The 56692-nt window shown below is 62.2% G+C and carries 56 protein-coding genes (2 of these 56 only partly in view); 39 read left to right on the top strand and 17 right to left on the bottom strand.

All coding sequences use genetic code 11. The features are described 5' to 3' along the window. From C6558_RS30550 to C6558_RS30525, 6 genes are all read right to left on the bottom strand, one after another. Positions 1-674, bottom strand: partial view of an ABC transporter ATP-binding protein gene (locus tag C6558_RS30550; protein ID WP_025428194.1) — the 5' portion only. Its footprint begins 394 nt before the window's first position; only the first 674 of its 1068 coding nucleotides appear in the window; its start codon is at positions 672-674; the stop codon falls past the left edge of the window. 10 nt (positions 675-684) lie between these two features. Then, positions 685-1518 carry a carbohydrate ABC transporter permease gene (locus tag C6558_RS30545; RefSeq protein ID WP_025428193.1) on the bottom strand — a complete coding sequence of 278 codons (834 nt, stop codon included), beginning with the start codon at positions 1516-1518 and terminating at the stop codon, positions 685-687. A gap of 4 nt (positions 1519-1522) precedes the next feature. Continuing rightward, the gene (locus C6558_RS30540) at positions 1523-2455 is read right to left on the bottom strand and encodes a carbohydrate ABC transporter permease (protein ID WP_025428192.1); all 933 of its coding nucleotides are present in this window, start codon (positions 2453-2455) and stop codon (positions 1523-1525) included. A 100-nt stretch (positions 2456-2555) separates the two neighbouring features. Continuing rightward, entirely contained in the window at positions 2556-3815 is a 1260-nt protein-coding gene (locus C6558_RS30535; protein ID WP_025428191.1) for a sugar ABC transporter substrate-binding protein, read from the bottom strand. 67 nt (positions 3816-3882) lie between these two features. Beyond that, positions 3883-5055 (bottom strand): PLP-dependent transferase, encoded by a 1173-nt coding sequence (locus tag C6558_RS30530; RefSeq protein WP_107028054.1) that lies wholly within the window; start codon positions 5053-5055, stop codon positions 3883-3885. Then, positions 5052-5768 (bottom strand): FadR/GntR family transcriptional regulator, encoded by a 717-nt coding sequence (locus tag C6558_RS30525; RefSeq protein ID WP_025428189.1) that lies wholly within the window; start codon positions 5766-5768, stop codon positions 5052-5054. Before C6558_RS30525 ends, C6558_RS30530 begins: the two co-directional genes overlap by 4 nt. Before the next feature lie 145 nt (positions 5769-5913). Here C6558_RS30525 and C6558_RS30520 point away from each other — a divergent pair, with 145 nt between their 5' ends. Next, positions 5914-6168, top strand: a complete 255-nt coding sequence (locus C6558_RS30520; RefSeq protein ID WP_025428188.1) for a hypothetical protein — start codon at positions 5914-5916, stop codon at positions 6166-6168. Between the two features lie 168 nt (positions 6169-6336). On the opposite strand, the gene C6558_RS30515 is transcribed toward C6558_RS30520, so the two are convergent. The 3 genes from C6558_RS30515 to C6558_RS30505 all read right to left on the bottom strand — a co-directional run bounded on the left by C6558_RS30515 (position 6337) and on the right by C6558_RS30505 (position 9240). Continuing rightward, positions 6337-7440, bottom strand: a complete 1104-nt coding sequence (locus tag C6558_RS30515; RefSeq protein WP_038576383.1) for a Xaa-Pro peptidase family protein — start codon at positions 7438-7440, stop codon at positions 6337-6339. 228 nt (positions 7441-7668) lie between these two features. After that, entirely contained in the window at positions 7669-8355 is a 687-nt protein-coding gene (locus C6558_RS30510; protein ID WP_198956869.1) for a helix-turn-helix domain-containing protein, read from the bottom strand. Positions 8356-8547: 192 nt separating this feature from the next. Then, positions 8548-9240: a GntR family transcriptional regulator gene (locus C6558_RS30505; protein ID WP_057216157.1), complete on the bottom strand. Its 693-nt coding sequence runs from the start codon at positions 9238-9240 to the stop codon at positions 8548-8550. A 122-nt stretch (positions 9241-9362) separates the two neighbouring features. Here C6558_RS30505 and C6558_RS30500 point away from each other — a divergent pair, with 122 nt between their 5' ends. The 4 genes from C6558_RS30500 to C6558_RS40405 all read left to right on the top strand — a co-directional run bounded on the left by C6558_RS30500 (position 9363) and on the right by C6558_RS40405 (position 13617). After that, positions 9363-10730: a glutamine synthetase family protein gene (locus tag C6558_RS30500; protein WP_025428184.1), complete on the top strand. Its 1368-nt coding sequence runs from the start codon at positions 9363-9365 to the stop codon at positions 10728-10730. Beyond that, positions 10727-12040, top strand: a complete 1314-nt coding sequence (locus C6558_RS30495) for an FAD-binding oxidoreductase (protein WP_025428183.1) — start codon at positions 10727-10729, stop codon at positions 12038-12040. Before C6558_RS30500 ends, C6558_RS30495 begins: the two co-directional genes overlap by 4 nt. Positions 12041-12419: 379 nt before the next feature. Next, complete coding sequence (locus C6558_RS30490; protein ID WP_057216155.1) at positions 12420-13334, top strand: transglutaminase family protein; 915 nt, start codon at positions 12420-12422, stop codon at positions 13332-13334. Between the two features lie 133 nt (positions 13335-13467). Next, complete coding sequence (locus C6558_RS40405; RefSeq protein ID WP_025428181.1) at positions 13468-13617, top strand: hypothetical protein; 150 nt, start codon at positions 13468-13470, stop codon at positions 13615-13617. Positions 13618-13633: 16 nt separating this feature from the next. On the opposite strand, the gene C6558_RS30485 is transcribed toward C6558_RS40405, so the two are convergent. Next, the gene (locus tag C6558_RS30485) at positions 13634-14026 is read right to left on the bottom strand and encodes a nuclear transport factor 2 family protein (protein WP_025428180.1); all 393 of its coding nucleotides are present in this window, start codon (positions 14024-14026) and stop codon (positions 13634-13636) included. 46 nt (positions 14027-14072) lie between these two features. After that, positions 14073-14690, bottom strand: coding sequence for a TetR/AcrR family transcriptional regulator (locus tag C6558_RS30480; protein ID WP_025428179.1), 618 nt, complete (start codon positions 14688-14690; stop codon positions 14073-14075). A 116-nt stretch (positions 14691-14806) separates the two neighbouring features. On the opposite strand from C6558_RS30480, the gene C6558_RS30475 reads away from it, so the two are divergent. The 7 genes from C6558_RS30475 to C6558_RS30445 all read left to right on the top strand — a co-directional run bounded on the left by C6558_RS30475 (position 14807) and on the right by C6558_RS30445 (position 22026). Beyond that, positions 14807-15901, top strand: a complete 1095-nt coding sequence (locus C6558_RS30475; RefSeq protein WP_025428178.1) for a PotD/PotF family extracellular solute-binding protein — start codon at positions 14807-14809, stop codon at positions 15899-15901. A 112-nt stretch (positions 15902-16013) separates the two neighbouring features. Beyond that, on the top strand, positions 16014-16877 hold the full coding sequence (locus C6558_RS30470) for an ABC transporter permease (protein ID WP_057216150.1): 864 nt from the start codon (positions 16014-16016) through the stop codon (positions 16875-16877). Continuing rightward, positions 16877-17668, top strand: coding sequence for an ABC transporter permease (locus tag C6558_RS30465; RefSeq protein WP_025428176.1), 792 nt, complete (start codon positions 16877-16879; stop codon positions 17666-17668). Before C6558_RS30470 ends, C6558_RS30465 begins: the two co-directional genes overlap by 1 nt. Continuing rightward, positions 17665-18765 (top strand): ABC transporter ATP-binding protein, encoded by a 1101-nt coding sequence (locus tag C6558_RS30460; RefSeq protein WP_025428175.1) that lies wholly within the window; start codon positions 17665-17667, stop codon positions 18763-18765. The genes C6558_RS30465 and C6558_RS30460 overlap by 4 nt, the downstream gene beginning before the upstream one ends. A gap of 4 nt (positions 18766-18769) precedes the next feature. Further along, positions 18770-19504 (top strand): MBL fold metallo-hydrolase, encoded by a 735-nt coding sequence (locus tag C6558_RS30455; protein WP_025428174.1) that lies wholly within the window; start codon positions 18770-18772, stop codon positions 19502-19504. Between the two features lie 16 nt (positions 19505-19520). Then, complete coding sequence (locus tag C6558_RS30450; protein ID WP_025428173.1) at positions 19521-20954, top strand: aldehyde dehydrogenase family protein; 1434 nt, start codon at positions 19521-19523, stop codon at positions 20952-20954. A 226-nt stretch (positions 20955-21180) separates the two neighbouring features. Beyond that, complete coding sequence (locus C6558_RS30445; protein ID WP_025428172.1) at positions 21181-22026, top strand: DMT family transporter; 846 nt, start codon at positions 21181-21183, stop codon at positions 22024-22026. 108 nt (positions 22027-22134) lie between these two features. Here C6558_RS30445 and C6558_RS30440 read toward each other — a convergent pair whose 3' ends face one another. Together C6558_RS30440 and C6558_RS30435 are read right to left on the bottom strand one after the other, a co-directional pair. Then, positions 22135-23313 (bottom strand): aminotransferase, encoded by a 1179-nt coding sequence (locus tag C6558_RS30440; protein ID WP_025428171.1) that lies wholly within the window; start codon positions 23311-23313, stop codon positions 22135-22137. Positions 23314-23331: 18 nt separating this feature from the next. Beyond that, positions 23332-24378, bottom strand: a complete 1047-nt coding sequence (locus C6558_RS30435; RefSeq protein ID WP_025428170.1) for a LysR substrate-binding domain-containing protein — start codon at positions 24376-24378, stop codon at positions 23332-23334. Between the two features lie 222 nt (positions 24379-24600). Between C6558_RS30435 and speB the strand changes: the two genes are divergently transcribed. The 11 genes from speB (at position 24601) to C6558_RS30380 (ending at position 34515) form a co-directional block, all read left to right on the top strand. Then, on the top strand, positions 24601-25662 hold the full coding sequence (speB, locus tag C6558_RS30430; RefSeq protein WP_025428169.1) for an agmatinase: 1062 nt from the start codon (positions 24601-24603) through the stop codon (positions 25660-25662). Positions 25663-25755: 93 nt separating this feature from the next. After that, positions 25756-26550, top strand: coding sequence for a transporter substrate-binding domain-containing protein (locus C6558_RS30425; RefSeq protein WP_057216147.1), 795 nt, complete (start codon positions 25756-25758; stop codon positions 26548-26550). Positions 26551-26614: 64 nt separating this feature from the next. Continuing rightward, complete coding sequence (locus C6558_RS30420) at positions 26615-27283, top strand: amino acid ABC transporter permease (protein ID WP_025428167.1); 669 nt, start codon at positions 26615-26617, stop codon at positions 27281-27283. Beyond that, complete coding sequence (locus tag C6558_RS30415; protein ID WP_025428166.1) at positions 27280-27927, top strand: amino acid ABC transporter permease; 648 nt, start codon at positions 27280-27282, stop codon at positions 27925-27927. The genes C6558_RS30420 and C6558_RS30415 overlap by 4 nt, the downstream gene beginning before the upstream one ends. 73 nt (positions 27928-28000) lie before the next feature. After that, the gene (locus C6558_RS30410) at positions 28001-29080 is read left to right on the top strand and encodes a PotD/PotF family extracellular solute-binding protein (protein ID WP_025428165.1); all 1080 of its coding nucleotides are present in this window, start codon (positions 28001-28003) and stop codon (positions 29078-29080) included. Positions 29081-29199: 119 nt separating this feature from the next. Then, positions 29200-30237: an ABC transporter ATP-binding protein gene (locus C6558_RS30405; RefSeq protein WP_025428164.1), complete on the top strand. Its 1038-nt coding sequence runs from the start codon at positions 29200-29202 to the stop codon at positions 30235-30237. Continuing rightward, entirely contained in the window at positions 30234-31088 is an 855-nt protein-coding gene (locus C6558_RS30400; protein WP_025428163.1) for an ABC transporter permease, read from the top strand. Before C6558_RS30405 ends, C6558_RS30400 begins: the two co-directional genes overlap by 4 nt. Next, positions 31085-31885 carry an ABC transporter permease gene (locus tag C6558_RS30395; RefSeq protein ID WP_025428162.1) on the top strand — a complete coding sequence of 267 codons (801 nt, stop codon included), beginning with the start codon at positions 31085-31087 and terminating at the stop codon, positions 31883-31885. The genes C6558_RS30400 and C6558_RS30395 overlap by 4 nt, the downstream gene beginning before the upstream one ends. Then, the gene (locus C6558_RS30390; RefSeq protein WP_025428161.1) at positions 31882-32661 is read left to right on the top strand and encodes a carbon-nitrogen hydrolase family protein; all 780 of its coding nucleotides are present in this window, start codon (positions 31882-31884) and stop codon (positions 32659-32661) included. Before C6558_RS30395 ends, C6558_RS30390 begins: the two co-directional genes overlap by 4 nt. A gap of 214 nt (positions 32662-32875) precedes the next feature. Further along, a complete protein-coding gene (locus C6558_RS30385; RefSeq protein ID WP_057216142.1) occupies positions 32876-33829 on the top strand; it encodes a ring-cleaving dioxygenase in 954 nt (317 codons plus the stop codon). A 122-nt stretch (positions 33830-33951) separates the two neighbouring features. Next, the gene (locus tag C6558_RS30380; protein WP_025428159.1) at positions 33952-34515 is read left to right on the top strand and encodes an NADPH-dependent FMN reductase; all 564 of its coding nucleotides are present in this window, start codon (positions 33952-33954) and stop codon (positions 34513-34515) included. Positions 34516-34763: 248 nt separating this feature from the next. Here C6558_RS30380 and C6558_RS30375 read toward each other — a convergent pair whose 3' ends face one another. Both C6558_RS30375 and C6558_RS30370 read right to left on the bottom strand, forming a co-directional pair. Then, positions 34764-36320, bottom strand: coding sequence for a VOC family protein (locus C6558_RS30375; RefSeq protein WP_025428158.1), 1557 nt, complete (start codon positions 36318-36320; stop codon positions 34764-34766). Positions 36321-36415: 95 nt separating this feature from the next. Next, on the bottom strand, positions 36416-37273 hold the full coding sequence (locus C6558_RS30370) for an SDR family NAD(P)-dependent oxidoreductase (RefSeq protein ID WP_057216160.1): 858 nt from the start codon (positions 37271-37273) through the stop codon (positions 36416-36418). A gap of 212 nt (positions 37274-37485) precedes the next feature. Here C6558_RS30370 and C6558_RS30365 point away from each other — a divergent pair, with 212 nt between their 5' ends. Then, on the top strand, positions 37486-38241 hold the full coding sequence (locus C6558_RS30365; RefSeq protein ID WP_025428156.1) for a Crp/Fnr family transcriptional regulator: 756 nt from the start codon (positions 37486-37488) through the stop codon (positions 38239-38241). A gap of 71 nt (positions 38242-38312) precedes the next feature. Here the strand turns inward: C6558_RS30365 and C6558_RS30360 are convergent, their stop codons facing one another. Next, positions 38313-38825 (bottom strand): Dps family protein, encoded by a 513-nt coding sequence (locus C6558_RS30360; RefSeq protein ID WP_025428155.1) that lies wholly within the window; start codon positions 38823-38825, stop codon positions 38313-38315. A 271-nt stretch (positions 38826-39096) separates the two neighbouring features. Between C6558_RS30360 and C6558_RS30355 the strand changes: the two genes are divergently transcribed. Continuing rightward, positions 39097-39474, top strand: a complete 378-nt coding sequence (locus C6558_RS30355; RefSeq protein ID WP_025428154.1) for a response regulator — start codon at positions 39097-39099, stop codon at positions 39472-39474. Between the two features lie 163 nt (positions 39475-39637). Here the strand turns inward: C6558_RS30355 and cysQ are convergent, their stop codons facing one another. Beyond that, positions 39638-40414, bottom strand: coding sequence for a 3'(2'),5'-bisphosphate nucleotidase CysQ (gene cysQ / locus C6558_RS30350; RefSeq protein ID WP_025428153.1), 777 nt, complete (start codon positions 40412-40414; stop codon positions 39638-39640). Between the two features lie 228 nt (positions 40415-40642). On the opposite strand from cysQ, the gene C6558_RS30345 reads away from it, so the two are divergent. The 14 genes from C6558_RS30345 to C6558_RS30280 form a co-directional block, all read left to right on the top strand. Next, entirely contained in the window at positions 40643-41893 is a 1251-nt protein-coding gene (locus tag C6558_RS30345) for a sarcosine oxidase subunit beta family protein (protein WP_025428152.1), read from the top strand. 185 nt (positions 41894-42078) lie between these two features. Continuing rightward, a complete protein-coding gene (locus C6558_RS30340; RefSeq protein WP_025428151.1) occupies positions 42079-42357 on the top strand; it encodes a sarcosine oxidase subunit delta in 279 nt (92 codons plus the stop codon). Further along, positions 42354-45311, top strand: a complete 2958-nt coding sequence (locus C6558_RS30335; protein WP_025428150.1) for a sarcosine oxidase subunit alpha family protein — start codon at positions 42354-42356, stop codon at positions 45309-45311. Before C6558_RS30340 ends, C6558_RS30335 begins: the two co-directional genes overlap by 4 nt. Before the next feature lie 10 nt (positions 45312-45321). Further along, positions 45322-45876 carry a sarcosine oxidase subunit gamma gene (locus tag C6558_RS30330; protein WP_025428149.1) on the top strand — a complete coding sequence of 185 codons (555 nt, stop codon included), beginning with the start codon at positions 45322-45324 and terminating at the stop codon, positions 45874-45876. Between the two features lie 243 nt (positions 45877-46119). Then, the gene (locus tag C6558_RS30325) at positions 46120-48546 is read left to right on the top strand and encodes an FAD-dependent oxidoreductase (RefSeq protein WP_057216132.1); all 2427 of its coding nucleotides are present in this window, start codon (positions 46120-46122) and stop codon (positions 48544-48546) included. 291 nt (positions 48547-48837) lie between these two features. After that, on the top strand, positions 48838-49740 hold the full coding sequence (locus C6558_RS30320) for a branched-chain amino acid ABC transporter permease (protein ID WP_057206532.1): 903 nt from the start codon (positions 48838-48840) through the stop codon (positions 49738-49740). Between the two features lie 4 nt (positions 49741-49744). Further along, a complete protein-coding gene (livM, locus tag C6558_RS30315) occupies positions 49745-51130 on the top strand; it encodes a high-affinity branched-chain amino acid ABC transporter permease LivM (protein ID WP_025428146.1) in 1386 nt (461 codons plus the stop codon). After that, entirely contained in the window at positions 51130-52017 is an 888-nt protein-coding gene (locus C6558_RS30310; RefSeq protein ID WP_025428145.1) for an ABC transporter ATP-binding protein, read from the top strand. The genes livM and C6558_RS30310 overlap by 1 nt, the downstream gene beginning before the upstream one ends. Further along, positions 52014-52739, top strand: coding sequence for an ABC transporter ATP-binding protein (locus tag C6558_RS30305; protein ID WP_025428144.1), 726 nt, complete (start codon positions 52014-52016; stop codon positions 52737-52739). The genes C6558_RS30310 and C6558_RS30305 overlap by 4 nt, the downstream gene beginning before the upstream one ends. A 24-nt stretch (positions 52740-52763) precedes the next feature. Continuing rightward, complete coding sequence (locus C6558_RS30300; RefSeq protein WP_025428143.1) at positions 52764-53108, top strand: DUF6867 family protein; 345 nt, start codon at positions 52764-52766, stop codon at positions 53106-53108. 115 nt (positions 53109-53223) lie between these two features. Then, positions 53224-54342 carry a branched-chain amino acid ABC transporter substrate-binding protein gene (locus C6558_RS30295; RefSeq protein ID WP_025428142.1) on the top strand — a complete coding sequence of 373 codons (1119 nt, stop codon included), beginning with the start codon at positions 53224-53226 and terminating at the stop codon, positions 54340-54342. Between the two features lie 226 nt (positions 54343-54568). Beyond that, positions 54569-55543: a D-glycerate dehydrogenase gene (locus C6558_RS30290; RefSeq protein WP_057216127.1), complete on the top strand. Its 975-nt coding sequence runs from the start codon at positions 54569-54571 to the stop codon at positions 55541-55543. Positions 55544-55660: 117 nt separating this feature from the next. Next, entirely contained in the window at positions 55661-56494 is an 834-nt protein-coding gene (locus C6558_RS30285; RefSeq protein WP_025428140.1) for an urease accessory protein UreD, read from the top strand. Between the two features lie 25 nt (positions 56495-56519). Beyond that, positions 56520-56692 carry the 5' portion of an urease subunit gamma gene (locus C6558_RS30280; protein ID WP_057216125.1) on the top strand. 130 nt of this gene lie beyond the right edge of the window, so only the first 173 of its 303 coding nucleotides appear in the window; it begins with the start codon at positions 56520-56522; the stop codon falls past the right edge of the window.

The raw sequence follows: 56692 nt of genomic DNA, 5'->3' as shown, positions 1-56692 counted from the left end.
GGACGGTCGTAGAGATCGAGCGGGCTGCCGACCTGCTGCACGAAACCGCCGTTCATGGCGACGATCCGGTCGGCAAGTGTCATCGCCTCGATCTGGTCGTGGGTGACGTAGATCGAGGTGGCGCCCAGATCCTTGTGCAGCTTCTTGATCTCGGCGCGCATCTGTTCGCGCAGGCGCGCGTCGAGGTTTGACAGCGGCTCGTCGAAGAGAAAGGCCTTGGGTTCGCGCACGATGGCGCGGCCCATGGCGACGCGCTGGCGCTGGCCGCCGGAAAGGGCGCGCGGGCGACGCTCGAGCAGCGGGTCGAGACCGAGCTTCGACGCAGCACCGGAGACGACGCTGGCGATCTTTTCCTTGGCCGTCTTCCGGAGCCTTAGGCTGTAGCTCATGTTGTTGGCGACCGACATATGCGGATAGAGCGCATAGGACTGGAACACCATGGCGATGTCGCGGTCCTTCGGGGCCAGTTCGTTGACGCGTTTTCCGGCGATGCGGATTTCGCCTGACGTCACGCTTTCAAGGCCGGCGATCATGCGCAGCAGGGTGGACTTGCCGCAGCCGGACGGGCCGACCAGCACGACGAATTCGCCGTCGCCGATCTTCAGGTCCACATCGTGCAGGACCGGGTGGATGCCGTAGGATTTACGGATGTTGGCGATATCGATGGAAGCCATGGTGGTATCCTCAGCCTTTGACCGCGCCGGCCGTCAGGCCCTGGACGAGATAGCGTTGAATGAGCAGGAAGAAGAGGCAGGCCGGGATCAGCGCCAGCACGCCGGCGGCCATCATCTGGCCGAAGTCGACCGAGAATTTCGACACGAAGGACAGCAGCCCGACCGGAAAAGTCGCCTGGTCGTTGCCCGAGATCAGCATCAGCGAAAACAGAAGCTCGCTCCAGGCAGCGGTGAAGACGAAGCCGAGGGTTGCGGCAATGCCCGGAAGCGTCAGCGGCAGGATGATCTGGCGGAAGGCCACGAACTGGGTTGCGCCGTCGATCATCGCCGCCTCTTCGAGATCCTTCGGAATACCGTCGAAGAAGGACTGCATCAGGAAGGTGGCAAACGGCACGTTGAAAGCGGTGTAGACGATGACGAGGCCGGTCAGGCTGTTGGTGAGGCCGAGCGGCGACAGGATCTTGAAGATCGGTGCGACGAGCATGACGAGCGGGAACATCTGCGTCAGCAGCATCAGCGCCACCAGCCAGTACTTTCCGCGGAAGTTGAAGCGCGACAGCGCGTATCCCGAGAGCGAGGCAAGGATGGTGACGATGATCGCCGTCGAGCCCGAAACGATCAGGCTGTTTTTGAAGAACACCGGGAAGGCGCTGTGGCGCAGCACGAAATCGAAATGCTCGAGGCTGGCGCGCGAAGGCCACATCCGAATGCCTTCGGAGTAGAGCAGGTCGTTGGGCGTGACTGCGACCTTCAGCAGCCAGTAGAGCGGGAAGAGCGCGAAGGCGATATAGGCGAGGATCGCCAGTCGATGTGCGGCTACGAGAAGGATGGGTTTGGCGCGCATGGTCTCAATCCTTGCTCAGCAGCCATTGGCGCAGGATGACAATCAGCATGGAGTAGGCGAGCAGCAGTGCCAGAAGCACCAGCGCGATCGCCGAAGCGTAGCCGAAGTCGAGCCGCTTGAAGGCCTGGGTGAAGATGTAGCTGGCGACGATCTGGGTGCGATCGGCCGGACCGCCATTGGTCATGACGATGATCAGGTCGGCGAAATTCGAGATCCAAACGGTGCGCAGGAGAATGGTGATGGCGATCGTCGGCGCCAGGAAGGGCAGGGTGATCGACAGGAACCGCTGCACCGGGCCGGCGCCGTCGATGCTGGCGGCTTCATAGAGATCACGCGGGATCGCCTGGAGGGCGGCAAGCAGGGTGATGGCGAAGAACGGGATGCCCCACCAGACATTGGCGATGATCGGCCCCCACATCGCCAGATGCGGATCGGAAAGGATGTTGGACGGCTCGCTCATGATGCCGAGCGCGTAGAACCAGTGTGGCAACGGTCCGACGACCGGATTGAACAGCCAGGACCAGTTGAGACCGGCCAGGAAGCTCGGCACCGCCCAGGGCAGGAAGACGAGCGCCTGCGCCAGGCCTCGGCCGTAAAACGGCTTGTCGAGCAGCAAAGCGAGGATCAGCCCGAGGAAAAACTGCAGGAAGACCGAGGCGCCCGTCCACCACAGCGTGTTGCGCAGCGCCCGGTAGAAAGCCTGGTCCTGCGACAGCGCCCGGAAGTGGTCGAGGCCGATGAAGGCGCCGGAGAATGGATTGAGCAGCTGAATATCGCGGAAGGCGTAGGAGACGCCGAGCGCCAACGGCACCAGCATGACGGTGACGATCAGGATCAGCGCCGGCGCGCTATAGAGATAGGGCGCAGCACCATCGGTGATACGCTTCATCAGCGGCCGGCGTGCGGGCAGGCCGTCATGGCGGGCGGCATAGGCCATCGGTCGAAATTTCCCCTGTGCGGCCGCCGGTTTTTTGGCGTGCCCTGTTCTCAACATATCGAGTGACCGGCGGCGGTGAGGTCCGCCGCCGGTCGAAGGCTCACTTCTTGGCGAGGTGCTTCTGCTGCGCCTTGGTGAGGTACTCGGCCCACTGGTTGGCGAGATCCGTCGGCGTGATGTCGCCGAGTAGGGCTTCCTGCGTCGTCTTGATCGCCAGCGAATCCTTGAAGAAGGCGAATTCTTCGAGGTAGGTCGGCATGACCGTCAAAACGACGTCCTTGTCGGCAAGCTCGTCGAACCAGCCCTTGAACTGCGGGCTCGCATAGAACGGATCCTTTTCCGCCGCCTTGTGGACGGGCAAGGCACCGGTGCGCTTGTTCCACTCGATGTTGCCTTCGGGCCCTTCGAGCGTTTCGATCAGCTTCCAGGAGAGGTCCTTGTTCTGGCTCGCCGCAAGCATCGACCAGCCGGCAAAGCCGATGGTGGTGAAGGCCTTGCCGCTCGGTCCCTTCGGCATGGTGGTGACGCCGAAATCTTCCGACTTCATCCGCTCGGCAATGGCGATCAGCGCGTCCGGGTCCTGGTCGAGGAAGGCGCAGGTGCCGCTATAGAAGCCGGCGACGATTTCGTTGAAGCCCCAGTTGACGCTGTCCTTCGGCGCCAGCCCCTTCTTGTAGAGGTCGATCACCCAGGTGAGACCGTTGACCCAGCCTTCGCTGTTCATGGTCGACGTGCCGTCCTCATTGAAGAATTTGTTGCTGCCGGCCATGGTCGCGCCGAACATCACCCAGCCGTTGAGGCCACCAGGACCGCCGCGCAGGCAGTAGCCGGATTTGCCCGGCAGCTTGGAGACGGCTTCCGATGCCTTGACGAAATCGTCCATGGTCTTCGGCGGTTCGCTGACGCCGGCCTCCGACAAGAGCTTCTTGTTGTAGAACATGGCGCGCAGATAGAAGCCGTAGGGCAGCATGTAGGCGGTGTTCTTGATGTCGCGGCCGAGCTCGAGCGTACGCTCGGTCAGGCCCGGCGTGTGCTCCCACTTTTCGAGATAGGGCTCGAGGCTTTCAAGCATGCCGTTGTTGGCATAGAGCGAAAGCCAGGTGTCGGGCATTTCCATCACGTCGGGCAGCTCGCCGGCCGAAACCATGGTCGCGAACTTCTGGAAGGCTTCGCCCCAGGGCAGTGAGATGATCTCGACCGTGGTGCCCGGATTTGCGGCTTCAAACTTGGCGACGATCGATTTCAGCGTTTCGGTGCGCTCGGGGCTGGTGATGACCTCGACCAGCTTCAGCTTGGTATCGGCCAGTGCACTTCCTGCCATCAGGGTGGCAAGCAGAGTGGCGGTAATCAGTTTCCTCATATTTGTTCCCTTTGTTTTTTGATGGTTGATCCACATGCAATGAGCGGGATGCGGCATCCCGCTCCTGTCAGCCTGACGAAGCGGCAGACATCGCCGCTTCAAGATCGCTCCAGAGGGCCTCCGTTCCCTCCAGGCCGACATGGAGCCGTACGGACCGCGGTGAGATGCCGAAGGCGGCCGCGGAATTGGGCTGGGCTTTCTGTGACAGCACGACTTCGCCCGGCACGATCAGGCTTTCGTGTCCGCCCCAGGAAACGCCGAGCTTGAACAGGTCGAGGTGGTCGGCGAAGCGTCTGACATCGACGCCGTCGCGGAAGATGAAAGAGAAGAGACCCGATGTGCCGGACAGGCCCGGCGGCAAGGTGTTGCCAAGGCCGGGATGGCAGACGGTCTCGACCAGCGGATGGGCCTGCAGGCGCTGCGCTACCGTCAGCGCCGAACGCTCGTGCGCCTTCATGCGGATCGGCAGGGTGCGAAGACCGCGGATCAGGAGCCAGGCATCGAAGGGCGAGAGCTTGCCGCCGAGATAGGGGTAGGCTTCCGAACGGATGCGGCCAATCAGGTCCTTCGAGCCGGCGACGACGCCTGCGACCACGTCGCTGTGCCCGCCGAGATATTTCGAGGCCGAATGGATGACCAGATCGACGCCGAGCGAAATCGGCTGCTGGAAGATCGGGCTCGCCCAGCTGTTGTCGATGGCGGTGAGGATGCCCTGCTGTTTTGCGAGTTTTGCCAGTGCTGCCACGTCATGGGTGTCCATGACCCAGCTTGTCGGGCTTTCCATGTAGAAGAGCTTGGCGCCGGGCAGAACCCTGGCGACGGCCTCCTCATCGCGGCCGTCGACATAGGTCACCTCGACCTTCATGCGCTTCAGATGGGTGCCGAAGAGCCGGAAAGCGTCGGGATAGACATGGTTGACGGCGACGATGCGGTCGCCGGGCTCGACGAAGGACATCACGGTGGAGGAGATTGCCGCCATGCCGCTGGCAAAGCCGATCGCGTCCTCTGCCCCTTCCAGTTTCGCCAGCATCTCCTCGAACATGCGCACCGTCGGGTTGAGGCCGCGGGTGTAGATCGGCCGCACGCGTTCGCCCTTGTAGGTCGCGACCATGTCGTCATAGTCCTTGAAGGTGAACAGCGAGGTCTGGACGATCGGCGGCACGACGGCGTCAAAGGCATTGCCCTCGTCGTGCGCGACGATCAAAGAGGCGTGGTCGAACGGATCGAAGCCGTTGTTCATTTGGACATTTCCTTGATGTCTTCCTCGACGATTGCGAGGATTTTCAGCGTTTCTTCGCGCGCGGTATCGGGATCCTTTGCCGCGATCGCGTTGAAGAGGGTGCGGTGGAATGGGAAGGAACGGCGGGCGAAATCCGAACGGTCGAAGGGCTCTTCCCAGAAGCGTTCGAAGGCTTCCCGCATCTGTTCGAGCAACTGCCGGAACAAGGGATTGTGGGTGGCGTCGTATATCGCCAGGTGGAAGGCGAGGTCTTCCGGGCCTGAGGTGCCCTTGGCGATGTGCACCCGCTCCATCTCATTGAGCTTCACTTCGATGATCTCAAGGTCTGCGTCGGTGCGTCGGCGCGCTGCGACCATATTGGCTTCGACTTCAATGCCGCGGCGGACCTCGAGCGTCATCAAAAGCACGTCGCGAAGATGCCCGGCGTCGAGCGTCAGCGGCATATGCACGGTGCCGGCCGAGATGGCGCGCAGCAGATAGGTGCCGCTGCCCTTGCGCGCTTCGACGACGCCGAGCGCCTGGAAATGGCGGATGACTTCGCGCACGGTCGAGCGCCCGACGGCAAGCGCCATCATCAGTTCGCGCTCCGCCGGTAGGCGATCGCCGGCTTTCAGGCCAGATTGTTGGATGTAATCGGCGAGCGCGGCAATGACCTGTTGCGCCCGGTCGGCGGGCGGCAGTGGCAGAAGCGCTGCTCTTGCTTGTTCAGTCATTCAGCCTCCCCCTCGGCGCCAAATTGGTCTGACATCTGATCAATATGACCAAGGCACGGGAAGTCGTCAAGCAGGAACTTATAAACACGCGTCGGTTGACCCGGCACTCCGCACGGAGTGATATGGCGAAGCAAGGAGTTCGAAGATGAAGAAAACAGGACGTCTGCTCGTGGCCCTGGCGGCGATCGCAATCGCTGCCGGCACTGCTACGAGCGGTGCCGAGGCGCAGATGCGCACGGGCAAGGGCGAGTATTACCAGGGCATCAAGCGCGCGCCCTATGGCAGCTATCTCTGGATCTGGCCGCCAGAGTGGAGGCGGGAACCGGTCTATCAGCAACGGCCGCAGAACCAGCCTGCCAGCGGCAAATCCGACGGCCGCAAGAAGACTTACGCGCAATAGCCTACTGCATGTTTCCTTAAACCGTATTCGATTTAAGGATAAAAACATGCAGTAATTCAAAGTGCTACAGCGACCTTTGCGCGTCTAATAAGACGCGCGGCGCTGTAGCGGCCAGTGTGTGGCAGGGACAAAGAAAAGTGGCGCCCGAGGGCGCCCCAAAATTCCGTATCAGATTTGCGCGATATGGGCGTCGCGCGGCAGCGACGACAGCACTTCCGGCCCGTCCGCGCGCAGGATGACGATATCCTCGAGCCGGATGCCGAAGCGACCGGGCAGGTAGATGCCGGGTTCGATCGAGAAGACCATGCCTTCCTCCAGAACCGTTTCCGACGTTGCCGTGATGTAGGGTGGCTCGTGGCCGTCGATGCCCATGCCGTGACCTGTGCGGTGGACGAAATATTCGCCGTAGCCGGCGTCCGCGATCACCTTGCGTGCTGCATCGTCCACGGTCTTGGCGAGAACGCCTGGACGAGCCGCCTTGAGCGCTGCCTGAACGGCCCGCTCGACGATCGTGTGGATCTGGCCGTAACCTTCCGGTGCGCGGCCGACGATCGCCATGCGGGTGATGTCGCTCGGGAAGCCCTGCTTGCGGCCGCCGATGTCGATAACGACGGCGTCGCCTTCGGCAATGACCCGTTCGCTGGCGGAATGATGTGGGAAAGCGCCGTTGCCGCCGGCGCCGACAATCCAGAAGGCCGGTGCCGCACCTTCGGATAAGAAGTGCGAGCGGATTTCTGCGGCCAGTTCCTTCTCGGTCATGCCGGGGCGGATCTTGGCGAAGGCCGCCTGCATGGCGCGATCGGCGATGCCGGCATTCATCTTCAGCAGCTCGTATTCGCTCCTGTCCTTGCGCATGCGCAGGGCACCGAGCGTCTCAGGTGTAAAGTCGCGGGCAGTGTCCTCGGGCAGATTGTCGATGAGCAGCAGCGCGAAATCGGCGCGCATGGTCTCGTCGATCACCACGCGGCCGGGCTTTTCCGCGCCGATCCCGGCAAGCGCCAAAGTCAGAGCCTCAACTGGTCCTTCGGCATCGGACCAGTTGTAGAAATCGATATCCGTATGTTCGCGGGTGCCCTCGGCATTGAGCGCCGGCATCAGGAAGGCTTCCTTCTGCGGGCCGATCAGCAGCAGGCAGGGGCGTTCGTCGGGATGCGGATGATAGCCGATCAACCAATCCATGTGCGATCCGGGGGCGAGTGCCACCAGCCCGCTGCCGGTTTCGTTCATCTTGGTCCGCAGGGCGGCAAGGCGTGCTTTCGTCTGTTCTTTCATGGCGTTTCCAGTTCTGGTTCCGGCAGGGTTGTGGGTGAGGTGAGGGGCCGCGCGTCGCTCTCGTGTTCGGGCGTCGATCGACGCGCGGCGGTCGCTAGACGCAGGCGTCCAGACGAAAGGCTGGTGATCTGATGGGCGCAATTGCTGACGCGTTTGCGCATGCAGCAATTCAAAGCGCTACAGCGACCTTTACGCGTCTAATTAGACGCGCGGCGCTGTAGGGCGATCCTATCCGGCGCCCTTGCCGGGGCTTGCCGAGGCACTGCGACGGTCCTCGGCGCGTGTTACCGCGAATGCGCCTTCCGGCGTCTCCATTGCCTGCGCGTCGCCGAAGACATCCATCGTGCAGGTGTGCAGGATCACCGTCGGTTCGCTGGTGTGGTTCCAGGTGAGGTGGGTCAGACCCGACAGGAAATGTGCGGAATCGCCCGTTTCCAGCACCGTCTCTTCGCCATCAATCTCGATCGTCAGTGCGCCCTGGAGAACGAAGAACATCTCTTCGCCCTCGTGGGTCATGGCTTCGCTGCGGTGGCCGGGCGGTGTGTGCACCACGGTGCTGCGCAGAACGCTGCCGGGAAAGGAAGCCGACAGGCGTTCATAGGATATGTTGTTGTCGGGCGACCCAGCGAGCGCATAGGCGCGGCGCTGATCGTGGCGGGTAAATGGCGTTGCCACCCTCGGCGAATTGAGGAATGTCCCGACCTCGACCTTCAGCACCCGACAGACCGCGACCAGCGACGTCAGCGACGGCACGGTGATGCCGCGCTCGATCTGGGAGATGAAGCCCACAGAGAAATCGGCCCGATCGGCAACTTCCTTGAGCGTCAGCTTCAGGGCCTTGCGCCGCTCGCGCAGCCGATCGCCGAGCGAAGGAAGCTCCGATGCCGGATCACCCGGCCGAGACTGCGAATCCACTGTGAAATCCCCCTCATCCCACATCCTCCCCCAAGGGAAGATCTCCTGCGTGGGTACAGACATACACGCCCGGAAATCGCTAGGATTTCAGGGCTATGCACTTGTATTTCCTGAACTTTGCTGCGGCGATCGCGGCTTGTCAATGAAAATTTTAGCCACACTAAAATTTCAGTTGATGGCGTTGGTTTAATGTCAGGCTGCAAGCTTCAGCAGGCGCGCGACGGCCTGCTGGTCGAAGCCGCCGATACCCTCGCGAATATCGGCTGCAATGGCATCGGCAACGGCATCCTCGTCGCGTTGGCGCAAGGCGTCGATCGCCTCGCGATGGCGGTCGACGACATAGAGTTCGCTCACATGCTCCATGGCGATGCCGAGGATCGGACCCAGTTGCAGCCAGACGCTTTCGATCAGCGGCATGACGATCTGGTCCGGATTGGCGGTGTAGATCGTCCGGTGGAAGGCCTGGTTGGCGATCAGCGCCGCCACCTGGTCGCCGCGTTGGATTTCGTCCTCGATGCTGTCGTCGATCGCTGAGATTCGTTCGATCTGCCGCTCCGAAAGATGGGCGACGGCTCGGCGCGCGGCATGGCTCTCGAGCGCGATGCGAAGCGATATCAGCTCTTCGAAACGGGCGGGCGTGATGCGCGGCACGACGATGCGGCGGTTTTCAAGGAATTGCAGAGCGCCGATGGAAGTGAGCTGCCGCAGGGCCTCGCGCACCGGCGTCGGGCTGCTCTCCAGCGCTTCGGCAAGCCCCCTGATCGTGACCGAAGTGCCGGGGCGGAAGCTGCCGACCATGATCGCCTGGCGAAGCCTGGCAAAGGCATAGTCATGCGTGGTCATGCCCTCTGGCCGGTCGAGAAGAGGCAGCGATGGGGTCTTCAAATCAGCAGGCTCCTTCTGCCACGCGGGAATGATCGCGGGCTGATAACATCCGTCGAGGTTGACTCCAACTTCTAAATTATGTCAACTTTCTGCAAATGTGATCACAAAATGAGATTTGCGATATGTCCCTCGACGCGGAAGACCCGAGCGCCTTCAAGGCCTGGCTGGAGCAGAACGGCCCTATCGAAAGCATCCAGGCCGTGGTCTGCGACCTGAACGGTATCATGCGCGGCAAGCGTGTACCCGTGGAGCAGGCCTCCAAGGTGCTGGGGGGCGGCATCCGCATGCCGCTGTCGATCGTCGGCGTCGACGTCTGGGGCGAAGACATCATCAACAGCGAGCAGGTGTTTGCTAGCGGCGATAGGGACGGTATCTGCGCCGTTACCGGGCGCGGCGCGTTGCCGGTCAACTGGACCTCGCGGCCAAGTGCTCTGGTGCCGCTGTGGCTGCTGCTCGAGGACGGCAAGCCGTTCCTCGCCGATCCGCGCCAGGCGCTGGCGGCGATCGTACGCGAGTATCAGGAGTTGGGGTTGCGCCCCGTGGTCGCGACCGAAATGGAATTCTATCTGATCGACCCTGAGCCCGACAGCGCCGTGCCTCCGATTTCGCCCTATACCGGCAAGCGGCTCGATTCCGATGCGATCCTGTCGATCGACGAACTCGACGATTTCGGCGAGTTCTTCTCCGACGTCTACAAGGAATGTGCCCGCCAGAACGTGCCGGCGGATGCGGCGATCGCCGAGAATGGCATCGGCCAGTTCGAGATCAACCTGCTGCACACCGACGATCCCTTGAAGGCGGCTGATGACGCGATCTTCTTCAAGCGCATCGTCAAGGGCGTCGCCCGCAAGCACGGGCTGGCGGCGACCTTCATGGCCAAGCCCTATGGCACCCGCTCGGGCAACGGCATGCACATCCATTTCAGCCTGCTCGACGCTGATGGCAACAATGTCTTCAACGACGGCAGCGACGAAGGGTCGGCGGTCCTCAAGAATGCCGTCGCGGGCCTTTTGCGCGGCATGCCGGAAACGACGCTTATGTTTGCGCCGCATTTCAATTCCTACCGTCGACTGCGGCCGGATACGCACGCGCCGACGGCCGTGTGCTGGGGCTATGAAAACCGGACATCGGCGATCCGCATCCCCGGCGGCAATCCGGCAGCGCGCCGCATCGAGCACCGGGTGGCCGGCGCTGACGCTAACCCCTATCTCGTCATCGCCGCGATCCTCGGCGCGGCTCTCGTCGGTATCCGCAACAAATGGAAACCCTCGGCGCCGGTGACGGGCCGGGCCTATACGGCGGAGAAACTGCCCAAAATTCCCGCCGATTGGGGGCAGGCGGTCGATGCCTTCGAGGCAGGGCCGATTGCCGCCGAGATCTTCGATCCGACGCTGCGCTCGATGCTGATCGCCTGCAAGAGGCAGGAGATCGCCGGCTTTGCCGAGCAGGTGACGGACTATGAATTCAGCGCTTACCTGGAAATCGTGTGATGTCGAGAAACCAAAAATCCTATGCCGGCGACGGCAGCTATCCCACGAGCTACTACGCCTCCTCCCGCAACATCATCCGCACGCCGGTTTCGCTCAAAGGGCGCGTCGAGACGGATGTCTGTGTCGTCGGCGCCGGCTATTCCGGTCTGTCGACGGCAATCCATCTCGCCGAGAAAGGCTACAAGGTCGTCGTCGTCGAGGGCGCGCAGGTCGGCTGGGGCGCATCGGGGCGCAATGGCGGCCAGGTCGTCAACGGTCTCAACGCCAGCCTTGCGACCATCCAGCGCCGCTACGGCGAGGACGCAGCCCGCTTCGTCGGCGGGCTGGTGCAGGAGGGCGGCAAGATCATCCGCCGGCTCGTCAGCCAGTATCAGATCGACTGCAATCTGAAGCCGGGCAACATCTATGCGGCCTACACCCCGGCGCACATGAAGGAACTGGAAGCCAAGCAGGCGCTCTGGCGCAAGTACGGCATGGACGATCATCAGCTTCTCGACCGCGACGCGCTCAGCAAGCTGGTGAATTCCGACGCCTATTGCGGCGGCATGCTGGATACGACGGGCGGCCACATGCATCCGCTCAATCTGGTGCTCGGCGAAGCGCGCGCCTTGGAAAGCCTTGGCGGCACGATCTACGAACAGTCACCGGTCACGCGGGTCGACCATGAGGCGGCAAGGCCGACGGTCTATACCGCCGGTGGCGAAGTCACGGCGCGGATCGTTGTTCTCTGCGGCAATGCCTATCTCGGCGATGCGGTGCCGAAGCTCGTCTCGCGCGTGATGCCTGTTTCCACCCAGATGATCACCACCGCGCCGCTCGGCGAGGAGCTCGCCCATTCGCTGATCCCCAGCGACATGTGCGTCGAGGACGTGCGATACATCCTCGATTATTTCAGACTGTCGGCGGACAAGCGCATGATCTTCGGCGGCGGTACGGTCTATGGCGGCACCGACCCGGCGGACGTCGTGGCCAAGCTCAAGCCCAATCTGGAAAAGGTCTTCCCGAAGCTGAAAGGCGTGAAGATCGACTATGCCTGGAGCGGCAACTTCGCGCTCTCGTTTACCCGCGTGCCGCAGATGGGCCGCATCGGTGCCAATATCTATTTCGCTCACGGCTATAGCGGCCATGGCGTGACGGGATCGCATCTTTTCGGGCGCACGCTTGCCGAGGCGATCGACGGTGACGCAACGCGCTTCGACATGTTCGAGAAACTGCCCTGGTACCCGTTCCCGGGCGGGCGAATGTTCCGTGCGCAGTATTCGACGATCGGCTCCTGGTGGTATTCGTTCAAGGATGTCGTTGGCTGGTAGGGCGGGAACGCACCACTCGGGCCACCTTTCCGCACGGCAATGCGACCCGTCTGAAAAGCCGGAAAACCCGGCGGTGCCGTGTTCCTGCGGCGCCGGACGGCTCGCCGAATGCGGTTGTCGCCTGCCGCGTTCGGGCATAAAATCGACCGGGCAGGAAGACGGGCAGGAATGCCGCCAAGTGCCGTCGTTCTGGGGCGACTAAGGGGTGCGCTACGGCGCCTCGCCGTGGTTCGTGTGCCCTCCATTCGTACCCGGATCGAAGCGGCCGGGTGTTTCTCTTTGCGTGAGTTCACAATTGGCGACGGTAGCGCCATTTCACCGTCGATCCCGGGAACAAAAGGGTTCGCGAAACATTCCTGCCGAACGAGGGAGGTTGGAGATGTTCGTGCGCATTGGCTATGAGATCGGCATCCGCTGCCCCCAGCCGACACCGATGATGACTTATCTTTCCGTCGCCAGCGAAAAGCGCCCTGACATCCGGCGCGAACGTGGCCCCGTAACCTCGCCGATCGTCAAGATGGAGGAGATTGTCGACCCGCACCGCAATGCGTGCCTGCGCATGATCGCGCCGGAAGGGGACTTCAAGCTCAGCTATGATGCCGTCATCGAAGACGACGGCCGGCCTGACGTTTCCGATCCGCAGGCGCAGGCCGTGCCCGTCGAGAAGCTTCCACCGAACACGCTGCCCTATCTGGCCGCCAGCCGCTATTGCGAAACCGATCGGCTGGGCGCGCTTGCCTGGAGGCTTTTCGGGGAGGTGGCGCCCGGTTGGCCGCGGGTGCAGGCGATCTGCGACTATGTGCATGCGCGCCTGGTGTTCAGCTACGGCTACGCCCAGGCGATGCGCACGGCGCTCGAAGCCCACGAGGATCGCCTCGGCGTCAGCCGTGACTATGCGCACCTTGCCATCGCATTTTGCCGCTGCATGAACATGCCGGCGCGCTACGTCAACGGCTACATGGCCGACCTTGAAACCGAGAACAGAGTGGCGCCGATGGACTTCAATGCCTGGTTCGATGTCTTTCTCGGCGATCGCTGGTACACGTTCGACGCCAAGAACAATGCGCGCCGTGCGGGGCGCATTGCCGTTGCCCGGGGCCGCGACGCCGCTGACATTCCGCTGATCCAGACCTTTGGAAAACACCAGCTGACGGGGTTTACGGTTTGGACCTGCGTCGAAGCCGATGGCGGTCTCACCCGCTCTCATCGCGATGCCAATGTGTCGCTTTTGACGCCATGGTTCAGCGAAAGCTGGTCGCGACATGTGCAGGAACGCGACCGTGATCGCCACTGAAGGCGCCGCCTGGCGGACGATTTTTTACTTTTGGGGTGGAATCGAGAAATTAATATCTATAAACTCAATCGAGAATATCGGAGAACATGGCTATTAACGGCCAAGTTCCCGGCCTGAACGACGGAGAGACGCGATGAACGCTGCGAAGCCGACAATCCAGTCCCGATATGCGTCCTACGCTGCAGCCCCGCCGCGCCGCTCACCCATCACCCTGTTTCCGCACGCGATCGCCTTTGTCGCTGCCTTCTGCTTCGTTTCCGCCGTCGTCATCGGTGCCCTCTAAACGCGTTTCGGGACTGCTATCCGGCGCGCGACAGATGCTCGTGGACCGCCAGCCAGGTTCCGGCCCCATCCCGTTCAAACACGATCGTTTCTCTTTCCTGCGACGTCAGTGCTTCACCGCCGATCTCAAGTTCGGTTCGAACGCCATGCGTGAAGACGGCAACGTTGCCGATCATTTGCACATGCCGATCGCTGGACTGGCAGCCTCGGACGCGGAAGCTGTCGCGGGTCTCCCACAACGCCCATTCCGCCTCATATTCTGCCCGGCTGCGCAGGGGTCGATCGAGATTGTGGAAGATGAAGGTCGCATTCGGCGCGAAGGCTGAAAAGTAGGCGGCGGCATCATGGCGGGCAAAGGCTGCGACGAGCCGATCGGCGGCGGCAAGCACCGACTGTTCCAAGTCTTGCATCGATACGCTCTTTATTGTGAGAGTTGGCTTCATTGTCCGGGTTGGATCATGGCGCCGCGATCAGCGTTGCGAGCGGCCGGTTCTGTCTGCTGACACGCGCCTTGAGCTCATCGAGCGGCATCGCCTCGTGCTTCGCGAATTCGATGAACATTAGATTGAGATTGTTGAACAGCATCTCGCCGACGGCGCGAATGTCGGTTCCGGGGGCGACGAGGCCCTTCACCTGCAGCTTGTGGATGAGCGTCGACACCTGGTCGCAAAGCCGGCGGTCGAGCTCGGTATAGCGCTTGCTGAAGGGGCTCTCCGGCTGCTGGATCGAAATCGCCATCGCAGTGCGCCACATCTCCTTGCTGAGATAGACGAGCGAGTGATCGTAATATTGACCGATCAGGGCCTCCAGCGCGCCTTCGACGGAGGAGGGGGGATTGTCGACGATGGTGCGCCCGGCGGCGAGAACTTCCTCCACTTCCATCGACACCGTGGCGACCAGGATGTCGCCCTTGTTTTCATAGTAATTGTAGAAGGTGCCGACCGACACTTCGGCCCGTTCGGCGATGTCCTCGATGCGGGCGCTGTCGTAGCCGACCTCGCGAAACAACTGAGCGGCGGCGTCCAGGATACGTCTGTTCCGGTCGGCTTTCTGCCGTGCGCGCAACCCTGTCATGTGGATTTCCTTGAATTCTGAATGTCTTCAAATTTGAGATTGACTTAAAAAATGAATTCATTCAATCTTTTTTTGAAGACGCCGAAACGAGCGTCAAACAAGAGGGCAACAGCATGATGCAGTCAGTTCATGACGGCGCGCACCTGCGCCGATTTTTCTCCTCGGTCGCTGCAGGCGCGATCGTCGCCGCTTCGCTTGTCTCGGTTCCGGCACCGGCTTTCGCGACCGAAGAACTCAATGCGCTCGTCTGGTGCGACCACACGGATCCGGCCCTGGTCGAGCCGTTCGAAAAGGCCAACGACGTCAAGGTCAACCTGAAGGTCTATGAAGGCACCGGTGCCGCGCTCTCGATCCTCGACCAGTCCCGTCCGGGCGACTGGGACGTCCTCGTCATCGACGGCGTCGATGTTCACCGCGCCATCGATCTCGATCTGCTCGCCGAAATGCCGGCCGATGCCTTGCCGACATCAGACCTCTTCCCCGAAGTCCGGATGGAGGCCAACAACACCAAGGACGGCAAGACTTATGCCGTCACGGAAAAGTTCGGCTACAACACCATCTCCTACGACAAGTCCAAGGTCGATCCGAAGGACATGCAGGATCTCTCGGTGATCTGGTCGGACAAGTACAAGGGGCGCATCGCGCTCTACGACTACTACCTGCCGATGATCGGCCTCGTCGGTCTCGGGCTCGGCAAGAAGACCGCAGAGCTAACCGAGGCGGACATGCCGGCGATCAAGGAAAAGCTGGCGGCAATGCGTGCGGTTTCCAAGCAGGTCAGCGATGTCGTGTCCTCCCAGACGGCGCTGGCAACCGGCGAGGTCGATATCCTGGTCGGTGGCGGCGAGTGGATCACCGCGGTGCTGTCGGCCGACAAGCCCAATCTCGACTGGACGATCCCGGAGCAGGGGGCGGTGCGCTGGGCGCAGTCGATTGGCGTGATGAAGGATTCGACCAAGCAGGATCTGGCGCTGAAATTCGTGCAGTACATCGTCAGCCCCGAAGGCCAGGCACGGCTTGCGACATCCTCCTGCTACTGGGCGATGCCGGCAAACAGCAAGGCCGGCGAGCACCTGACAGACCAGCAGAAGGCGGCGCTGCGGTTCAACGAGCAGGCCGAATACCTGAAGAAGACGCAGCTCTATCCGATCCCGTCCACCGAACTGGATCAGCAGTTCCAGGATGCCTGGACGGAAATGCTGCAGCAGTAACGCCCCGAACGGCGTTCGCCAATCCTGCAGCCGATCGCCGCCCCACCGTCCGGTGGGACGGTGAACTGCGGCCACCATCCTTGTCTGGTGGGCGCTCAGATCTGGAGCTTTCATGACCGCGACAACTCTCGAAGATGCCGACCGCCGGAAAGCCTGGGGTTTTGCTGCGCCGGCACTTTTGTGGACGTTCGCCTTCTTCGTTGTGCCTTTCCTGTTCATGGCGGCGATGAGCCTCTGGAAGCGCGAGGGACGGGAGATCGTCCGCGTCTGGAATCTCGACAACTATCTGCGCTTCTTCTCCGAGAACGCGCTGTTGCAGGGCCTGGTCAATTCGCTCGAAATCACGGTTATCGTCACGATCCTTTCGGTGCTGCTTGCCTACCCGCTCGCCTGGATCATTGCCGAGCGCGTGCCGAAACGGTTTCAGCGCATGGCGCTGATCCTGGCGATCCTGCCGTTCTGGACCTCCTATGTCGTCCGCTCTTACTCATGGTTGCTCGTGCTGTCGAAAAACGGCGTCATCAATCAGATACTGACGGGCGTCGGGCTGATCTCCGAGCCGCTCGCGATCGCCAGCACGCGCACGGCGACGGTGATCGGTTTCGTCCACTTCTTCGTCATGCTTTTGACGCTGACAATCTATTCGAACCTGATCCAGCTCTCGCCGAACTATCGCCGCGCGGCCGCCGACCTTGGCGCCAACGCCTTCCAGACCTTCTGGCATGTGGTGCTGCCGTTGACTTTGCCCGGCATCATGACCGGCGCATTTCTCACCTTCGTGCTCTGCATTGGCGACTATGTCACGCCGCAGATCCTCGGCGGCAACAACGAGCTGGTGCTGCCGCAGATCATCATGCTGCAGCTCGGCCGGCGCGCCGATTTCCCGATGGCAGCGGCGCTGTCGATCATCCTCATGCTGGCCGTCACCGTCGCCTATGTGCTGTGTGCCCGTTGGCTGAAGATCGAGAGGGCCTGATGCTGCGCAGAATTTTCATTGGCGGTGTGTCCTGGGCCTATCTCGCTCTCGTCTACGCCTTCATCTTCCTTCCGGTCGCGGTGCTCGTGCTGTTTTCCTTCCAGGACGGGCGCCTGCCGGTGCCGCCGTTCAACGGCTTTTCCACCCAATGGTACGAGGCTGTTTTCGTCGACCGCAAGCTGATGGCAGCACTCGGCAATTCGATGCTGGTCGCCATCTCCTCGTCCTTGGTCTCCTGCGTGCTCGGCTTTCTCGCCGCCTATTCGCTGGCGCGCTACAGGCTGCCGGGCTCGGCCTTGCAAAGGGGCCTGCTGATCGCGCCGATGACGGTCAGCTATCTGATCATCGCGCTCGGACTGCTGGCGCTTCTCAATGCGCTGCACATGCCGCTCTCGTTGTTGACGGTCGGCATCGGTCACGTGGTGATCAACCTGCCGCTCTGCTTTGCGATCATCTATGCCGCGATGGGTGACCACCAGATCAACATCGAGCGGGCGGCGCGCGATCTTGGCGCCAATGATTTCAAGGTCATGGCGCTGGTGACCGCGCCGATGCTGATGCCTTCGATCCTGGCTGCCTTCTTCCTGTCGGTGACCTTCAGCTGGGACGAGTTCATCATCGCCTTCCTGCTGTCGCGTTTCGACGTGACCCTGCCCGTCGAGATCTGGAGCATGCTGCGCTCTGGCCTCAATCCCAAGACCAATGCGATCGGCTCGCTGGTCTTTCTCGCCTCGGTGGCGCTGCTGCTGATCCTCGAGTTTTCCCTGTTCGGAAGGACGAAGAAACAATGACCGCTCCCGTCTCGATCGAAAACGTCAGCAAGACGTTCGGCCACTTCACGGCGCTGGACAGGGTCTCGCTCGACATCCGGGCAGGGGAGTTCATCGTGCTGCTTGGGCCCTCGGGCTGCGGCAAGACCACGCTTCTTTCCATTCTCGGCGGGTTCCTGTCGCCAAGCTCCGGGCGCGTCGTCATCGGCGATCGCGACATGACCTTCGTCACGCCGGCCAAACGCCCGACCACGACGATGTTTCAGGACTATGCGCTCTTCCCGCATATGCGGCTCGTCGACAATGTCGGCTTCGGGCTCCGGATGCGCGGTCTCGGCAAGGCCGAGCGGGACGAAAAGGCGCTCGGCTTCCTCGACCTCGTCGGTCTCAAGGCGTCCGCCGGCAAACGGCCGCACGAGCTTTCCGGCGGCCAGCGTCAGCGCGTTGCACTTGCCCGCGCGCTTGCCGTCGATCCCGAAGTGCTGCTGCTTGACGAACCCTTGGGCGCTCTGGACCTGAAGCTTCGCCGCCAGATGCAGGATGAGCTGAAGGCGATCCAGAAGCGGGTCGGCACCACCTTCGTGCATGTGACCCACGACCAGGAAGAGGCGATGGCGATCGCCGACCGGATCGTCGTCATGAACCAGGGGCGAATCGAGGATTTCGGTCCGCCATCGCAGATCTATATGCGGCCACGATCGCTGTTTTCGGCGGGCTTCATGGGCGAGGTCAATTTTGTTCCCGGCCGGATCAAGGCCGCCGACGCTTCGTCGGCCGAGGTTGAAACCTCGCTCGGCAACTTGGCGCTTCCCGCCGCCAATTTTACTGCGAGAGCGCCCAGGGCCGGCGACGCGATCACGCTCACCATTCGGCCGGAGCATTTTCGCGGGAACGACAAATCGGACGGTCCGATGTTCGCGCTCGGCGATGCGCGGGTCGCCGGCAGCGCCTTCTTCGGTACGCACTACCGTTGCCACCTCAAGCCTTGCGCAACCGACGGCGATGCGTTGGTGGCGCATCTGCCGCAATCCTCCGACGTGCGCGACGGCGAGATCGTCCCCCTTGCGGTGCGGGCTGCCGACGTCGTAGCCTTGCCGGCGGCAAGCGGAACCCTGTAGCAAGATGCGGCGAATTGCTCCGAAAGACTGGTATGCGGCGAAGCGTCTCGACGACGATGTCACCTACATCTGCGAACCCTTTATCCAGGAGTTCTACCGCTGCAACATGTGGCACGTGCGCGGGCGCGACCGTGACATGCTTGTTGATAGCGGCATGGGCGTGGTGTCGTTGCGCGCGTGGGTGCCGCTGGTCACCGAGCGCAAACTGACCGCCGTTGCCAGCCATACGCATTTCGACCATATCGGCTGCCATCACGAATTCGATTGCCGCGCCGTGCATGCGGCCGAAGCTGAGCTGCTGGCGCATCCGACGCGCATCAACACGCTTGCCGACCCCTATGTCGCCGACGAGATTTTCGACGCGCTGCCGCCCGAGCCCTATGCCTCGACCACCTACGCGGTGAAGGCTGCGCCTGCGACGATTGTTCTTGCCGATGGCGATCATATCGATCTTGGCGATCGCGTCTTCGAGGTGATCCACACGCCCGGGCATTCGCCCGGTGGCATCGCACTCTGGGAGGAGAAGAGCGGCGTGCTCTTTTCCGGCGACATCCTCTACGACGGGCCGCTGATCGAAGATACCTACCACGCCAATGCCGACGACTATCTGGCGTCGATGGAACGGTTGCTGCGCATTCCGGCGCGTATCGTCCACGGCGGACATTTTCCGAGCTTTTCAGGCGAGCGCTACCGCGCGCTCATCAAGGACTGGCTCGCGGAGAAAGAAAACACAATCTGACGGGAAGGAGGAGCGTATGCTCGACAAAAGGAAGTTTTATATCGACGGCCAATGGGTCGATCCGATCACGCCTAACGATCTGGAGGTGCTGAACCCGGCGACCGAGAAGCCGATCGCGGTGATTTCGATGGGTTCGGCCGCCGATATCGATCGCGCCGTTGCCGCTGCGAAGAAGGCCTTCGCCACCTATAGCCGTACAAGCGTCGACGAGCGGCTGGCGCTGCTCGAAAAGCTGTTGTCGATCTACAAGCGCCGCTATGACGAGATGGTGGCCACCATCACCATGGAGCTCGGCGCTCCGACGACAATGACGCGCGAGCAGCAGGCGGATGTCGGCGTCGGCCATCTGCAGGGGTTCATCGATGCGCTGAAGCGGCTGAAGACGCGCGATACGCTGGCGAACGGCGACGTGATCTTGCGCGAGCCGATCGGCATCTGCGGCCTGATCACGCCCTGGAACTGGCCGATCAACCAGATCGCGCTCAAGGTCGTTCCCGCACTTGCGACCGGCTCGACCTGCGTGCTGAAGCCGAGCGAATTCACGCCGCTCAACGCCATGCTCTATGCCGAAATGATCGATGAGGCCGGTTTTCCAGCGGGCGTCTTCAACCTCGTCAATGGCGATGGCATCAATGCCGGTGCCGCACTGTCGAAGCATCGGGACATCGACATGATGTCGTTTACCGGTTCGACCCGCGCCGGCATCGCCGTCAGCAAGGATGCGGCCGAAACGGTCAAGCGCGTGACGCTCGAACTCGGCGGCAAGTCACCGAACATCGTCTTTGCCGATGCCGATCTCGAAGACCGAGTGAGCGGAAGCGTGCTCGAATGCTTCAACAATTCCGGCCAGTCCTGCGATGCGCCGACGCGCATGCTGGTCGAGCGTAGCGTCTACGACAAGGTCGTCGAGATCGCCGGCCGCGTCGGTCGTGGAGCCGAGGTCGGCGATCCGACCAAGGAAGGCGGCCACATCGGCCCGTTGGTGAGCGACGTCCAGTTCGGCCGCGTGCAGGCGCTGATCGAAGCGGGTATCGCCGAGGGCGCGCGTCTTGTCGTCGGCGGTGCCGGCAAGCCCGAGGGCTTCGAGACCGGCTACTTCGTCAAGCCGACCATCTTTGCCGACGTCAACAACACCATGCGCATTGCTCGCGAGGAGGTGTTCGGGCCGGTGCTGGCGATCATCCCCTTCGATACCGAGGAGGAAGCGATCGCGATCGCCAACGACACCAATTACGGGCTGGCCGCCTATGTGCAGACCGGCGATCCCAAGCGGGCGGAGCGGGTGGCGTCACGCCTGCGCGCCGGCATGGTCCACATCAACGGCGGCCCCCATCGTTATGGCAGCCCCTTCGGCGGCTACAAGCAGTCCGGCAATGGACGCGAAGGCGGCATGTTCGGGCTCGAGGATTTCCTTGAGGTCAAGACCGTGCATATTCCGGACGCGGCCTGACGACACCAAGCATTGCGCCGACGAGGCGCGATAGAACCATTGGACGGTCGCCGTGTTTGCGCATGGCGGCCGTCTTTGTTGCTGCGGGCGATTTATTGCGACTGTTGCCGATGCCGCACTTCTGCTAGCTGCCTTCTCAGGGGCGCCATGATCGCCCGCCAGCAGAGAGCCGGACATTGACGTGACCTCAGCACCCGCCGCCGCCTCTTCTCATAATCGCCTTGCCATGGCTGCCCTGCTGATCGGCGGGGCTGCGATCGGCGGCTCGCCGATCTTCGTGCGCCTGTCCGAGGTCGGACCGATGGCGACGGCCTTCTGGCGCGTGGCGCTGGCGCTGATCCCGCTTCTCGCCTGGTCCTGGTTTCGTGGGGCGCCGGCGTCCGACCGGCGGCCCGAGCGGCTGTCGGAGTATGCGCTGCTGGTGCTGCCGGGTGTCTTCCTCGCAATCGACCTTGCCGCCTGGCACTATGCGCTGACCAAGACGTCGGTCGCCAATGCCACCCTGCTGGCCAACCTTGCCCCCGTTTTCGTGACGCTTGCGAGCTGGCTGCTTTTTCGCGCCCGCATCAGCACCGTGTTTGCCATCGGACTTGCGACGGCGGTCGCCGGCGTGATCATCCTCAAGGGCGGCCCGATGGCGCTTGCCGACGGCAATCTGCTGGGCGACGGCGTCGCCGTCATCGCTGCGATGTTCTATGCCGGTTACATCCTGGCAATCGGGCGGCTGCGCAGCCTGTTCAGCACCATCCGGATCATGGTTTGGAGCACGGCATCCGCCGCCATCTGCATGCTGCCGATCGTGCTTCTGTCCGAGCCCACGCTATTGCCGCCGACGCTCTTCGGCTGGTCGATGCTGTTCGGCCTCGCCTTCGTCAGCCATGCGGGCGGGCAGGTGGCGATCACCTATGCGCTCGCCTATCTGCCGCCGGCGTTTTCGTCGCTGACGCTTTTGCTGCAGCCGGTGGTCGCGGCGATCCTCGCCTGGATACTGCTCTCCGAGCCGGTCGGGCTGATGCAGGCAATCGGCGGGGCGATCGTGCTTGTCGGCATCCTGATCGCCCGCCGCGGTTAGAGCATTTCCAGGAAAGGTGCGAACGCGGTCTTCCGTCAGGAAATGTGTAAAAACATGGAGCAAGAGCGTTTCCGCGGCTGCGTCGAAACCGGATACGCTCTTGCCCTGTTACAGGCCGGGAAGGTTGAAGCCGGCGAGCCGCTCTTCCAGTTGGCGGATCGTGCCCGCGTCGGCATTGGCAAAGGCAAAGCGCAGGTAGTTTTCCTGGCCTTCGCCGAAGTAGTCGCCCGGCAGGCAGATGACACCGGCGAGTTTCGCCAGCTTCTCGGCCACGAACTGCGAATCGATGTCCGCGAAGGGATGCCGGATATAGGCGAAGTAGGCGCCGATCGCCTGCAGCTTCCATTGCGGCAGCCGGCCCATGACATCGCGCAGCGCGTCTGTACGCGCAGCGATCTCGGCGCGATTGCCGAGACGCCAATCGGCAAGTGCTGGAATAGCCTTGGCGACCGCGGCCTGCGCCGAACGGGGCGCGCAGATCTGCAGGTTGTCCATGATCTTGGTGACCTGCTCGACCAGCGCCGGCCCGGCGGTGATTGCGCCGAGGCGATGGCCCGGAATGCAGAAGGATTTGGAGAAGCTGTAGAGGCCGATGAAGCTGTCCTGCCATCCCTCCGTCTGCAGCAGGCCGTGCGGTGCAGCGCCGGCATCGGGCAGGAAGTCGCGATAGGTTTCGTCGAGGATCAGCCAGGTGCCGTTGGCGCGGCAAACTTCGTAGATGCGCGACAGAAGCTCGGGCGGATAGATCGCGCCGGTCGGATTGTTCGGCGATACCAGCGCGAGCGCCCGGATACCCGGCCGCAGCGCAGCAGTGATTGCGTCGATCTCCGGCAGGAAGCCGGCGCCGGCGTCGCAGGGCACCAGCTCGACATTGATGCCGAGCATGGCGAGCGTCGTTTCCTGGTTGAAGTAATAGGGGTTGGTCATCAGGATCGTATCACCGGCTGAGGCGATCGCCATCGCGGTGCAGATGAATGCCTGGTTGCAACCAGAGGTGATGTGGATGTTGTCGGCCGTGATCGCGGCGCGATAAAGGCCTGCCACATGCGCGGCATAGGCCTCGCGCAGCGCCGCTTCACCCTCGATCGCGCCATAGCCGGTATAGGCAGTCGACGCCGCGGCTTCGCCCAGCCATGCCAGCATGTCCGGGTGCGCCGGATAGCCGGGCACCGCCTGCGAGAGGTCGATCAGCGGCCCGCGGGAGCCATCATAGCTTTTCGCCCAGGCGAGCACCGACGGCACGGGCGGCGACGAGAGCTTTTCGACGAGCGGATTGAAATGCGGCATGGCAGGTGTTCCTATGGCTCAGGCTTTGTTCTTGCGTTTCTGTGGGCGTTCCGTGCGCCGGCCGCGGGCCGGCGCTGAAACCGGCTGAAAACCGTCCTTCACCGATTTACGGTCTGTCGGCTCGGATTTCGAGGCTCGGCTGCGAATAATCGTGCGCGCGGAGGTCTGCAGTTCCGGCATCGGGTCGTTTTCCAGCGCCGAGAACATCCAGTCGATGAAGATACGCACGATCGGGGCGGCCAGCACTTCATTGCGGCAGGCGACGTAAAAGGCGTCGTTGGCCGGAACCGTCAGGTCGAAGGGAGCGATCAACTCGCCGCGCGCGATCAGGCTGCCGGCGGTGATGGTGTCGCCAAGCGCGACACCCTGATTGTGCAGCGCCGCTTCGGTCGAAAGCCGCGCATCGCTCATGAAATGTTGGCGACCGCGCTGCAGGTCGCTGGCATCGGCCGCTGCCAGCCACGTGTTCCATTCGCGCCCGTCGTCGCCATGCAGCATCACATGGTCGCGCAGGTCGCGCACGGAGCGCAACGGCCGCATATTCAGCAATGTCGGGCTGACGACCGGGAACAGTTCCAGCCGGCTCCAGAGCTTCGACCAGCAGCCCGGCCAGTTGCCGTCGCCATAGATCAGGCAGACGTCGACATCGGACGCATCGAGATAGGCGGCATCATTGGAGGCGATCAGCGTCAGCCGCACATCGGGAAACTGCTCGGTGAAGAGGTGCAGGCGCGGGATCAGCCAGAAGGAGAGCAGGGCGGGGACGCAGGTGATGCGCAACTCGCCGCTGGTGGTCGGGCGCGTCATGGCGGCTGTTGCGGCGGCGATTTCGGCAAAGGCGTGGGTAACCGCCGGAAGTAGCAGCGCGCCCTGCGGCGTCAGCTTCAGCCGCTTTCCGCCGCGCACGAATAGCGTGGCGTTGATCGAGAGTTCGAGCGCGCGGATCTGGTGGCTGATGGCGCCGTGCGTCACGTTCAGTTCGCGCGCGGCAGCCGACACGGAGCCACGGCGCGCCGTCGCCTCGAAGGCGCGCAAGGGGTTCAGGGGCGGCAGGCGGCTGGACAAAAAGCTTGGTTCCGGCGGGCTGTTGTCATGTGAATTTTTCTCACACGAAACGCTATAACAATGTCAATTGATTTTCCAGAGGATTTGTCACCTAATGGAACTCAACAGGGCAAAAAGCCTGGGGAACTTGATTGAGCCGGAGAGAACCGGCCCCATCCGCAGATGCTGATCTGTGGCGCCTTTGTGCGCATTCCCCGGCTGACATGACGGAGGTTTGAGCGGATGGCCTGGGACGAAAAGAAGCTTGGCGAACTCAAGGCGAAATACGGTGAAAGCCATGGCGGCGAGCTGTTCGACCCGACCTTCCGCCGCGTCGCCGACAAGATCTTCACCAAGAGCGGCACGCGCCTTGCGCCCTATTCCGGCATCCCGACCTTCCTGACGGCGCCGCACATGGCTGTTGATGCGGACGAGCCCGATTTCGGCAATCTGCAGGTCGCGATCGTCGGCATCCCCATGGATCTTGGCGTCACCAACCGTCCTGGTTCGCGCTTCGGACCGCGGGCGCTGCGTTCGATCGAGCGCATCGGCCCTTACAACCATGTGCTCGGTTGCGCGCCGGTTCACGAACTGCGTGTCGCCGACATCGGCGACGTGCCGTTCCAGAGCCGCTACCGGCTGGAGCTTAGCCACGACGATATCGAAAAGCGCATCAACCAGATCGTCGATGCCGGCGTCATTCCGCTGTCTGTTGGCGGCGACCATTCGATCACCCATCCGATCCTGAAAGCCGTCGGCAAGAAGAAGCCGGTCGGCATGATCCACATCGATGCCCATTGCGACACCGGCGGCGCCTACGACCTCACCAAGTTCCACCATGGCGGCCCGTTCCGCAACGCGGTGCTCGACGGTGTGCTCGATCCGACCCGTGTCGTGCAGATCGGCATCCGCGGCTCGGCCGAATATCTCTGGGAGTTCTCCTACGAGTCCGGCATGACCGTCATCCATGCGGAGGAAGTCACCGGTCTCGGCATTCCCGCGATCATCGAGAAGGCCAAGAAGATCGTTGGCGACGGCCCGACCTATCTCTCCTTCGACATCGACAGCGTTGATCCGAGCTTTGCACCGGGCACCGGCACGCCTGAAATCGGTGGTCTCACCACCCGCGAAGTGCTGGAACTGATCCGCGGCCTCAAGGGCATCAACCTTGTCGGCGGCGACGTCGTCGAGGTCGCGCCGCAATATGACGCGACGACCAACACGGCGCATGCCGGCGCCCAGGTTCTGTTCGAGATCCTCAGCCTCATGGTGTTCAGCCCGGCCGTTACCGGCAAGTCCGCCTGACGCCTGAAAGAAAGATTGTCGGCTGCCGGACTGGAAGCTGCGGCCGACCAGCAAATGCCACAACCAACAATGCTTCCGGACAGGGGAACGACAATGACACTTCACAAGACGATGAAAGCAGCATTCGCCGCCGCTCTGATGCTGGGCGCGGCAACCGGTATCGCACGTGCCGACGCGCTCGCCGACATCAAGTCGGCCGGCCAGATCAATGTCGGCATCTTCTCGGACTTCCCGCCCTTCTCCTCGGCCAGTGCCGACATGAGCATCAAGGGTTATGACGTCGATGTCGCCCAGCAGATCGCCGACGGCCTCGGCGTCAAGCTCAACCTGGTCAGCGTCACCGGCCAGAACCGCATTCCCTATCTCAACGACAAGCGCGTCGACATCCTGATGAGCGTCGGCTTCTCCAAGGAACGTGCCGAGGTGATCGACTTCGCCGCGGCCTACGCACCTTACTACATCGCGGTCATCGGTCCGGCTGAGCTCAAGGTTGCCGGCAAGGACGACCTTGCGGACAAGACGATCGCCGTCAACCGCGGCACGCTGGAAGATACGTCGCTGACCGAGGCAGCGCCGTCGACCGCCGCGATCCAGCGCTTCGACAACTACAATGCCGTGATCCAGGCGTTCATCTCCGGCCAGACCCAGCTGATGGTCGTCGGCAACGACGTCGGTGCGCAGGTGCTGGCCCGCCAGGAGGCGCTGAAGCCGGAACAGAAGTTCCAGCTCCTGACCTCGCCGTCGCATATCGGCCTCAACAAGAACGAGGAAGCCCTGAAGACGGCCGTCAACGACGCGGTTGCCAAGATGCTTGCCGATGGCAAGCTGAATGCCAGCTCCGTGGCCTGGCTGAAGACGCCGCTCAACCCCGAAAACCTGAAAGACTAATCAGCACTTGACGCCCACGGGGACATGCGTCTCCGTGGGTGCCTTTCGGGGAAAGGTTGCGACGATGGGTTACAGCCTCGATTTCGGGTGGCTTCGGGATGCCGCGGGCGCGATCGCCCATGGCGCTGCGATGACGCTCTTTCTGATCGCCTGCACCATGGTGCTCGGCATTCTGATCAGCATTGTCTTTGCAGCCGCCCGCCGCAGCCGTTACGGCGTGCTGCGTAAGGCGGTTGCCGTCTATGTCGAAGTGATCCGCAACACGCCGTTCCTGGTGCAGTTGTTCTTCATCTACTTCGGTCTGCCGAGCCTCGGCATCCGGCTCGATCCGATCGTCGCGGCGATCCTGGCGATGACGCTCAACATGGCGGCCTACACCACGGAGATCGTCGGTGCCGGCCTTGACGCCGTGCCGAAGGGCCAGGGCGAGGCAGCCTTTGCACTCGGGCTGAGGCCACGGCAGGTGTTCGTCAAGATCATTCTGCCGCAGGCTCTGAAGGTCATCTTTCCGGCGCTGATCAGCCAGGTGATCATCATGATGCTGGAATCGGCGGTCGTGTCGCAGATCGCCGTGCGGGAACTCGCCCATGAGGCGGACCTGCTGCAGGCGCGGACCTTCCGATCCTTCGAAACCTATTTTGTCGTCACGCTGATCTATCTCGCGTTGTCGATGATGATCCGCCGTCTGTTCGTGGCGGGCGGCCGGCGCATGCTTGGGGCGGGCGTGTCATGATCGAGTTCACCTTCTGGGACATCCTGCGCAATCTGGTATTTGCGACCCGCTGGACGCTGCTTCTATCGCTTGTCGCCTTTGCCGGTGGGGCTGCCGTCGGCCTGATGATCCTGTTTGCGCGCATATCGAAACAGAAGTGGCTGCGTCGGTTCGGCTCGGGCTACATCGCGCTGTTTCAGGGCACGCCGTTGTTGATGCAACTGTTCCTGATGTTCTTCGGTCTGCCGATGCTTGGCTTTCGCATCGAGCCATGGACCGCGGCAGCATTGGGGTTGACCTTCTATGCCAGCGCCTATCTTGCCGAGATCTGGCGCGGCGGCGTCGAAGCCCTGCCGGCCGGCCAGTGGGATGCCGGCGCCAGCCTCGGGCTGCATCGCCTGCAGGAACTGCGCCTGGTGATCCTGCCGCAGGCGTTCGCGATCACCCGGCCGCCGGCTGTCGGCTTCCTCGTCCAGCTCATCAAGAGCACGGCGCTGACGTCGATCATCGGCTTCGAGGAGCTTCTCAGAACCGCCAATGCGATCAATAATGCAACCTTCGAACCTTTCACGGTCTATGGGCTGGTCGCGGTGATCTTCTTCGTGCTGTGTTATCCGCTGACACAATATGCACGCATGCTGGAACGCAAAATGCCCGCGCACTGAGACCGAAAATGTGCAAGAAATCAAAGAGAACAGGGAACAAGGCGGATCACCGCCGAAACAAAGGAGAAAGATGATGATCACCACTTCCATCAAGCGCCGCACGCTGCTCGGCGCGGGTCTTGCCGGCGCTTCGATGCTGGCGATGCCCTCGGTACTGCGCGCCCAGGACAAGTCGCTGAAGGTCGGCGTTTACGGCGGCTATTTCAAAACCTCGTTCGACAAGAACATCTTCCCGGAATTCACCAAGGCGACGGGCATTGCGATCGAATCGATCGCCGAGCCGACCGGCGAAGCCTGGCTCGTTCAGCTGGAGCAGGCCGCACGCGCCGGCCAGGCGCCGGCCGACGTTTCGATGATGTCGCAGGTGGCGATGCTCAAGGGACAGTCGACCGAGCTGTGGACGCCGATCGACATGGCGAAGATCAAGAACAGCTCGAACCTGCTCGACCGCTTCGTCAACAAATATCCGGATGGCCGCGTTGCCGGCATCGGGGCCGTGTCCTGGTACATCACGCTGGTCACCAACACCGATGTCTACAAGGAAGCGCCGACCTCCTGGTCCGCGTTCTGGGATCCGGCAAATGCCGACAAGCTGGGCCTGCTGGCGCTGGTTTCCAACTCCTTCCTACTGGAAGTGACCGCCAAGACCTACTTCGGCGGCACCAATGCGCTTGATACCGAAGAGGGCATCCTCAAGGTCTTCGAAAAGCTCGCCGAGGTTAAGCCGAACGTCCGGCTCTGGTACCGCGACGAGGCACAGTTCGAGCAGTCGCTGAAGTCGGGTGAAATCCCGATGGGCCAGTACTATCACGACGTGACCGGCCTTGCGGCCGCCGACGGCAATCCGGTGCGCTCGACCTTCCCGAAGGAAGGCGGCATCCAGGATTCCGGTTGCTGGGCACTGTCGCGCGCCTCGCAGAAGTCCGAGGAAGCCCATGTCTTCATCGACTACATGTGCCAGCCTTCGATCCAGGCGACCCTGTCGCGCAAGGTCGGCACGTCGCCGACCGTCAAGCGCGAAGTCACCGATCTGACGGATAAGGAATTTGCAGCCGTTTCGTCTGACATCGAGCCGATCGTGCCGCGCTACGACCTTTATCAGTCCAAGTCCGATTGGCTCAACCAGAAGTGGACCGAGCTGATCGTCGGCTGATGACAAGACGTTGGCCCTCCGCTTTTTTAAAGGGGAGGGCCGGAGCTTAAACGAAAGGGGGCATCGTCTCCCTTGCCACCCCTCCCGCAGACGGGAGGGGACTATCCCGCGGAGAGACAATGTCCGGACTCGCCCTTCAAAACGTCGTCAAGGAATTCGGATCCTTCAGAGCCGTCAACAATGTCGACCTCAACGTGCCGCACGGGACGTTCGTCTGCATGCTCGGCCCGTCCGGTTGCGGCAAGACCACGCTTTTGCGCATGATCGCCGGCCTTGACCTGCCGACCGGCGGGGCGATCCAACTTGATGGCGACGACATCACCCATGTGCCGACGCACAAGCGCAATCTCGGCATGGTGTTTCAGTCGCTGGCGCTTTTCCCGCATCTGACCGTCGGCGAGAACATCGCCTACCCCTTGCGCATCCGCGGTGCGGCAAAGGAAGACCAGAAGAAGCGCGTCGACGAACTGCTGTCGATGATCCATCTGACCGGTTATGCCGACAGGCCCGTTGCCAAACTTTCAGGCGGCCAGCGCCAGCGTGTCGCGATCGCGCGCGCACTGGCGATCTCGCCCAAACTTTTCCTTCTCGATGAGCCGCTGTCGGCACTCGACGCCAAGCTGCGCGAGGCGATGCAGGTGGAATTGCGCCAGCTGCAGCAGAAGCTCGGCATCACCACCATCGTCGTTACCCACGACCAGCGCGAAGCGATGACCATGGCCGACACGGTCGTCGTGATGAACGGTGGCGAGATCCGCCAGGCCGCGTCGCCGATCGAGATCTATCGCCGCCCCGCCGACAGCTTCGTCGCCGACTTCATCGGCCAGACCAATCTTCTCGAGGTGCAGGCCGACAGTGCCGGCCGCGTCGAGGTGCTGGGGCAGCCGATTGCCGGCCTTGCATTGCCTGCAGGCGCTTCCAAGGGAACGCTGTCGGTTCGTCCTGAAGATGTGCACCTGACCGCACCCGGTGCCGGCGCACTCACTGGCAAGGTCACCTTTGTGCGCGATCTCGGCGGCACGATCGAAACCTTCGTCGACATTGCCGGCCGGCAGATCGTCGCGGTCTCGACGCCGCGCGGCCGGCCAGACGTCACCGTCGGCCAGGAGGTCGGCATTGCGCTTACCCCCGACGTTTGCGTGGTGTTGAAGAAATGAGACGCGAACCGCCCCAGACCCTTGGCGATTACGCGCCGCTCCTCTTTCCCGCGGCGATGCTGACGATCTTCTTCGTCGTGCCCTTCGGCACCATGATCGCCGTCAGCTTCTTCCAGCGCCAGCAGGGCGGCTTCTACACGCCGGCCTTCGTCTTCGACAATTATGCGCGCTTCCTCTCCGCCTTCTTCGGCGGTGTGCTCGGCTTTTCGCTGCTGCTCGCCATCACCGTGGCGATCTGCTGCGTCGTGCTGGCGCTGCCCTTTACCTACATGCTGACCCGCATGGGACGAAAGGTGCAGGTGCTCTGGCTCGTGGCGCTCCTGTCGATCCTGTCGCTGTCGGAAGTCATCATCGGCTTTGCCTGGTCGACGCTGTTCTCTCGCACGGCCGGCATTACCAACATTCTGGTGGCGCTCGGCATCATGAGCGAGGCGAAGGCACTGACCCCGAGTTTCGGCGCGGTGCTGACCGGCATGGTCTACCAGGCTTTCCCCTATACGGTGCTGGTGCTTTTCCCGGCACTTGTGCGGCTTGACCCGACCCTGACGGAGGCTGCCCGGACGCTTGGCGCATCGCCGCTCAAAGCCTTCTTCACCGTCGTCGTGCCGGCGCTCAGAAACACCATCACTGCAACGCTGATCATGGTGTTCATCTTCGCGCTCGGTTCCTACCTGCTGCCGCAGCTGCTCGGCCGGCCGCAGCATTGGACCCTGTCGGTGCTGATCACCGACCAGGCGATCTACCAGTCGAACATGCCTTTTGCCGCGGCCATGGCGGTGTTCCTGGTGCTGGTGACGCTCGGGCTCGTGGCGCTGACCGTGATTGCCGGACGCAAGGGAGAAGCGGTATGACCTCGATCTTCCGCAAGGCCTACTTCTTCCTGATCGGGCTCTTCCTGGCGCTGCCGCTGATCGTCGTTGCCGGTGTATCGGTCAATGCCAAGCAGACGCTGGCTTTCCCGCCACAGGGCTTTTCGCTGTCCTGGTACGGCGAGATCTTCCTCAATCCGGAATGGCGCAGCGCGCTTTTCGCCTCCGTCACGCTGGCGTTGCTGTCGGCGGCCCTTGCCGTTGCGATAGCGTTGCCGCTGGCCTGGTTCCTCTGGCGCCGGATCGCGCCCTGGGCCAATATCTTCCAGTTGCTCGGCGTCGCGCCCTTTACGCTGCCGCCCGTGATCACCGCGCTTGGCATGCTCACCTTCTGGGCAACGGTCGGCTTCTACGGCCAGCCCTGGACGGCGGTCGTCAGCCACGCGATCTTCTTCGTGACGCTGCCGCTGGTGACGTTGTCGCTCGGCTTCACCGCGATCGACCGATCGCTGGTCGAGGCAGCCGCGACCATGGGGGCCGATGAGCGCACGATCTTTCGCACCATCGTCCTGCCGCTGATCCTGCCCTATATCGTCTCGGGCTACGCGTTCGCCTTCGTGCTTTCGCTCAACGAATACATCGTTGCCTACATGACCGTCGGCTTCACCATGGAAACGCTGCCGATCAAGATCTTCAATGCGCTTCGCTACGGCTACACGCCGACCATGGCGTCGGTGACGATCCTGTTCGTCACTACGGCCGCCGTGATCTTCGGTCTCGTTGCCCGTTTCGGCGACCTGCCGAAGCTTTTGGGCGCCATGTCGTCGGACGGAAAATGATGAAGCTCGCCGCGCTCCAGATGCAATCGGCCTGCGGCGATGTCGCCACCAATCTCGACCGCCTTGCGCGGGCGGCGAAGGAGGCGGCTGCGAGAGAAGCGACGCTGCTGATGACGCCGGAACTCGGCCTTACCGGGTATGGCGCGGGGGGGGCGATCCGCGATCTCGCCGAGCCGGCGGATGGACTGATCGTCCGGCGCCTGGCGCAGATTTCGCGGGAAAGCGGCATCGCGCTGATCGCCGGTTTCGCCGAACTCGATGGCAACGACATCTATAACAGCGCCGTCTATGTCGATGGCGATGCGACGCCGACCGTTTACCGCAAATCGCATCTCTACGGCGACTACGAGCGGTCGCTGTTTAGGGCCGAAAAACCGTCGACACGGCTGTTCGCCCACCGTGGCGTCACCTGTGGCATGCTGATCTGCTACGATGTCGAGTTTCCTGAGAATGTGCGCAGGCTGGCATTGGCGGGTGCCGAAGCGGTGCTGGTGCCGACGGCGCTGCCGGCCGGATGGTCGGGCACCTTCATCACCGACCACATGATCCAGACGCGCGCCTTCGAGAACCAGGTCTTCGTTGCCTATATCAACCATTGCGGCTCGGACCCGATGTTCTCCTTTGCCGGCCTCTCGCGCATCGCATCGCCGGACGGACAGGTGCTGGCCAAGGGTGACGCCGGCCACGAGGCGCTGATTTTTGCCGACATCAATCCGGCGAGCTTCGCGATCTCGCGGCTGGAAAATACCTATCTCGGTGATCTCAATCGCACGTAGGCTTCTCCGGTTTGGACGATCGTGGAAACGCTCTGTCTCCTAGTTTTACGCATTTCCTGACGAAGAACTGCTTCGCGCTTTTCCTGGAAATGCTCCGAGGTTGTGCGGAGATCGTTCACTCCAGAAGAACATTGCGTTCTACATTGTCCACTTTCGCAATCGCCGTGCCGCCCCATATTGTGCTCAACAGAAAAGCCACGCATTGGAGGCAATCATGAGTTTGCAACTGACGGGTATTCACCATCTGACGGCAATCACGGCGAACGCGCCGGAGAACCTGCACTTCTACACCAAGGTTCTCGGGCTGCGCCTGGTCAAGAAAACCGTCAACCAGGACGATACAACCGCCTATCACCTGTTTTACGCCGACGGCAAAGCGAGCCCGGGAACGGACCTGACCTTCTTCGACTGGCCGGTCGGACGCGAAGGCCGCGGCACGCACAGCATCTCGCGCACCGGCCTGCGGGTCGGCAGTGCCGATAGTGTTCGCTGGTGGAAGGGTCGCCTCGACGAGATGAAGGTGACCGCCGGCGATGTGCGCGAAATCGACGGCCGCATCTCTCTCGACTTCGAAGACGGCGAAGGCCAGCGTTTCCGGTTGATCGACGACGGCGGACTTTCACCCTCGCACCCCTGGGAAAAGAGCCCGGTTCCGGCCGAGCACCAGATCAAGGGTCTTGGGGCCATCACCATCAGCGTGCCTGATATCACCAACACCGAGCTGGTGCTGACGCAGGTGATGAACATGACCGAGGCAAGACGCTATCCGTCGCCGGATGGCGAGGGCCAGGTGCATGTGTTCTCGATGGGCGAAGGTGGTCCCGCAGCCGAACTGCATGTGGCCGTTCAGCCCGGCCTGCCGCCCGCCCGCCAGGGTGCCGGCGCGGTGCATCACGTCGCCTTCCGGGCGCCGGATACAGATGCGCTGACGGCGTGGACGGAGCGCCTGCAGGGCTTCCGCCTGCCGTCGAGCGGTGAGGTCGAACGCTACTATTTCCGCTCGCTCTATTTCCGCGAGCCGAACGGCGTGCTGTTCGAGATCGCCACCGACGGGCCGGGGTTTGCCGTCGACGAACCGATGGAAACGCTTGGCGAAAGCCTGTCGCTGCCGCCGTTCCTGGAGCCGAAGCGGGCCCAGATCGAGGCACGGCTGAAGCCGCTGGAATAACGATCAAAAGCAGAAAGCCGGGGCTCGTCCCCGGCTTTTTCGGTTTTACATCCCCCTGATCCCATTGGCTTTCCCGTCGCATCGACCCATGATGGCGGCAACAAGCAGCAAAGGGTCAGATCATGGTGAAAATCCTCGGCATTTCAGGAAGCCTCAGGAAGGCGTCGTTCAACACAGGCCTGATGAAGGCTGCCGCGTCAGCCTCGCCCGATGGTGTCGAATTCGGAACCGCGACGCTGCATGGCATTCCGCTCTATGACGGCGATGTCGAGGCCAGGGACGGCATCCCCGAGGCCGTTACCGCGCTGAAACAGAAGATCATGGCAGCCGACGGCGTGATCCTGTTCACACCCGAATACAACAATTCGATGCCGGGGGTTTTCAAGAACGCGATCGATTGGTTGAGCCGGCCATCGGCCGATATCGCCAAGGTGTTTCGTGGGCGACATTTTGCGCTCGCAGGTGCGTCGCCGGGCAATTTCGGCACGATCCTCAGCCAAAACGCCTGGCTGCCGGTCATGCGTACGCTCGGCGCCGAGCTGTGGTCGGGCAAGCGGCTGATGCTGCCGCGCGCGGAAAGCCTGTTCGATCAGGACGGGCTGCTGACGGACACGGACGCGAGCGACCGTCTGCGCGCCTTCGTCAAGGCTTTCGCAGACTTTGCTGCGGCAAAGAGTGGGAATTAAGGGCTTCAGTCCTGAGGGGACACTTGTCTAGCCTCCCACGAGGTGGCGAAAGACCGAATTTTGTCATCCTCTGGCTTGACCCGAGGATCCATCTGCGCGCGCACCGTCGGTGCAACGTGGCTCAAAGCCTTGAGGCCGTGGATGCTCGGGTCAAGCCTGATGCTCGGGTCAAGCCCGAGCATGACGGAGAGAATGGAGGGTGCGCCTGCTACGCTGCCAACGCGAACTCTTCCTTCGTCCGCGAGCCCTCAGACGCTGTTTTCTGTCAGCCATTGCTGGATGGCAGCGATATCGGGAGCGCCGATTTCATGCCCCATGTCGAGATCGATGGCCGTGAGCCTGGCGCCGGTCTTCTCCAGCTCAGTTTTGAGGCGCGGCGCAAACTGGCCGTAGCCGTCGCTCTTGCCCGTCAAAAGCAGGATGTTCGTGCCGGCGAGATCGGGCGTCGGCATATCGTCGAGAACCACCATCGAGCGCATCAACACCACCTGCCGGATCAGGCCTGGATGCAAGGTCATCAGCGCGCCCAGCAGGTTGGCGCCGTTGGAATAGCCGATGAAAACGGCCTTTGAGAGATCGATACCGTAGCCATCGCGCGCGCCTTCAAGAAAGGCCGCAAAGGCGTCGGCCTCCGAGCGCGCATCCCTCTGGTCGAAGGTGGTCGAGGAATAGCGCCGGAACCAGCGCGGCGAGCCTTCTTCGGTGGAGCGACCGCGAACGCCGAGCAGCGTGGCGTCGTGATCCACCTGATGGGCGAGGTGCAGAAGCTGCGTCTCGTTGCCGCCGCTGCCGTGCAGGAGCACGAAGGTGCGGTCGTCGGGCGTCTCCGGATGATAGAAGCGATGAACGAAGGGCAGGTCCCGCTCCGCCAGGCGCGGCTCCCCCGGCAGCGCGAACTGCGGCAAGCTGACCAGCGTTTCCGCAGTGCGGTCGGCAAAATGGGCGGGGATGAACAGCTCCGTGCCGAGCGTCTCCTTCGGCTCGTCGACGGTGAAGCCGGGCTTGTCGGTTGCAAACTCGTAGAGCGAGCCGCCGGGTTCGCGGACATAAAGCGAATAGAAGTATTTGCGGTCGTGGGCGTTGATGACGCCGGCATCGTCACGTTTGAGGTCGTCGCGGACCTTCAGAACGGTTTCCTTGTCCGGGGCGCGAAAGGCGATATGGTCGATCGTGCCGGTGCCGGGTGCCGATGTCCAGAAACCGGTGGCGTCGCGCACGTCGATGATGTCGCCCGATTGCGAGGTGAAGCGGCGGATCGTGTCGGTGGCGCCGGTTTCGCTATAGCCGAAGTGCTCCGCGAGAAAACGGGCGGAGTCGGCCGGCTGCTCCGTCAGGATCGTCGCTCCGCGCAGGCGCCGGATCGCGTCTGCCTGGGGAATGTCGCGCGTGCTCCATGGTGCCGCTGCCGAAAGCGCATTGGTTCCCACGAGCTTGACGATGACGCCGTCGGGATCCTTGAGCCGCAGCACCGGTTCGCCGAATTCCTGGGCAGGACCGGAAATCTTGATGTTGTACTGGAGCGCCCGCGTCAGCCAGAAGCCGATGCTTTCCGGCGCGATGGCAAAGGCGATCTCGCTTGGCTGGCCGTGGCCAACGCGGCCGGGTGCGCCGTCCTCCCACATCAGGAAGGTCACAAGCGAGCCGGGGGAGCCCTCAGCGTCGCCGTAGAAGAGATGGAGCTGGGTGGCATCCTCGTAGCCGCCGGTTCGCTTTACCAGGCGCAGGCCGAGGAAGCCGACGTAGAAATCGACGTTCGCTTGCACCTTGCGAGCAATCAGCGTGATGTGGTGGATGCCGCTCGTCATTTTTCGTCTCCCGAGATGATGCGCTCACAAACCACATGCGGATCGCTGGCGCCAGAACCGCGGCGGAGAACGCTGTGTTCACGTGGGCGGAAAAGTCAGCTCCGCTCCTTGGCGAGGAAGGCCTTGAAGGCGTCGGCATAATCCGGGTGCCAGCGCGACAGCGGCGGCCGGTTCTCGACGATGTCGCCGGCTGCCCACAGAATACGTTTCTCGTCAGTCGACCGGATCACGTCGTTGTCCGGGCAGAGGATGTAGAAGTCGCCGCGCTCAAGGCTTTCCATCATGAAGTCTACTGTCTGATCCGGCGTCCAGGCGCCTTCCGGTTTTTCCGTGCGGCCACTTGCGGTCAGCGACGTGTAGACGAAGCCGGGGATGAGCAGATGGGCGTGGACCTGGCCGCCGGCGATGTTGCGCAATTCATGTTCCAGCGCCTCGGTGAACGCCTTCACGCCGGCTTTTGAAACATTGTAGGCGGGGTCGCCGGGAGGCGTGGTGATGCCCTGCTTCGAGCCGGTGTTGATGATGACGCCCGGCTGGCCATGGGCGGTCATGTGCGAGGCGAAGACGCGTGAACCGTTGATGACGCCCCAGAGATTGACGGCGAGTACCGCCTCCCAGTTTGCCTGCGGGCCGAATATCGCGCTGCCGGGCTGAATGCCGGCATTGTTCATCAGCACATGGACTGGCCCGAAGCGCGCGCGGGCGTCGCGCTCCAGCGCTTCGATCTCTTCAAGGCGAGAAACGTCCGCCGGGATGGCTGCAACATAGTCCGTGCCCTGCGACGACAACTCTGCGACCTCGGCTGCAGCTCGCGTCAGGCGCTCGTCGTCGAGATCGGCGAGTACGACACGCATGCCGAGCCGCGCGAAACGGCGGGCGCTGGCAAGGCCGATGCCGGAAGCGGCGCCGGTGACGACGGCAAGGTGATCGGGGGCAAAGGCGGGGTGAGACATGGCGGAAGCTCCAGCGGTCAGGATCGAACGCAAGAGATAGGGCGCAAGGAGGCGCCTGTCCATCACTGTGGTCCGTTGCGCCTAGCGTTGAAGCGCCTGAAATCTATCCGTTTTCAGCACGCCAAACCTTGTCACCCCGACCGGGCACACTAGTTCCGATAAGAACCATCGGTAGCCAGAGTGGCCTGCCGCAACAGGTATCGGATGGATTGATGGCAGGAACGGCAACCCGCAACGACAAACGCATCCCATGCGAAAGCTGTCCCTTGCGCAAGCTCGATCATTTCCGGGCATTCACCGCGGACGAGCTGGCCTTCGTCTCACAGTTCAAGACAGGGGAACTCGCAGTCGACGGCGGGGCGACGATCCTGGTGGAAGGCGCACACAGCGCCTATCTCTTTACCGTGCTGAGCGGTTGGGGATTTCGCTACAAGATGCTCGACGACGGGCGCCGGCAGATCCTCAACTACATCATGCCCGGCGATCTCGTTGGACTACAGGGCAGCCTCATGGGGGAGATGCAGCATTCGATCGAGGCCCTCTCGCCTGTCACGCTCTGCGTCTTCGAACGCGGCAAGCTCAATCGGCTCTATAGCAGCTATCCTGATCTCGCCTATGACCTGACCTGGATCGCCGCGCGCGAAGAGCGCATCCTCGACGAGAACCTCTTGAGCATCGGCCGCCGGTCGGCGCTGGAACGTGCCGCCTATCTCATCGCCTTTCTCTATCAGCGTGCCAAGGCGTTGGACCTCTTCAACGGCAGCCGCGTGGCGATCCCGATTACGCAGCAGCACGTGGCCGATACGCTCGGCCTCTCGATCGTCCATACCAACAAGACACTGAAGAAGCTGGCCGAGCGTGGCATGATCCGCTGGGCGGACAAGGGCTGCAACGTTCGCGATATCGACGGCCTGCTGACGATCGCCGGCTGGGAAGGTTTCAGCGAGGCCAAGCGGCCGCTGATCTGACGCTTCGGTCTGGACTGATATGCAAGAAGCCCCGCCGGACGGCGGGGCTCGGTGACACCGTTCATCGGTCGTCAGGCGGCGACGATCGCTCTCAACATCCACAGCGCCTTCTCATGGAAATTGAGCCGGTCGGTCAGCATGTCCGTCGTCACCAGGTCGCCGTTGTCGTCGGCCTTGGTGCCGGCGTCGCGCATGCGTCGGGCCGCAGCCTCGTGGTCGGCAATGAGGTCGGCGACCATCTCGGCGGCGGTCGTGTGGTTCACCGAGGCGCTGGTCGGCGCAAACTGATTGGCCTCGCCAAGCTTTGCCGGCGCCAGGTGCCCCAGCGCGCGGATGCGCTCGGCGATGATGTCGGTGGCCTTGAACAGTGTGTTGTAGTGTTCCTCGGTCAGTTCATGCAGCGGCTTGAACAGCGGACCGACGACATTCCAGTGATAGATGTGGCTCTTGATGACAAGCTTGTACGTGTCGGCGAGAATGTCGGAGAGCGCGGCCGCCATCTGCTGGCGATAGGCCTTCTTCAGCCCGATGTCGAATTCCTCGTCCTTGACCTTCGGTTTCAGCACGGAGGCTGCCTGTGCCATGATCTTTCTCCAATCCGTTTCGGAAATTCATCCTGAGTATCGAGACGCGGCCGCGAATGCAGCTTTCAGCCGGCGATGCGCCGCTTCCTATTGAACGCCCCCCAGCGCGCCTTGTTCCTTCGCTGGCGCGGGTAGAGATGCGACAAAATCGCTGGGGGTGCCCGACATGTCTTTTTTAAATGCCGGGTGGGTTCGCGGGGTCTATAGATCAAGGTTGAATGCGGCGACCGCTTCTGCGGCCGGCGCATGGTTCTCGCGAAAGGTGGACCGAATGCCAACGATCGAGATTCCACCGTCGATCAGAACAGTGCTCGTTCTGGAAGACAATTTCATCATCGCGATGGATGCCGAAGAAATCCTGAAATCGATGGGTATCAGCGATGTCCAGATCGCCGCCAACGCCGATCAGGCGATGAAGCTGATTGCCGCCCAGTCGTTCGATTTCATCATCCTCGACGTCAATCTCGAGGATGAGACCAGCTTTGCGGTAGCGGATGCGATCCTCGCCCGCGGCTTGTGTTTCGGCTTTACCAGCGGCTACGGCGACGCGGAGATCTTCCCGGCGCATCTGCGGGGTATCCCAAGGATCGACAAGCCATTCAACGAGAGTTCGATCGGCAACCTGATCGCCACGGCCACCAGGCGGTGAGGCGGCTAGAGCCGTAGCCTCGGTCTCTTAATCTCGCCGGGTTCTGCATCAAGCCACCGGCTGAGAGCGGCGGTGGCGATGGTGAAATGACATCGCGTGGCGGCGAGGCGTTACCGGTCTCACGTCCATATCGTAATGACGCTCGTTCTGGCCGATTCCGGCCTCAGGTCTTGCCGCGGGAGACGAACCAGGGATTGGCAAAATCGCTGTCGCTCGTCTGATTGCGTTTGCCATAGGTGAGCGGCGTGCCTTCCATCGTCAGCGTCTCGCCGCCGGCCGCGCGCAGGATGGCATCGCCGGCGGCCGTGTCCCACTCCATCGTACGGCTGAAGCGCGGGTAGACGTCGGCAAGGCCGTCGGCCAGCAGGCAGAACTTGAGCGAGGAGCCGACGGCCTCGTAGTCGGTGATCCCATGTTCGGCGAGATAGGCAACGGTCTCGGCACTGTTGTGCGAGCGGCTCGCAAGCGCCACCAGCCGATCGCCGCGACTGCGACAGCCGATCACGGTTTCAGGTCCGACGTGAAAGGCTTCGGAGACCACTGCTTTCAGTGCCTTGCCGCCGGCGGCGGCGTAGAGGATGCCGAGTGCCGGAGCGTAGACGACGCCGGCAACTGGCGCGCCGTTTTCGATCAACGCGATGTTGACGGTGAAGTCGTTGTGGCGGCCGATGAATTCCTTGGTGCCGTCGAGCGGGTCGACGAGAAAGAATGACTTGCCTGAGATGTCGGGGATGGAGCCGGCCGCGACCGATTCCTCAGCCACGACGGGAATGTCAGGAAAGGCGGCGGCAAGATCGGCCAGGATGATGCGCTCCGCACACGCGTCGGCGTCCGTCACGGGCGAACAGTCGGGCTTGTAGGTCACTGCCGGGCCGGCGTTGTAGATGTCGAGGATGGCGCGCCCGGCGGCGATCGCGGATTTTTGCAGAATGTCGAGCATTGCCTGTCGTCTTTCGGGCCTTTGTCGGGCCATACCACACTCAACGACAGAAGTTGCCCATAGTTTTAGACGGTTCCTACGAAATGTCGTGTCGCAGGCGCCGGTTACGCGAGTTTTCGTGCCTTGCGGCAAATGGCCGGCTTGATTTTTGCAGCTGCGAGAAGCTTGCATCTTTGCTCCTCGCGCCGGCTGTGCAAATGTGCCGACGCAACTGAACTGGATGACTTCATGCGTTATTCCGCATACTCGATCGTCAGGAACGCCCTTTCCGGAAACCTGAACTGGAAACCGCAATGGCGACAGCCTCAGCCGAAATCCCATTATGACGTAATCATTGTCGGTGGCGGCGGCCATGGTCTTGCGACCGCCTACTATCTCGCCAAGGAATTCGGCGTGAAGAACGTCGCGGTGCTCGAAAAGGGCTATCTCGGATCGGGCAATGTCGGCCGCAACACCACGATCGTGCGCTCCAATTACATGCTGCCCGGCAACGAACCCTTCTACGAATTCTCGATGAAGCTCTGGGAAGGGCTTGAGCAGGACCTGAACTACAACGTCATGCTCTCCCAGCGCGGCGTCATCATGCTTTACCACAGCGACGCCCAGCGCGACGCCTATGTCAGGCGCGGCAACGCGATGTGGATGGAAGGGGTTGCGGCCGAGTTGATCGAGCGCGAACAACTGAAGAAGATGATCCCCTTCCTCAATTATGATCATGCGCGCTACCCGATCCTCGGGGGCCTCCTGCAGCGGCGCGCGGGCACCGCCCGCCATGACGCCGTCGCCTGGGGTTATGCGCGCGGGGCGGACCAGCACGGCGTCGACATCATCGAGCATTGCGAGGTGACCGGCATTCGCCGCGAGAATGGCGTCGTCACCGGGGTGGAAACGTCAAAGGGCTTCATCGGTTGCGGCAAGCTGGCGCTGGCAGCGGCCGGCAACTCCTCGCGCGTCGGCGAGATGGCCGACCTGAAGCTGCCGCTCGAAAGCCACGTGCTGCAGGCCTTCGTGACCGAGGGGCTGAAGCCGTGCATCGATCACGTGATCGTCTATGGCGGCGGACACTTCTATATCTCGCAGTCGGACAAGGGCGGACTGGTCTTCGGCGCCGAGATCGACGGTTACTCCTCCTATGCCCAGCGCGGTAATCTAGCGACGGCCGAACATGTGATGGAGGAGGGGGTGTCGATGATCCCCGGCCTGTCGCGCGTCCGGGTGCTGCGCGCCTGGGGCGGTGTCATGGACATGAGCATGGATGGATCGCCGATCATCGACCGCACCTCGATCGACAACCTCTACCTCAATTGCGGTTGGTGCTACGGCGGCTTCAAGGCGACGCCGGCCTCGGGCTACTGTTTCGCGCATCTCATCGCCAGGAACGACACCCACCCGGTGGCGCGCGCCCTGCGGCTCGATCGTTTCGCGCGGGGCTATGCGGTCGACGAGGCAGGGGCCGGGCCGCAGCCCAATCTTCACTAGAGCATCCCGCTTTCAAGTGGAATCACTGAAAGCGGATAAGATGCTCTAGAATCAAAGTGCTAGAGCGTCCTTTGTGCGTTCATCTGAACGCACGGCGCTCTAGATCGGCGCGAGCCGGATGACGACCATCCGGCTGACCAGGAATATTGAGGGAGCTGTGTTGAGGCTCCAGGATACGGAAGACAATGGCAAGCCTGATCACCTGTCCCCATTGCGGGGTCCGCCCGAAGGAAGAGTTCGCAATCCGTGGCGATGCGTCGGTCATTCGGCCGGCGCCTTCAGCCTCGGATGAAGCCTGGCATGACTATGTCTATGTGCGCGCCAACCCACGCGGCCGAACGGTAGAACATTGGCATCATGTTGCCGGCTGTCGCCGGTTCCTGGTTGTCGAACGCGACACGGTCACCCATGAGGTCTATTCGGCTGTCGACGGTGCGGCCGCGGCGCGTGAGGCGCAGCGATGACCGCTTATCGCCTGTCCGCCGGCGGTCTTGTCGATCGCAGCAAAGTGCTGAGCTTCACCTTCGACGGCAACCCGCTGCGCGGCTTTGCCGGCGATACGCTTGCCTCTGCCTTGCTTGCCAACGACCAGATGCTGGTCGGCCGCAGCTTCAAGTACCACCGGCCGCGCGGCATCGTCAGTGCCGGGCCGTCGGAGCCGAACGCGCTCGTGACCCTTGGTTCGGGCGCCCGCAGCGATCCGAATACCAAGGCGACGGTCGCCGAGCTCTATGCCGGCTTGACGGCGAAGAGCCAGAACCGCTGGCCATCGCTCGGGTTCGATGTCTGCGCGGTCAACGGCCTGCTTTCGCCGTTTCTCGGCGCCGGCTTCTACTACAAGACCTTCATGTGGCCCCGCCAGCTCTGGGAAAAGCTTTATGAGCCGGTGATCCGGCGGGCCGCCGGTCTCGGGCGGGCGGTGCTGGAACGCGACCCCGAGAGCTATGAAAAATCCTGGGCCTTCTGCGATTTGCTCGTCGTCGGCGGCGGACCGGCGGGTCTGATGGCCGCCTTGACGGCCGGTCGCGCCGGGCTTCGCGTTATCCTGGCGGATGAGGATTTTCGCCTCGGCGGATCGCTGCTGTCGGAAACCGAAACGGTTGACGGTGCGTCGGCGCCCGCGTTTGCAGATCGTGCCGTCGCTGAACTGAAGTCACTCGAAAACGTCACGCTTCTGCCGCGCACCACGGTCTTCGGCTGGTATGACGACAATGTCTTCGGTGCGGTCGAGCGCGTGCAGAAACATGTGGCCGAGCCATCGACCAAGCTGCCGACCGAACGCGTGTGGCGCATTGCCGCCAAGCGCGCTCTGCTGGCGACCGGCGCTGAAGAGCGGCCGCTGGTGTTTGGCGGCAATGATCGCCCCGGCGTGATGATGGCCGGCGCCGTTTCGACCTACGCTAAGCGTTATGGCGTTTCTGCCGGCAAGTCGGTTGCAATCTTCACCAGCGGCAGCAGCGGCTATCGCACGGCTCGCGACCTGTCGGCGAAGGGCGTTGCGGTTTCGACTATCATCGACAGCCGACCGGAGACCAACGATGTCGCACCCGATGGCGTGCGGGTGATCCGCTCCGGCTCGATCGTCGACACCAGGGGCAGGAGGCGGCTGTCGGGCATCGTCGTCGAGCGCTCGGGCTTTGAGGAACTGATCGCCTGCGATGCGCTTGGCATGTCCGGTGGTTGGAGCCCGGTCATTCATCTCGCCTGCCAGCGCGGCGCTCGGCCGGTGTGGTCGGATACCCTTAAGGCATTCGCAGCACCCGATGTCGGCAATGCCCTTCGGGTCGCTGGAGCGGCCAATGGTGTCTACACGCTTGCCGGCTGCCTGCGCGACGGTGCCGAGAAGGCGACTGCGATTGCCTCAGAGCTTGGCTTCAACGCGGCCGCAGCACTGCTGCCGGTGACTGAGCCCGAGGTTGAACCTTCGTTTGCTGCTGTATGGTATGTGCCCGGCGCCAAGTCGAAGGCCTTCGTGGATTTCCAGAACGATGTGCACGCGAAGGATCTCGGTCTCGCGCTGCGCGAGGGTTTCGGCCATGTGGAGCACGCCAAACGCTATACCACCAGCGGCATGGCGACCGACCAGGGCAAGCTTTCCAATATCAATGCGGTCGGCATTCTCGCCGGCATGCGTGGGGTGAGTCCGGCCGAGGTCGGCACGACCACGTTCCGGCCGTTCTACACGCCGGTCTCCTTCGGTGCGCTGGCGGGGACATCCCGCGACAGCCACGCGACGCCGACCCGCAAGTCGCCGCTACACGAATGGGCGAAGAAGCACGGCGCGACCTTCGTCGATTCCGGCCTCTGGTTCCGCTCGGCCTGGTTCCCGCGCGCCGGCGAAAAGACCTGGCGCGAAAGCGTCGACCGCGAGGTCCTCAATGTTCGCGCCAATGTCGGGCTCTGCGATGTGTCGACGCTCGGCAAGATCGAGGTTTTCGGAGCTGACGCGGCGGAGTTTCTCAACCGGCTCTATTGCAACGCCATGCTGAAGCTGCCGGTCGGCAAGGCCCGTTACGGATTGATGCTGCGCGAGGACGGCTTCGTCTTCGACGACGGCACCGTGAGCCGGCTGGCGGAGGACCACTTCTTCGTGACGACGACCACTGCCATGGCCGGCGCGGTCATGTCCCACATCGATTATTGCGCGCAGGTGCTGTGGCCCGATCTCAAGGTCAGGTTCTGCTCGTCAAGCGATCAGTGGGCGCAGATGGCGATTGCCGGCCCGAAGGCGCGCGATGTGCTGCAGCAACTGGTCGACGAGGATATCTCGGAAACGGCTTTCCCGTTCCTGTCGGCACGCGCAACGGCGCTTCGCGGCGGCATCCACGCCCGGCTGTTCCGCATCTCATTTTCCGGCGAATTGGCCTTCGAACTTGCCGTTCCCGCCGGTTACGGTGAAGCGGTTGCCGAGCAGATCATGGAGGCCGGGCGAGCGCATGATATCTGCGCCTACGGTGTCGAGGCATTGAACGTGCTGCGGCTTGAAAAGGGGCTTCTGACTCATGCGGAATTCGACGGCCGCGTGACACCCGACGATGCCGGGCTTGGGCGCATGTTTTCGGCGCAGAAACCCGATTTTATCGGCAAACATCTGTCCGCACGCTACGGCCTGACGGCGGCAGACCGTATGCAGCTTGTCGGGCTGAGGCCGGTGGACAAGGACAAGGACATGCGTGCCGGCGCTCATCTTCTGAAAGAAGGCATGAAGCCGTCGACGCTCAACGATCAGGGCTGGGTCAGCTCCGCCGGCTATTCGCCGGTTTTGGGGCAGCACATCGCGCTTGCCTTCCTCAAGTCCGGGCGCGAGCGCTACGGCGAAAAGATCGTCGTCTGGGACAAGCTGCGCGATCACGAGGTCATCGCCGAGGTCTGCGACCCGGCGTTCGTCGATCCCGAAAACAAGAAGCTGAAAGCCTGAGGAGGCGGTGATGGTTCGCGACTACAACAACCGCCATGCGCTCGACCAGAAGCTGCGCGGCACCCCGAAGCCCGCGAATGCGGATCACCTCGAGGTCGGCCATTGGCAGGCAATCGCGACTGTGCTCGCCCATGTCGGACTTGAAGCGGCGGTACAACGGGCGCTTTCGTCGACACCCGACCTGTCGTTGCGTTATTGCGGACCCGGCGAGTGGCTGGTGGTGTCGCAGGTCGATACGCCAGTCGGGCTCATGCGCCGTCTCGATATGCTGTGTGGCACGCAGGCGCATGTCGTCGACCAGAGCGACGGCCGCGTTCTGTTGCGCCTCTCCGGGCCGTCCGTGCGGCAGATCCTGGCCAAGGGCATCGGCGTCGATCTCCACCCTGCGGCCTTCGCACTGGGTGGCAGCACCAATGTGCTTTGCGGCCATATCGGCATCAACCTGGCGCGCACCGGCGAGAACGCATTCGAGTTGATCGTTTCGCGCAGCTTTGCCGAATCGCTCTTCGACGACCTGATGGCGATGGGCCGCGCGTTCGACCTTTCGGCCGCTTTTTCCGACTAAAATCAAATGCGGCATCGAATGCCGCATTTGGGTCGCCAACCCGCCAGCAGATGGCGGAAACGGACAAGCGTTCTTCGCAGCCACGTCTTTAACGCGGCCATCTTTCTGACTAGGCTTTGCCCTGCTCGCCGCACGCTGTTCCCGTGCCTGAACAGACCGGGTGGGCGGTAGTCGTGCCTGACCCTTTCTTCCTGAAAACTGAGCCGCGCTTCGCCCGGATGCGCGGGAAAGCGGAGTGTGCGCATGAAAAGCCATGCCAGAGTCGTCGTGATCGGTGGCGGCGTTGTCGGTTGCTCGATCCTCTACCATCTCACGAAGTTCGGCTGGACCGACGTGGTGCTGCTGGAGCGATCGGAGCTGACCTCCGGTTCGACCTGGCATGCCGCCGGTGGCATGCACACGATCAACGGCGACCCCAACGTCGCCAAGCTGCAGAAATACACCGTCGAACTCTACAAGGAGATCGAGGAATATTCCGGCCAGGACATCGGCCTGCACATGACGTCGGGCATGATGCTGGCCGCGACCAAGGAGCGTTTCGACTGGATGAAGTCGATCCTCGCCAAGGGCCGCTACATGGGGCTCGAGGCCGAGCTGCTGACGCCCAAGGAAGCGCACGACCTGATGCCGCTGCTGGATCCAGATCAGTTCGTTGGCGCGGTGTTCGACCCGGTCGAGGGCCATCTCGATCCCTATGGAACGACCCATGCCTATGCCAAGTCGGCCAAGAAGAATGGGGCCGAGATCTATCTGCACACAAAGGTCGAGGATCTCGTGCAGCGCGAGGACGGATCCTGGCGCGTCATCACCAATCAGGGCGAAATCATTGCAGAGCATGTGGTCAACGCCGCGGGCCTCTGGGCGCGCGAGGTCGGCCGCATGGTCGGGCTGGAGCTGCCCGTTCTGGCGATGGAGCATATGTATCTCATCACCGAAGATATGCCCGAGGTCATCGAGTTCAACCAGACGCGCGGCAAGGAGCTGATGCACTGTGTCGATTTCGATGGCGAGATTTACTTGCGCCAAGAGCGCAATGGCATGTTGATGGGCACCTATGAGAAAGCCTGCCGCCCCTGGTCGCCGGTGACGACACCCTGGGATTTCGGCCATGAGCTGCTGGCCGAGGACATCGACCGCATCTCGCCGGAACTCGAGGTCGGCTTCCGGCATTTCCCGGCCTTCAACAGAGCCGGCATCAAGAAGGTCATCAACGGGCCCTTCACCTTTTCGCCGGATGGAAACCCGCTGGTCGGGCCGGTGCGGGGGCTGCGCAATTTCTGGTCGGCTTGTGCCGTCATGGCCGGCTTCAGCCAGGGCGGCGGCGTCGGCCTGGCGCTTGCCAACTGGATGATAGACGGCGATCCCGGCTTCGACGTCTTTGCCATGGACGTGGCGCGTTATGGCGATTTCGCCACGCTTGCCTATACCAACGCCAAGGTGCGCGAGAACTATTCGCGCCGTTTTTCCATCCGTTATCCGAACGAGGAGCTGCCGGCCGCACGGCCGCTGCTCACGACGCCGATCTATGACCGGTTGAAGGCGGCCGGTGCCGTGTTCGGTGCTTCCTATGGCCTGGAAACGCCGCTGTGGTTTGCACCTGCCGGTGTCGAGGATCACTTCTCCTGGCGCCGCTCGACCGATTTCGACACGGTCGGCGACGAAGCCCGCGCGGTGCGCGCCGCTGTCGGGCTGATGGAAACCTCCGGCTTTGCCAAATACGAGATCAAGGGGGCGGGGGCGGAAGCCTGGCTCGATGGGATGCTCGCCTGCCGTATCCCGGCTGTGGGGCGGATGTCGCTGGCGCCGATGCTGAAAGACGATGGCAAGCTGATCGGCGACTTCACGCTCGCCAAGCTCGGTGAACAGGATTTCCTCCTCATCGGCTCCGGCATCGCCGAGGATTATCATATGCGCTGGTTCGAGGCGCACCTGCCAGAGAATGGCTCGGTCTCGATCCGTCCGTTGAAGCTGGAGCTTGTCGGGCTGTCGATCGCCGGGCCGAAGGCGCGGGACGTGCTGGCGGCGCTGACCCATCTCGACGTCGGTGATAAGGCCTTTGCGTTCATGGATATTCGCCGGATGAATCTCGGTATGGCGCCGGCGATCGTCGGTCGGGTCAGCTATACCGGTGACGTCGGCTACGAGATCTGGATGAAGCCGGAATACCAGCGCTACCTGTTCGATCTGATCCTGGAAAAGGGTGCGGCCTTCGGCATCCGGCTGTTTGGCCTTCGCGCCCTCAATGCCCTCAGGGTCGAAAAATCGTTCGGCAGCTGGTCGCGCGAGTTTCGGCCGCTCTACGGTCCGCTGGAGGCCGGCCTTGGCAGGTTTGTGGCGCTCGGTAAACCGGCGGGTTTCATCGGAAAGGCGGCGGCAATGCGCGAGAAGGCAGAAGGCGGACAGCTTCGTCTGCGCACCTTCCTGCTCGAGACGCGCGATGCCGATGTCATCGGCGACGAACCGATCTATTTCGACGGCGCGGTGCGCGGTTGGGTGACATCCGGCGGCTATGCCCACGCCAGCGGGGTGTCGGTGGCGCTTGGTTACGTGCCCAAGGAGATCGCTGATGAAGAGGCAGGCTGGGCGATCGAACTGCTCGGTGAGATCCTGCCGGCGCGGTTGCAACCCTACCCATTGTTCGACGCAAACGGTGAGCGCATGCGTGGTTGACGGGAGGCAAATCGGCGAGCTGGTCTTGTTGCTTGCCGATTCATCCACAGGCCGGATTGCACGCGGTTTTAGACTAAAGTTGACTATTCCCCAGGCGAGACGTGCATTTTTTTTGTTTTTTATGACTTCAAAAGCGTCAAATCGATTTTATAGGCGAAGATTTTGCCGCTCCCACGTTTTTTAGCTTTTCTTTTCGTTTGAAAGAGGTATGGAATCGATCAACAGAACGCTCAACAATGAGCTCAAAAAACAAGAGACCGGACCTTATGGATCTGGTCCAGGGGAAGATTGATGGAGTATTTCGTCCAGCAGCTCGTCAATGGGCTGACTCTTGGGTCTATTTATGGTATGATCGCAATTGGTTATACCATGGTCTACGGCATCATTGGCATGATCAACTTCGCCCACGGCGATATCTTCATGCTCGGCGGTTTTGCCGCTTTGATTGTCTTTCTGCTTCTCACAACATTCATGGCTGGCATACCGGTTGTACTTGCCCTGTTGCTGATGATGATCGTCGGCATGCTGACGGCGGCGCTCTGGAACTGGACCATCGAGCGGGTGGCTTACCGGCCGCTACGCGGTTCGTTCCGCCTGGCTCCGCTAATCACGGCAATCGGCATGTCGATCGCCCTGTCGAACTTCATCCAGGTGACGCAGGGACCGCGCAACAAGCCGATCCCGCCGCTCGTTTCCTCGGTTTACGAGGTGTTGGGCATCACGATCTCGCTGAAGCAGATCATCATCATCATCATCACGGCGATCCTGTTGTCCGTGTTCTGGTACATCGTCAACAAGACGCCGCTCGGGCGCGCTCAGCGCGCAACGGAACAGGACCGCAAGATGGCGGCCCTCCTGGGTGTTGACGTCGACCGTACCATCTCGGTGACCTTCATCATGGGCGCAGCGCTCGCTGCTGTCGCCGGCACCATGTACTTGATGTATTATGGTGTGGTCGTCTTCACCGACGGATTTGTTCCGGGGGTCAAGGCCTTTACTGCAGCTGTTCTTGGCGGCATCGGCTCCTTGCCGGGCGCTGTTCTCGGCGGGTTGCTGATCGGCCTCATCGAGTCCCTCTGGTCCGCTTATTTCACTATCGACTACAAGGATGTTGCGACGTTCTCCATTCTCGCAATCGTCCTGATCTTCAAGCCGTCTGGCATACTCGGACGACCGGAAGTCGAGAAGGTATAAATCAATGGCAAACATTGCTTCTACATCTGCAAGCGCCGGCAGTGATCTGACGGCGCGGGCCCTGCGCGAGGCTGTCTTCGCGGGCCTTATCTCTCTCGGCCTCTTCGTCTTGTTCGTCGGCCTGAAGAGCGACCAGAACATTCGCAACGAGCTGGTCCTCAACCAGCGCTGGGGTCTGCTTGCGATCTTCGTGATCGTCGCCGCCGTCGGCCGGTTCCTGATGGTCGCCTATATCCAGCCGGCAATGGCGCGCCGCAAGGCCGCCAAGGCCGAAGCGGAGGAGGTCGTTAGGGAAGAGAGCTTCTTCAAGCGCAATTTCTCGAAGATCGCGATCATTGCGCTCGTTCTCTATCCGCCTGTGATCGTGGCGCTCGTCGGTGCGCAGGGCTCGCTGAAGTGGGTCGACAATTTCGGCGTCCAGATCCTGATCTACGTGATGCTCGCCTGGGGCCTCAACATCGTCGTCGGCCTGGCAGGTCTGCTGGACCTCGGCTATGTCGCCTTCTACGCGGTGGGTGCCTATTCCTACGCGCTGCTGTCGACTTATTTCGGGCTCTCCTTCTGGGTTCTGCTGCCGGTTGCCGGTATTCTCTCGGCCTGCTGGGGCATGGTCCTCGGATTCCCGGTCTTGCGGCTAAGGGGTGACTACCTGGCGATCGTCACGCTCGCCTTCGGGGAAATCATACGGCTTGTCCTCATAAACTGGACCGAAGTGACCAAGGGAACGTTCGGCGTCTCCGGCATCGCCAAGGCGACCCTGTTCGGCATCAAGTTCGACGCTTCCAAGGATGGTTTTGCAGCGATGATGGGGCTCCCCATGTCGTCGGCCTACTACAAGATCTTCCTGTTCTATTTGATCCTTGGCCTTTGCATGCTGACGGCCTTCGTCACCATCCGCCTTCGCCGGATGCCGATCGGCCGCGCCTGGGAAGCGCTGCGCGAGGACGAGATCGCCTGCCGCTCGCTCGGCATCAACACGGTCACGACAAAGCTTACCGCCTTTGCAACGGGCGCCATGTTCGGCGGCATCGCAGGTTCGTTCTTCGCCGTGCGCCAGGGTTTCGTCTCGCCGGAATCCTTCGTGTTCCTCGAATCCGCGGTCATTCTGGCGATCGTTGTTCTCGGTGGCATGGGTTCGCTCACCGGTATCGCCATCGCCGCGGTGGCGATGATCGGCGGCACGGAAATCCTGCGCGAGCTTTCCTTCCTGAAGGCGATCTTCGGACCGGACTTCACGCCTGAACTCTACCGTATGCTGATCTTCGGCCTGGCGATGGTCGTCGTGATGGTCTGGAAGCCGCGCGGTTTTGTCGGCTCGCGTGAGCCGACAGCGTTCCTGCGCGAACGCAAGGCGATCTCCGGCAGCTTCACCAAGGAAGGGCATGGCTGATGGCCCTCGAGACAACGACAATGACAAAAGATCCCATTCTCTCGGTTGAGCACCTGTCGATGCGCTTCGGCGGTCTCATGGCCATCAACGACTTCTCCTTCGAAGCCTATCGCGGTGACATCACCGCGCTGATCGGCCCGAACGGAGCCGGCAAGACCACGGTGTTCAACTGCATCACCGGCTTCTACAAGCCGACCATGGGCATGATCACCATGAAGCAGAAGTCCGGTAAGGAATATCTGCTGGAGCGCCTGCCGGATTTCGAGATCACCAAGCACGCCAAGGTCGCGCGCACCTTCCAGAACATCCGGATGTTCTCCGGCCTGACGGTGCTGGAAAACCTGCTGGTCGCACAGCACAACAAGCTGATGCAGGCGTCGGGCTATACCTTCCTCGGACTGCTCGGCTTTCCCGCCTACAAGCAGGCCTCGAAAGAATCGATCGAATTTGCCCGCCATTGGCTGGAAAAGGCGTCGCTGGTCGATCGTGCCGACGACCCGGCCGGCGATCTGCCCTATGGCGCCCAGCGGCGGCTCGAAATCGCCCGCGCCATGTGCACCGGACCGGAACTCCTATGCCTTGACGAGCCGGCAGCCGGTCTCAATCCGCGTGAATCGCTGGCGCTCAACGAGTTGCTGCAGGGTATCCGCGGCGAAACCGGCACCTCGATCCTGTTGATCGAGCACGACATGTCGGTGGTGATGGAGATTTCCGACCACGTGGTCGTTTTGGAATACGGTCAGAAGATTTCCGACGGCAACCCGGATTTCGTGAAGAACGATCCGAGGGTCATTGCGGCCTATCTGGGTGTCGAGGATGAAGAGGTCGAAGAGGTGATCGAAGAAATCGAGGAAATCGAAGGCGGACAGGGAGGATCCAAGCCATGAGCGCGCCTCTGCTGCAAGTAAAGGCCGTCGAGACCTACTACGGCAATATCCGGGCGCTGAACGGCGTCGACGTCGAAGTGCATCGCGGTGAAATCGTCTGCCTGATCGGCGCCAACGGCGCTGGCAAGTCGACGCTGATGATGACGATCTGCGGCAGCCCGCAGGCGCGCACCGGCGCGGTCATGTTCGAAGGTGAGGAAATTACCCGCATGCCGACGCACGAGATCGCGCGTCTTCGCATCGCGCAGTCGCCGGAAGGCCGTCGCATTTTTCCGCGCATGACCGTATTCGAAAACCTGCAGATGGGCGCAAGCCTCGACAACCTCAAACATTTCAACGAGGACGCCGAGAAGGTGTTCTCGCTGTTCCCGCGACTTAAGGAGCGCCAGGCTCAACGCGGCGGTACGCTTTCGGGCGGCGAGCAGCAGATGCTGTCGATCGCCCGCGCGCTGATGGCGCGCCCGAAGCTCCTTTTGCTGGACGAGCCATCGCTCGGCCTGGCGCCGCTGATCGTTAAGGGCATCTTCGAAGCCATCAAGAAGCTGAACAAGGAAGAGGGACTGACCGTGTTCCTCGTCGAGCAGAATGCGTTCGGCGCCTTGAAGCTTTCCGACCGCGGTTACGTGATGGTCAACGGCCGCGTGACGATGAGCGGCTCGGGCAAGGAACTGCTCGCCAATCCGGAAGTCCGCGCGGCCTATCTCGAAGGCGGCCGCCATTGATGCGCCGCATCTGGAGTTTGTGACATGCAGGGTATTCTCTACGAAGAAGTGTCGGTCTGGCAGTTTCTTTTCATCACCTGTGTTCTGGGCGGCTGGACCGCGTGGAGAACGGGAAAGAGCGTCGCCGAGGGCTGGGAGGAGCTTCCGCGCCTCTTCGTCTATGTGGCGCTGCTGGGGCTTGGGATCCGCTTCGTGCACCACGCCCTGTTCGGAGGTACGATGTTCAGTCTGCATTACTATATCGTGGACACGGTCGTACTTTTGTTGTTTGCTACCGCAGGTTTCCGGTACTACCGGACCAAGCAAATGACCAATAACTACTATTGGCTCTATGAGAAGGCTTCGCCTTTCTCCTGGAAAGCCAAATAATGGGAACAGCGCGCGCCGGCCGCCGCGGCCGGTGCGAAAGAAATACCGGCGCGAATTACGGTGGGCATTGCGCAGGTTGGTAACGAGACCCGCTCGGATAATTGGGAGTAACAAAATGAAAAAGTCTCTTCTGTCGGCCGTTGCGCTGTCGGCAATGGTCGCTTTCAGCGGCACCGCATGGGCTGATATTCTCGTTGGCGTTGCTGGCCCGCTGACCGGCCCGAACGCTGCGTTCGGTGCACAGCTGCAGAAAGGTGCCGAACAGGCTGCTGCAGACATCAATGCTGCCGGCGGTATCAATGGGGAACAGATCAAGGTTGTACTCGGCGACGACGTTTCCGACGCCAAGCAGGGCGTTTCGGTCGCCAACAAGTTCGTCGCTGACGGCGTGAAGTTCGTTGTCGGCCACTTCAACTCGGGCGTGTCCATCCCGGCTTCGGAAGTCTATGCCGAAAACGGCATTCTCCAGGTAACGCCGGCTTCCACCAACCCGCAGTTCACCGAGCGCGGCCTCTGGAACACCTTCCGCACTTGCGGTCGTGACGACCAGCAGGGCGCAGTTGCCGGCGCCTTCCTTGCCGCCAACCACAAGGACGCCAAGATCGCCGTCATTCACGACAAGACCCCTTATGGTCAGGGCCTTGCCGACGAAACCAAGAAGTCGATGAACGAAGCCGGCCTCAATGAAGCCCTCTATGAAGGCATCAACACCGGCGACAAGGACTTCTCGGCCCTCATCGCCAAGATGAAGGAAGCCGGCGTCTCGATCGTCTACTACGGCGGTCTGCACACCGAAGCTGGCCTGATCATGCGCCAGATGAAGGACCAGGGCCTCAAGGCTACCCTGATGTCGGGCGACGGTATCGTTTCGAACGAACTGGCCTCGATCGCAGGCGACGCTGTTGACGGCACGCTGATGACGTTTGCTCCGGATCCGCGCAAGAACCCGGCTGCCAAGGAACTCGTCGAGAAGTTCCGCGCCGCCGGCTTCGAACCGGAAGCCTACACGCTCTACGCCTACGCTGCTCTGCAGGTTGTCGCCGAAGCTGCCAAGGCTGGCGGCACGACCGATCCGCAGGCCGTTGCCGAAGCGATCAAGGCCAAAGGCCCGTTCAAGACCGCAATTGGCGAACTCGGCTATGACGAAAAGGGCGACATCACCCGTCCGGACTACGTCATGTACACCTGGAAGAAGGGTGAAGACGGCAAGTACAGCTACTTCGAAAACGAGTAAATCTCGCTTCGAGGTTCGTTGAACCACGTCAGAACTTCGAAAGCCCGGCGAGCGATCGCCGGGCTTTTTGTTTCTGGACGGGTGTTAACGGGGATGGCGATGATTCTCGTCGGACTTCGCCTCGGCAAGGCATTGCACCGGGCCTCTTTCGTTGGGCCGCGCGGGCTGTCTCTCGCCGTCATTTCGTGCACTATCGCCGAACGATTCTGTTTTTAGAGGTTGTCCCATGAGTTCCAAGCCGCGCATTCTCGTCACCCGCCGTTGGCCCGAAGCGGTGGAGCGCGTGCTGGCCGAGCGGTTTGATGGCGTCTTGAACGAGAGCGACGTACCGATGTCGGCCGATCAGCTGGCAAAGGCGCTGCGCGGCTTTGACGCGGTGCTGCCGACGGTCTCCGACCGCCTGCCGGCAAGCCTGTTCGACGGCGGCGACATCAGGGCAAAGATCCTCGGCAACTATGGTGTCGGTTACAACCACATCGATGTTGCCGCCGCCAAGGCCGCAAACATCGCCGTTACCAACACGCCCGGCGTTCTGACCGATTGCACTGCCGATATCGCCATGACGCTGCTGCTTGCCGTCGCGCGGCGTGCGGGCGAAGGGGAGCGTCAGATCAGGGCCGGCGAATGGACCGGCTGGCGGCCGACCCACATGATTGGCAGCAAGGTGACCGGCAAGACGCTGGGGATCATCGGTTTCGGCCGCATCGGCAAGGCGATGGCAAAACGCTGCCATTTCGGGTTCGACATGGAGGTGGTGTTCTACAACCGCTCGCGTGTCGATGCGGCGGAAGCCGCACGCTATGGCGCGCGCCAGCTCGGTACCGTCGACGAGGTGCTTGCGATTGCGGATTTCGTCTCGTTGCACTGCCCCGGCGGTGGCGAGAACCGGCACCTCATCAATGCCGAGCGGCTGGCGATGATGAAAAAGGGCGCCTATCTCGTCAACACCGCGCGCGGCGATGTGGTCGACGAGCCGGCGTTGATCGAGGCGCTGAAGAACGGAGTGATCAAAGGCGCCGGCCTCGATGTTTTCGAGGCGGAACCGAATGTGCCGGAGGGCCTGCGGGCGCTCGAAAATGTCGTTCTGCTGCCGCATCTCGGCAGCGCGACCGAGGAGACACGCGTCGCGATGGGCATGAAGGTGGTCGACAACATCACCGCCTTCTTCGAGGGGCGAGAGCCGCCGGATAGGGTCGCCTGAGATGGTGGCTGTTTGATGGGCAAACGCTGCCCATAAAGCAATCACCTTGCCGATTTTCTTTGCAAAACAATAGCTTGACTTGGCGCCTCGGGATGCCGACGATGTCGGCCGATGAACATGAGCAATGCGGCTATCATCGCCCCGCAGCGGGCGTTCGGAAAAGGACGACTGGTCGCGAAAGTGGCCGTCGGTCAAACGCGCGTTGCCGAGCTTTACCAGGAAGGCTGCGCAAAGATTCGGCTGCCGAAAACCTTCGATACTTCGATGGAAGCCGTGCTGATCAACTCGTCGGGTGGGCTCACCGGCGGCGACCGCATGCTCTGGGAGATCGAGGCCGGTGCGGCGACCGAGCTCACCGTCACCACGCAGGCCTGCGAGAAGATCTACAAGGCGAGTGCCGGCACGGTCGATGTCACGACACGCATCGACGTGGCGGCTGGCGCACGCGTCGATTGGCTGCCGCAGGAGACGATCCTGTTCGACCGCGCATCGCTGACACGCTCGCTCGATGTCGAGCTCGAGGACGGCGCGACGTTCCTTGCCGTCGAGGCCGTGCTGCTCGGCCGCAAGGCGATGGGCGAAGCGATGCAGACAGGCCTCTTGCGAGATCGCTGGCGCATTCGCGTCGGCGGCCGGCTGTTGCATGCCGAAAACCTGACCTTTGCCGATGATATCGCCGCTCTTGTCGCCCGGACTGCAGTGCTCGGCGGCAGCGTGGCATTTGCGACGCTGTTCTACACCGGACCGGATTGTGAATTGCTGCTGCCGCGGCTGCGCGCACTCCTCGAAACGCAAGTGGGGGCGGGCGTCAGCCACATCAAGCTCGGTGGTCGCGACAAGCTGGTTGCGCGCTTTGCTGCCGCGGACGGCTTCTCGCTCAGAAAAATCCTCATCCCGGTCATTTCGCACTTGCGCAAGCAAGAGACAGTGCCGAAAGTCTGGGTCCTCTAATCCACAATCAAACCGGTGGCGACGCATGAATCTTACCCCGCGCGAAAAGGACAAGCTGTTGATTTCCATGGCTGCGATGGTTGCCCGCCGCCGCCTGGAGCGCGGACTCAAGCTTAATCATCCAGAGGCGATCGCGCTGATTACTGACTTCGTTGTCGAAGGTGCGCGTGACGGCCGATCGGTCGCGGAGCTGATGGA

The sequence above is a fragment of the Ensifer sp. NM-2 genome, assembly GCF_003024455.1.
Classification (GTDB): domain Bacteria; phylum Pseudomonadota; class Alphaproteobacteria; order Rhizobiales; family Rhizobiaceae; genus Ensifer; species Ensifer canadensis.
This window is presented reverse-complemented; position numbering and strand designations above follow the sequence as displayed.

Coding starts and splice junctions, on each gene's coding strand:
- C6558_RS30455 (WP_025428174.1), top strand. CDS start 18,770: ATGCGGCGAATTGCTCCGAAAGACTGGTATGCGGCGAAGCGTCTCGAC.
- speB (WP_025428169.1), top strand. CDS start 24,601: ATGGCCTGGGACGAAAAGAAGCTTGGCGAACTCAAGGCGAAATACGGT.
- cysQ (WP_025428153.1), bottom strand. CDS start 40,414: ATGCTCGACATTCTGCAAAAATCCGCGATCGCCGCCGGGCGCGCCATC.
- C6558_RS30480 (WP_025428179.1), bottom strand. CDS start 14,690: ATGACAGGGTTGCGCGCACGGCAGAAAGCCGACCGGAACAGACGTATC.
- C6558_RS30535 (WP_025428191.1), bottom strand. CDS start 3,815: ATGAGGAAACTGATTACCGCCACTCTGCTTGCCACCCTGATGGCAGGA.
- C6558_RS30385 (WP_057216142.1), top strand. CDS start 32,876: ATGAGTTTGCAACTGACGGGTATTCACCATCTGACGGCAATCACGGCG.
- C6558_RS30345 (WP_025428152.1), top strand. CDS start 40,643: ATGCGTTATTCCGCATACTCGATCGTCAGGAACGCCCTTTCCGGAAAC.
- C6558_RS30490 (WP_057216155.1), top strand. CDS start 12,420: ATGTTCGTGCGCATTGGCTATGAGATCGGCATCCGCTGCCCCCAGCCG.
- C6558_RS30460 (WP_025428175.1), top strand. CDS start 17,665: ATGACCGCTCCCGTCTCGATCGAAAACGTCAGCAAGACGTTCGGCCAC.
- C6558_RS40405 (WP_025428181.1), top strand. CDS start 13,468: ATGAACGCTGCGAAGCCGACAATCCAGTCCCGATATGCGTCCTACGCT.
- C6558_RS30500 (WP_025428184.1), top strand. CDS start 9,363: ATGTCCCTCGACGCGGAAGACCCGAGCGCCTTCAAGGCCTGGCTGGAG.
- C6558_RS30420 (WP_025428167.1), top strand. CDS start 26,615: ATGGGTTACAGCCTCGATTTCGGGTGGCTTCGGGATGCCGCGGGCGCG.
- C6558_RS30485 (WP_025428180.1), bottom strand. CDS start 14,026: ATGCAAGACTTGGAACAGTCGGTGCTTGCCGCCGCCGATCGGCTCGTC.
- C6558_RS30375 (WP_025428158.1), bottom strand. CDS start 36,320: ATGACGAGCGGCATCCACCACATCACGCTGATTGCTCGCAAGGTGCAA.
- C6558_RS30475 (WP_025428178.1), top strand. CDS start 14,807: ATGCAGTCAGTTCATGACGGCGCGCACCTGCGCCGATTTTTCTCCTCG.
- C6558_RS30395 (WP_025428162.1), top strand. CDS start 31,085: ATGACCTCGATCTTCCGCAAGGCCTACTTCTTCCTGATCGGGCTCTTC.
- C6558_RS30400 (WP_025428163.1), top strand. CDS start 30,234: ATGAGACGCGAACCGCCCCAGACCCTTGGCGATTACGCGCCGCTCCTC.
- C6558_RS30525 (WP_025428189.1), bottom strand. CDS start 5,768: ATGACTGAACAAGCAAGAGCAGCGCTTCTGCCACTGCCGCCCGCCGAC.
- C6558_RS30540 (WP_025428192.1), bottom strand. CDS start 2,455: ATGGCCTATGCCGCCCGCCATGACGGCCTGCCCGCACGCCGGCCGCTG.
- C6558_RS30300 (WP_025428143.1), top strand. CDS start 52,764: ATGCAGGGTATTCTCTACGAAGAAGTGTCGGTCTGGCAGTTTCTTTTC.
- C6558_RS30520 (WP_025428188.1), top strand. CDS start 5,914: ATGAAGAAAACAGGACGTCTGCTCGTGGCCCTGGCGGCGATCGCAATC.
- C6558_RS30530 (WP_107028054.1), bottom strand. CDS start 5,055: ATGAACAACGGCTTCGATCCGTTCGACCACGCCTCTTTGATCGTCGCG.
- C6558_RS30310 (WP_025428145.1), top strand. CDS start 51,130: ATGGCCCTCGAGACAACGACAATGACAAAAGATCCCATTCTCTCGGTT.
- C6558_RS30290 (WP_057216127.1), top strand. CDS start 54,569: ATGAGTTCCAAGCCGCGCATTCTCGTCACCCGCCGTTGGCCCGAAGCG.
- C6558_RS30320 (WP_057206532.1), top strand. CDS start 48,838: ATGGAGTATTTCGTCCAGCAGCTCGTCAATGGGCTGACTCTTGGGTCT.
- C6558_RS30545 (WP_025428193.1), bottom strand. CDS start 1,518: ATGCGCGCCAAACCCATCCTTCTCGTAGCCGCACATCGACTGGCGATC.
- C6558_RS30295 (WP_025428142.1), top strand. CDS start 53,224: ATGAAAAAGTCTCTTCTGTCGGCCGTTGCGCTGTCGGCAATGGTCGCT.
- C6558_RS30340 (WP_025428151.1), top strand. CDS start 42,079: ATGGCAAGCCTGATCACCTGTCCCCATTGCGGGGTCCGCCCGAAGGAA.
- C6558_RS30445 (WP_025428172.1), top strand. CDS start 21,181: ATGGCTGCCCTGCTGATCGGCGGGGCTGCGATCGGCGGCTCGCCGATC.
- C6558_RS30450 (WP_025428173.1), top strand. CDS start 19,521: ATGCTCGACAAAAGGAAGTTTTATATCGACGGCCAATGGGTCGATCCG.
- C6558_RS30515 (WP_038576383.1), bottom strand. CDS start 7,440: ATGAAAGAACAGACGAAAGCACGCCTTGCCGCCCTGCGGACCAAGATG.
- C6558_RS30470 (WP_057216150.1), top strand. CDS start 16,014: ATGACCGCGACAACTCTCGAAGATGCCGACCGCCGGAAAGCCTGGGGT.
- C6558_RS30355 (WP_025428154.1), top strand. CDS start 39,097: ATGCCAACGATCGAGATTCCACCGTCGATCAGAACAGTGCTCGTTCTG.
- C6558_RS30370 (WP_057216160.1), bottom strand. CDS start 37,273: ATGTCTCACCCCGCCTTTGCCCCCGATCACCTTGCCGTCGTCACCGGC.
- C6558_RS30305 (WP_025428144.1), top strand. CDS start 52,014: ATGAGCGCGCCTCTGCTGCAAGTAAAGGCCGTCGAGACCTACTACGGC.
- C6558_RS30360 (WP_025428155.1), bottom strand. CDS start 38,825: ATGGCACAGGCAGCCTCCGTGCTGAAACCGAAGGTCAAGGACGAGGAA.
- C6558_RS30365 (WP_025428156.1), top strand. CDS start 37,486: ATGGCAGGAACGGCAACCCGCAACGACAAACGCATCCCATGCGAAAGC.
- C6558_RS30425 (WP_057216147.1), top strand. CDS start 25,756: ATGACACTTCACAAGACGATGAAAGCAGCATTCGCCGCCGCTCTGATG.
- C6558_RS30380 (WP_025428159.1), top strand. CDS start 33,952: ATGGTGAAAATCCTCGGCATTTCAGGAAGCCTCAGGAAGGCGTCGTTC.
- C6558_RS30405 (WP_025428164.1), top strand. CDS start 29,200: ATGTCCGGACTCGCCCTTCAAAACGTCGTCAAGGAATTCGGATCCTTC.
- C6558_RS30330 (WP_025428149.1), top strand. CDS start 45,322: ATGGTTCGCGACTACAACAACCGCCATGCGCTCGACCAGAAGCTGCGC.
- C6558_RS30410 (WP_025428165.1), top strand. CDS start 28,001: ATGATCACCACTTCCATCAAGCGCCGCACGCTGCTCGGCGCGGGTCTT.
- C6558_RS30440 (WP_025428171.1), bottom strand. CDS start 23,313: ATGCCGCATTTCAATCCGCTCGTCGAAAAGCTCTCGTCGCCGCCCGTG.
- C6558_RS30285 (WP_025428140.1), top strand. CDS start 55,661: ATGAGCAATGCGGCTATCATCGCCCCGCAGCGGGCGTTCGGAAAAGGA.
- livM (WP_025428146.1), top strand. CDS start 49,745: ATGGCAAACATTGCTTCTACATCTGCAAGCGCCGGCAGTGATCTGACG.
- C6558_RS30465 (WP_025428176.1), top strand. CDS start 16,877: ATGCTGCGCAGAATTTTCATTGGCGGTGTGTCCTGGGCCTATCTCGCT.
- C6558_RS30325 (WP_057216132.1), top strand. CDS start 46,120: ATGAAAAGCCATGCCAGAGTCGTCGTGATCGGTGGCGGCGTTGTCGGT.
- C6558_RS30415 (WP_025428166.1), top strand. CDS start 27,280: ATGATCGAGTTCACCTTCTGGGACATCCTGCGCAATCTGGTATTTGCG.
- C6558_RS30335 (WP_025428150.1), top strand. CDS start 42,354: ATGACCGCTTATCGCCTGTCCGCCGGCGGTCTTGTCGATCGCAGCAAA.
- C6558_RS30390 (WP_025428161.1), top strand. CDS start 31,882: ATGATGAAGCTCGCCGCGCTCCAGATGCAATCGGCCTGCGGCGATGTC.